Annotated in this window: 49 protein-coding genes; 17 read left to right on the forward strand and 32 right to left on the reverse strand. The window is 71.0% G+C overall.

The features are described 5' to 3' along the window. Positions 1-282: 282 nt before the first annotated feature. The gene (locus QSJ30_RS14210; protein ID WP_285610329.1) at positions 283-1377 is read right to left on the reverse strand and encodes a hypothetical protein; all 1095 of its coding nucleotides are present in this window, start codon (positions 1375-1377) and stop codon (positions 283-285) included. Between the two features lie 95 nt (positions 1378-1472). On the opposite strand from QSJ30_RS14210, the gene galU reads away from it, so the two are divergent. Continuing rightward, complete coding sequence (galU, locus tag QSJ30_RS14215; protein WP_285610330.1) at positions 1473-2345, forward strand: UTP--glucose-1-phosphate uridylyltransferase GalU; 873 nt, start codon at positions 1473-1475, stop codon at positions 2343-2345. Here galU and QSJ30_RS14220 read toward each other — a convergent pair. From QSJ30_RS14220 to mnmG, 4 genes are all read right to left on the reverse strand, one after another. After that, positions 2342-4456 (reverse strand): heavy metal translocating P-type ATPase, encoded by a 2115-nt coding sequence (locus QSJ30_RS14220; RefSeq protein WP_285610331.1) that lies wholly within the window; start codon positions 4454-4456, stop codon positions 2342-2344. The two genes, galU and QSJ30_RS14220, sit on opposite strands and share 4 nt — an antisense overlap. 18 nt (positions 4457-4474) lie before the next feature. Further along, positions 4475-4681 carry a heavy-metal-associated domain-containing protein gene (locus QSJ30_RS14225; RefSeq protein ID WP_285610332.1) on the reverse strand — a complete coding sequence of 69 codons (207 nt, stop codon included), beginning with the start codon at positions 4679-4681 and terminating at the stop codon, positions 4475-4477. A 16-nt stretch (positions 4682-4697) separates the two neighbouring features. Then, positions 4698-5186, reverse strand: a complete 489-nt coding sequence (locus tag QSJ30_RS14230; RefSeq protein ID WP_285610333.1) for a MerR family transcriptional regulator — start codon at positions 5184-5186, stop codon at positions 4698-4700. 76 nt (positions 5187-5262) lie between these two features. Continuing rightward, positions 5263-7146 carry a tRNA uridine-5-carboxymethylaminomethyl(34) synthesis enzyme MnmG gene (mnmG, locus tag QSJ30_RS14235; protein WP_285610334.1) on the reverse strand — a complete coding sequence of 628 codons (1884 nt, stop codon included), beginning with the start codon at positions 7144-7146 and terminating at the stop codon, positions 5263-5265. A 284-nt stretch (positions 7147-7430) separates the two neighbouring features. On the opposite strand from mnmG, the gene pssA reads away from it, so the two are divergent. Further along, positions 7431-8219, forward strand: coding sequence for a CDP-diacylglycerol--serine O-phosphatidyltransferase (gene pssA, locus QSJ30_RS14240; RefSeq protein ID WP_285610335.1), 789 nt, complete (start codon positions 7431-7433; stop codon positions 8217-8219). A 28-nt stretch (positions 8220-8247) separates the two neighbouring features. On the opposite strand, the gene QSJ30_RS14245 is transcribed toward pssA, so the two are convergent. The 5 genes from QSJ30_RS14245 to QSJ30_RS14265 all read right to left on the reverse strand — a co-directional run bounded on the left by QSJ30_RS14245 (position 8248) and on the right by QSJ30_RS14265 (position 11811). Next, positions 8248-9621: a NupC/NupG family nucleoside CNT transporter gene (locus QSJ30_RS14245; RefSeq protein ID WP_285610336.1), complete on the reverse strand. Its 1374-nt coding sequence runs from the start codon at positions 9619-9621 to the stop codon at positions 8248-8250. A 9-nt stretch (positions 9622-9630) separates the two neighbouring features. Beyond that, positions 9631-9987 (reverse strand): roadblock/LC7 domain-containing protein, encoded by a 357-nt coding sequence (locus tag QSJ30_RS14250; protein WP_285610337.1) that lies wholly within the window; start codon positions 9985-9987, stop codon positions 9631-9633. A 74-nt stretch (positions 9988-10061) separates the two neighbouring features. Beyond that, positions 10062-10436 (reverse strand): DUF2752 domain-containing protein, encoded by a 375-nt coding sequence (locus QSJ30_RS14255; protein ID WP_285610338.1) that lies wholly within the window; start codon positions 10434-10436, stop codon positions 10062-10064. After that, a complete protein-coding gene (locus tag QSJ30_RS14260) occupies positions 10433-11140 on the reverse strand; it encodes a hypothetical protein (protein WP_285610339.1) in 708 nt (235 codons plus the stop codon). Before QSJ30_RS14260 ends, QSJ30_RS14255 begins: the two co-directional genes overlap by 4 nt. Beyond that, positions 11140-11811, reverse strand: a complete 672-nt coding sequence (locus tag QSJ30_RS14265; RefSeq protein ID WP_285610340.1) for a hypothetical protein — start codon at positions 11809-11811, stop codon at positions 11140-11142. Before QSJ30_RS14265 ends, QSJ30_RS14260 begins: the two co-directional genes overlap by 1 nt. Positions 11812-11902: 91 nt before the next feature. Between QSJ30_RS14265 and bamD the strand changes: the two genes are divergently transcribed. From bamD to QSJ30_RS14290, 5 genes are read left to right on the forward strand one after another with little or no spacing between them, the layout of a single operon-like run. Beyond that, entirely contained in the window at positions 11903-13384 is a 1482-nt protein-coding gene (bamD, locus tag QSJ30_RS14270) for an outer membrane protein assembly factor BamD (protein ID WP_285610341.1), read from the forward strand. A gap of 1 nt (position 13385) precedes the next feature. Next, positions 13386-15419 carry a hypothetical protein gene (locus QSJ30_RS14275; RefSeq protein WP_285610342.1) on the forward strand — a complete coding sequence of 678 codons (2034 nt, stop codon included), beginning with the start codon at positions 13386-13388 and terminating at the stop codon, positions 15417-15419. A gap of 12 nt (positions 15420-15431) precedes the next feature. Further along, the gene (locus QSJ30_RS14280; RefSeq protein WP_285610343.1) at positions 15432-15821 is read left to right on the forward strand and encodes a hypothetical protein; all 390 of its coding nucleotides are present in this window, start codon (positions 15432-15434) and stop codon (positions 15819-15821) included. Between the two features lie 51 nt (positions 15822-15872). Then, the gene (locus tag QSJ30_RS14285) at positions 15873-17144 is read left to right on the forward strand and encodes a 3-phosphoshikimate 1-carboxyvinyltransferase (protein WP_285610344.1); all 1272 of its coding nucleotides are present in this window, start codon (positions 15873-15875) and stop codon (positions 17142-17144) included. Continuing rightward, a complete protein-coding gene (locus QSJ30_RS14290) occupies positions 17138-20164 on the forward strand; it encodes a sigma-54-dependent transcriptional regulator (protein ID WP_285610345.1) in 3027 nt (1008 codons plus the stop codon). The genes QSJ30_RS14285 and QSJ30_RS14290 overlap by 7 nt, the downstream gene beginning before the upstream one ends. Positions 20165-20170: 6 nt before the next feature. Here the strand turns inward: QSJ30_RS14290 and mutL are convergent, their stop codons facing one another. From mutL to QSJ30_RS14315, 5 genes are read right to left on the reverse strand one after another with little or no spacing between them, the layout of a single operon-like run. Continuing rightward, on the reverse strand, positions 20171-21967 hold the full coding sequence (gene mutL / locus QSJ30_RS14295; protein WP_285610346.1) for a DNA mismatch repair endonuclease MutL: 1797 nt from the start codon (positions 21965-21967) through the stop codon (positions 20171-20173). Positions 21968-21995: 28 nt separating this feature from the next. Beyond that, positions 21996-22448 (reverse strand): hypothetical protein, encoded by a 453-nt coding sequence (locus QSJ30_RS14300; protein WP_285610347.1) that lies wholly within the window; start codon positions 22446-22448, stop codon positions 21996-21998. Further along, a complete protein-coding gene (locus QSJ30_RS14305; RefSeq protein ID WP_285610348.1) occupies positions 22445-22963 on the reverse strand; it encodes an FMN-binding protein in 519 nt (172 codons plus the stop codon). Before QSJ30_RS14305 ends, QSJ30_RS14300 begins: the two co-directional genes overlap by 4 nt. A 7-nt stretch (positions 22964-22970) precedes the next feature. Next, positions 22971-24263 carry a porin family protein gene (locus QSJ30_RS14310; RefSeq protein ID WP_285610349.1) on the reverse strand — a complete coding sequence of 431 codons (1293 nt, stop codon included), beginning with the start codon at positions 24261-24263 and terminating at the stop codon, positions 22971-22973. Then, positions 24260-25258: an FAD:protein FMN transferase gene (locus QSJ30_RS14315; RefSeq protein WP_285610350.1), complete on the reverse strand. Its 999-nt coding sequence runs from the start codon at positions 25256-25258 to the stop codon at positions 24260-24262. Before QSJ30_RS14315 ends, QSJ30_RS14310 begins: the two co-directional genes overlap by 4 nt. A gap of 84 nt (positions 25259-25342) precedes the next feature. On the opposite strand from QSJ30_RS14315, the gene QSJ30_RS14320 reads away from it, so the two are divergent. Continuing rightward, positions 25343-27901 (forward strand): TolB-like translocation protein, encoded by a 2559-nt coding sequence (locus QSJ30_RS14320; RefSeq protein WP_285610351.1) that lies wholly within the window; start codon positions 25343-25345, stop codon positions 27899-27901. Positions 27902-27920: 19 nt separating this feature from the next. Next, positions 27921-29099 (forward strand): metallophosphoesterase, encoded by a 1179-nt coding sequence (locus QSJ30_RS14325; RefSeq protein WP_285610352.1) that lies wholly within the window; start codon positions 27921-27923, stop codon positions 29097-29099. Here QSJ30_RS14325 and QSJ30_RS14330 read toward each other — a convergent pair whose 3' ends face one another. After that, entirely contained in the window at positions 29100-29369 is a 270-nt protein-coding gene (locus tag QSJ30_RS14330) for a TMEM165/GDT1 family protein (RefSeq protein ID WP_285610353.1), read from the reverse strand. Positions 29370-29397: 28 nt separating this feature from the next. On the opposite strand from QSJ30_RS14330, the gene QSJ30_RS14335 reads away from it, so the two are divergent. After that, the gene (locus tag QSJ30_RS14335; protein ID WP_285610354.1) at positions 29398-30372 is read left to right on the forward strand and encodes a ribonuclease D; all 975 of its coding nucleotides are present in this window, start codon (positions 29398-29400) and stop codon (positions 30370-30372) included. 9 nt (positions 30373-30381) lie between these two features. On the opposite strand, the gene uvrA is transcribed toward QSJ30_RS14335, so the two are convergent. After that, the gene (gene uvrA / locus QSJ30_RS14340) at positions 30382-33213 is read right to left on the reverse strand and encodes an excinuclease ABC subunit UvrA (protein WP_285610355.1); all 2832 of its coding nucleotides are present in this window, start codon (positions 33211-33213) and stop codon (positions 30382-30384) included. A gap of 57 nt (positions 33214-33270) precedes the next feature. On the opposite strand from uvrA, the gene QSJ30_RS14345 reads away from it, so the two are divergent. Together QSJ30_RS14345 and QSJ30_RS14350 are read left to right on the forward strand one after the other, a co-directional pair. Next, entirely contained in the window at positions 33271-34182 is a 912-nt protein-coding gene (locus tag QSJ30_RS14345) for a CHAD domain-containing protein (protein WP_285610356.1), read from the forward strand. Next, the gene (locus tag QSJ30_RS14350) at positions 34179-35804 is read left to right on the forward strand and encodes a sensor histidine kinase (RefSeq protein ID WP_285610358.1); all 1626 of its coding nucleotides are present in this window, start codon (positions 34179-34181) and stop codon (positions 35802-35804) included. The genes QSJ30_RS14345 and QSJ30_RS14350 overlap by 4 nt, the downstream gene beginning before the upstream one ends. Here the strand turns inward: QSJ30_RS14350 and murI are convergent. Genes murI through QSJ30_RS14365 form a run of 3 tightly spaced genes read right to left on the reverse strand, consistent with a single transcriptional unit; the run spans position 35801 to position 38930 of the window. Then, positions 35801-36592, reverse strand: a complete 792-nt coding sequence (gene murI, locus QSJ30_RS14355; protein ID WP_285610360.1) for a glutamate racemase — start codon at positions 36590-36592, stop codon at positions 35801-35803. The genes QSJ30_RS14350 and murI overlap by 4 nt on opposite strands. Beyond that, on the reverse strand, positions 36589-37455 hold the full coding sequence (locus tag QSJ30_RS14360; protein WP_285610362.1) for a 50S ribosomal protein L11 methyltransferase: 867 nt from the start codon (positions 37453-37455) through the stop codon (positions 36589-36591). Before QSJ30_RS14360 ends, murI begins: the two co-directional genes overlap by 4 nt. Positions 37456-37478: 23 nt before the next feature. After that, positions 37479-38930, reverse strand: a complete 1452-nt coding sequence (locus QSJ30_RS14365) for a sigma-54 interaction domain-containing protein (protein WP_285610364.1) — start codon at positions 38928-38930, stop codon at positions 37479-37481. Between the two features lie 123 nt (positions 38931-39053). Between QSJ30_RS14365 and QSJ30_RS14370 the strand changes: the two genes are divergently transcribed. The 5 genes from QSJ30_RS14370 to cobB are packed head-to-tail and all read left to right on the forward strand — an operon-like array spanning position 39054 to position 43134. Beyond that, on the forward strand, positions 39054-39605 hold the full coding sequence (locus QSJ30_RS14370) for a thioredoxin family protein (protein ID WP_285610366.1): 552 nt from the start codon (positions 39054-39056) through the stop codon (positions 39603-39605). Further along, positions 39587-40120, forward strand: a complete 534-nt coding sequence (gene thpR, locus QSJ30_RS14375) for an RNA 2',3'-cyclic phosphodiesterase (protein ID WP_285610368.1) — start codon at positions 39587-39589, stop codon at positions 40118-40120. Before QSJ30_RS14370 ends, thpR begins: the two co-directional genes overlap by 19 nt. Before the next feature lie 23 nt (positions 40121-40143). After that, positions 40144-40788 carry a hypothetical protein gene (locus tag QSJ30_RS14380; protein ID WP_285610369.1) on the forward strand — a complete coding sequence of 215 codons (645 nt, stop codon included), beginning with the start codon at positions 40144-40146 and terminating at the stop codon, positions 40786-40788. Further along, positions 40788-42422, forward strand: coding sequence for an alkaline phosphatase family protein (locus QSJ30_RS14385; RefSeq protein ID WP_285610370.1), 1635 nt, complete (start codon positions 40788-40790; stop codon positions 42420-42422). The genes QSJ30_RS14380 and QSJ30_RS14385 overlap by 1 nt, the downstream gene beginning before the upstream one ends. Before the next feature lie 7 nt (positions 42423-42429). Beyond that, positions 42430-43134 carry a Sir2 family NAD+-dependent deacetylase gene (gene cobB, locus QSJ30_RS14390; protein ID WP_285610371.1) on the forward strand — a complete coding sequence of 235 codons (705 nt, stop codon included), beginning with the start codon at positions 42430-42432 and terminating at the stop codon, positions 43132-43134. A 1-nt stretch (position 43135) separates the two neighbouring features. Here the strand turns inward: cobB and QSJ30_RS14395 are convergent, their stop codons facing one another. The 12 genes from QSJ30_RS14395 to QSJ30_RS14450 all read right to left on the reverse strand — a co-directional run bounded on the left by QSJ30_RS14395 (position 43136) and on the right by QSJ30_RS14450 (position 53398). After that, positions 43136-45073 (reverse strand): CocE/NonD family hydrolase, encoded by a 1938-nt coding sequence (locus QSJ30_RS14395; protein WP_285610373.1) that lies wholly within the window; start codon positions 45071-45073, stop codon positions 43136-43138. 107 nt (positions 45074-45180) lie between these two features. Next, positions 45181-46482 (reverse strand): hypothetical protein, encoded by a 1302-nt coding sequence (locus QSJ30_RS14400; RefSeq protein WP_285610375.1) that lies wholly within the window; start codon positions 46480-46482, stop codon positions 45181-45183. 114 nt (positions 46483-46596) lie between these two features. Continuing rightward, positions 46597-46944, reverse strand: a complete 348-nt coding sequence (locus QSJ30_RS14405) for a hypothetical protein (RefSeq protein WP_285610377.1) — start codon at positions 46942-46944, stop codon at positions 46597-46599. 145 nt (positions 46945-47089) lie between these two features. Then, complete coding sequence (locus QSJ30_RS14410) at positions 47090-47539, reverse strand: SRPBCC family protein (protein WP_285610379.1); 450 nt, start codon at positions 47537-47539, stop codon at positions 47090-47092. A 107-nt stretch (positions 47540-47646) separates the two neighbouring features. After that, positions 47647-48069, reverse strand: coding sequence for a hypothetical protein (locus tag QSJ30_RS14415; RefSeq protein WP_285610380.1), 423 nt, complete (start codon positions 48067-48069; stop codon positions 47647-47649). A gap of 56 nt (positions 48070-48125) precedes the next feature. After that, complete coding sequence (locus QSJ30_RS14420; RefSeq protein WP_285610382.1) at positions 48126-49187, reverse strand: medium chain dehydrogenase/reductase family protein; 1062 nt, start codon at positions 49185-49187, stop codon at positions 48126-48128. 59 nt (positions 49188-49246) lie between these two features. Beyond that, positions 49247-49624, reverse strand: a complete 378-nt coding sequence (locus tag QSJ30_RS14425) for a VOC family protein (protein ID WP_285610384.1) — start codon at positions 49622-49624, stop codon at positions 49247-49249. A 294-nt stretch (positions 49625-49918) separates the two neighbouring features. After that, the gene (locus QSJ30_RS14430; RefSeq protein ID WP_285610386.1) at positions 49919-50095 is read right to left on the reverse strand and encodes a hypothetical protein; all 177 of its coding nucleotides are present in this window, start codon (positions 50093-50095) and stop codon (positions 49919-49921) included. A 143-nt stretch (positions 50096-50238) separates the two neighbouring features. After that, positions 50239-50655 (reverse strand): DUF1801 domain-containing protein, encoded by a 417-nt coding sequence (locus QSJ30_RS14435; RefSeq protein ID WP_285610388.1) that lies wholly within the window; start codon positions 50653-50655, stop codon positions 50239-50241. A 136-nt stretch (positions 50656-50791) separates the two neighbouring features. After that, positions 50792-51289 carry a TspO/MBR family protein gene (locus QSJ30_RS14440; protein WP_285610390.1) on the reverse strand — a complete coding sequence of 166 codons (498 nt, stop codon included), beginning with the start codon at positions 51287-51289 and terminating at the stop codon, positions 50792-50794. 119 nt (positions 51290-51408) lie between these two features. Continuing rightward, entirely contained in the window at positions 51409-51858 is a 450-nt protein-coding gene (locus QSJ30_RS14445; RefSeq protein WP_285610392.1) for a YybH family protein, read from the reverse strand. 94 nt (positions 51859-51952) lie between these two features. After that, a complete protein-coding gene (locus tag QSJ30_RS14450) occupies positions 51953-53398 on the reverse strand; it encodes a hypothetical protein (RefSeq protein ID WP_285610393.1) in 1446 nt (481 codons plus the stop codon). Positions 53399-53728 lie beyond the last annotated feature (330 nt).

Raw genomic sequence — 53728 nt, forward strand, 5'->3', positions numbered from 1 at the left:
CCCCCTCGGGCCAATGTTCTGGTCGAAAAATTGTTCTGAATCCCATGCACCGTCCTTAGACGACACACGGAACCCTCAAAGGCTTCCTATCTTCTATCCGGTTTTCAAAGACGCCCACCACGCTTCCGCATGGTCCGAAGCTGCCTTCCGGCACCCTCCAGCACCTCGCAGCCTCAACTGCGCAGGACGTTTAGATTACCAGGGGAGTGTCGCAGCGCAAGCGGAAATTTTTCAGGAGGCGCGCGCCAACGTTACGTCTCTGGAGAAATCCCCTGGCAATTCCTAGGAAATCCCCAGTTTCAGGAGGGTCCGGCGCTTGCCCGATTCCACGGCAGGCTGATCGAAGGGGTCCACCTCCAGCGCCATCCCGGACAGGCCGACCACCAGCTGCCAGGCCATGAGGAAGGCTCCCAGCGATGCTTCATCCAGCGCATCCAGATGCCAATGCACCACCGAGATGCCAGCGCTCTCCAGCGCCTCGCGCGTGCCCTCCGCCTGCGCCCGCAGGATGTCCTCGCCCCCCCATCGCCCCAGCCCCGTGAACGGGCACTGCGGCGGCGGATCCGAAGGTTCAGTCGCGTGGTCGTGGCCCACGGTCACCAGCACCACACCCACGTTGCGCGGGCCGTCCAGCCACCGCTGCAGCTGGGCGTGCTGATCCTGCGGGCCGATGGCCCGGACGGGCGTGAGGCCCCGGCGGCTGCCGTCTGCCGCCTGCTTGCCCAGGCTCTCCGCCACCAGCTGCACCCACCAGGCGCCCACGGTCTCCAGCCGGGTGGCGTAAGGCAGGAGCACCCACTGATCCGTGCCGCGCACGAAGCCGCCGGAGAACGCGCGCACCATCTCCCACACGCGGGCGCCCCAGACGCCGCGCCCCTGCTCCGTCTGCGCGACCACCTCGCGGGCGCCCGTGAGGAAGCGGCAGGGGTCGAGGCCCGCCCAGCGCAGCGGCAGCGCGCCGATGGCCGTGAACGCCGAGTAGCGCCCCCCCACCTGCTCCGGAATCGGCAGCAGCGTCCAGCCCTCGGCCCGCGCCAGCTGCGCCAGCGGGTTCTGGTCATCCTGCGTGATGGCCACGGGCGCCTGGCGCCAGCGACCCCAACCGGCCTGGGCCCGCAGCCGCCCGATCCAGGTCCAGAGCTCCAGGGTGCGCCCGCTCTTGGAGGCGAACACCAGCTGGTCCTCCGGCTCCAGGCGCAGGCCATTGCACTCCGGAGAGGCCAGCGGCTGCCAGCGGTGGCGTAGCGAGGCTCCAGCGAGAGCGTGGATGAGCGCGTCCGCGGGCAGCAGCGAGCCGCCGATCCCGCACCAGAGCAGCCGGCCGGGCGCCAGGGCCGGGGGTAGCGCCACGTCCTCGGCGCCGAGCCACCCCGACATCGGATGTCCAACCATCCGCTGCCACAATTCCCTTGAATCCATTCGCGCTTCTCCTGTTTCAGCCATCTTAGGCCATCATGACCGCTGGAGCCGCTATGAAGACCCTTCGCAAAGCTGTCATCCCCGTCGCCGGCCTGGGCACCCGCTTCCTGCCCGCCACCAAGGCCCAGCCCAAGGAGATGCTGCCCTTGGTGGACACGCCGGTGATCCAGTACGTGGTCGAGGAGGCCATCCGCGCCGGGGTCGAGAGCATCGTCCTCGTGACCGGCCGCGGCAAGGGCGCCATCGAGAACCACTTCGACGTCGCCTACGAGCTGGAGGACACCCTCCGCCGCCGCGGCAAGCAGGAGGATCTGGACCTGGTGCGGGACATCACCCACCTCGCCCAGTTCGCCTACGTGCGCCAGGGCGAGCCCCTGGGCCTCGGCCACGCGGTGCTGTGCGCCCGCCACGCGGTCGGCGATGAGCCCTTCGCCCTGCTCCTGGGCGACGATGTCTTCGATGAGCGCGACTCGGCCCTGGATGCGCTCATCAAGGCCTACCAGGCCACCGGGAAGTCTGTCGTGGGTGTCCAGGAGGTCCCGGTGGAACATGTCTCCCGGTACGGCATCGTCAGCGCACCCGGGAAGGACGAGCCTATCTGGGATGTGACAGCGATTGTCGAAAAGCCGGAACCGGCCCAGGCCCCCAGTCGCTGGGCCGTCGTGGGGCGCTACGTCCTGGAGCCCCGGGTGTTCGAGCACCTCGCCGCCCTGAAGCCCGGCGTCGGCGGCGAGTACCAGCTCACGGACGCCCTGGCGAGCCTGGCCCGCGAGGGACGCCTGGTCGCGGCCCCCATCCCGGCCAAGCGCTTCGACACCGGCAACAAGCTCGACTACCTGAAGGCCAATGTGGAGTTCGCCCTCAAGCGGGAGGACCTGCGCCGCGATTTCACCGCCTACCTGAAGGATCTGGTGAAGGGCCTCTAGCGGCGCAGCCGCAGGGCGTTCAGCACCACGGTCAGGGAACTCAGCCCCATGGCCAGCCCGGCGAGCATGGGCCCGCCGAACCGCTCCAGCTGGCCCGAGGCCGCCAGGGGCACCAGCACCAGGTTGTAGCCGAAGGCCCAACCCAGGTTCTGGCGGATCACGCGGTGCGTCCGCAAGGCGAGACGGCGTGCGGCAAGGATGGGCTCCAATCCCGGCCGCAGCAGCACCAGGGGAGCCGCCGCCATGGCCGCGCCGGTGCCCTGCTCGCCGGCCCCGGAGCCCATGGCGATGCCACAGTCCGCCTGGGCCAGGGCCGGCGCATCGTTCACGCCATCACCCACGAAGCCGACCACGGCGCCCTGGGCCTGGAGCTCCCGGATGCGGGCGAGCTTGCCCTCGGGGCGCAAGCCTGCGGCCACCGATTCGATGCCCACGGCCTCGGCCATCTTCGCCGCAGGCTCCGCGCGATCGCCCGTGAACAGGTGGAGGCGGAGACCCTGCTGACGCAGCTGTCCCGCCACCGCCGGGCTCTCGGCCCGGAGCCGGTCGCCCAGCACGAACACGCCCTTCAGCCCGGAAGCGTCCGCCAGCCCCACGGCGATCCCGTCCTCATCCACCTCCGGGAAGGCCACCCCGAGGAAAGCGGCGCTGCCCAGGCGCCAGGCGTGGCCGTCGATCTCACCGCTGACGCCGCCGCCGGGATGGGCGCGGAAGGCCGACACCGGCTTCAGGGCCCCGGCATGGGCCGTCACGAGGCCGCGGGCGATGGGATGCTCCGAGTCCCGTTCCAGGCTGGCCGCGAGCCGCAGCAGGTCCGCATCGGCCAGGCCCGAGGTCGCCAGGACCCGGCGCAGCCGCGGTCGCCCCTCGGTGATGGTCCCGGTCTTGTCGAAGGCGAGGTCCGTGGCCTGGCCGAGGGCCTCCAGGGCCGCGGCATCGCGCACCAGTACGCCCTTCCGGGCGGCGGAGCCCAGGCCCACCATCACCGCCACCGGCGTGGCGAGCCCGAGGGCGCAGGGGCAGGCGATCACCAGCAGGGTCACGGCCGGCCGCCAGGCGGAGGCGAGGGCGCCGGTGGCCAGCCACCAGCCCGCCAGGGTCAGCAGGGCCAGAACGAGGATGGCCGGCACGAACACGGCGCTGATGCGATCCGCCAGATCCTGGGCGGGGGCCTTGGAGCCCTGGGCCTGGGCCACCAGCTGGGCCATGCGGGCCAGCTGGGTCTGGGCCCCCACAGCCTGGATCTCCATCTCCAGCGCAGAACCATGGACCACGGTGCCGGCCACCAGACCTTCACCCGGCCCCTTGGGGACAGGCAGGGGTTCGCCCGTGAGCATGGATTCGTCTACCTCCGCCTGGCCCGCGGTCACGCGGCCATCCGCCGGCACCGAGTGGCCGGGCAGCACCCGGACGCGATCGCCGGGGCGCAGGTCCGCCACCGGGATTTCCGTCACCGTGCCGTCCGGCCCGAGGCGCAGGGCCGTGGGTGGTGCCAGCGCCAGCAGCTCCTTCAAGGCATCCGTGGCCCTGGACTTGGCCCGGCTCTCCAGGTACTTGCCCGTGAGCAGGAAGGCCACCAGGGCCGCAGCCGTCTCGAAGCTGAGGTGGTGGACGCCGTTCAGCCACTCCGCCACGGCAAAGATCCAGGCCACGCCCGAACCCAGGGCGATGAGGGTGTCCATGGAGGCCTGGCCGTGCCGTGCCTGGCGCCCCGCCCGGACAAAGAACCCCCAGCCGGCCCAGAAGACCACGGGGGCTGACAGCAAGGCCTGGACCCACCCGGGCAGGTGCAGCCCCAGGCCGGGGATCATGGCCAGCAGCAGGGGCGCCGTGAGGACCAGGGCGACAATCATCCGGTTCCGGGCCGGGCCGGGATCGTCTTCGGCCTGCACCACCGCCTGATCCGCCTGAGGGCGGCCCAGGCCATAGCCCGCCTCCTCGACCTGTGCCGCCAGCGTCTCGAAGCTGGCCTCGCCTTCCACTGTGGCCGTGGAGGTGGCGAGGTTGACGGAGGCCGCCCGGACACCGGGGGTTTCCACCAAGGCCTTCTCCACGTGCCGCACGCAGGAGGCGCAGGTCATGCCAGTGACGGTATAGGTCTCGCTGCTCATGTCGGTTCCGGGTTCGGCCTAGGCCGGCTCCGTCATCTGGTAGCCCGCTTCGGCCACGGCGGCGGACAGGGCCCCGAAGCTCGCGGTGCCGGTCACCTTGGCCGTGCCGCTGGTCAGGTCCACGGCCACCTCCGTGACGCCGGGGGTATTGCGGAGCGCCTTGTCGACGTGGCGGACACAGCCGCCGCAGGTCATGCCGGTCACGCGATAGGTATGGGTGTTCATGGATTCTCCGAAGAGTTCAGGCCCGCAGCTCCGTGAGCGCAGGCAGGCGTTCAGCCTCGTTGAGCAGGGTCTCCATCAGGTTGCAGCCGAGATCGCTGCTCTGACCGTCCGGCGTCCCCAGGGTGATGCGGAGGATCTCCACCAGCAGCTGGATCTCCGCGAGCCGGCCCTCCAGGACGCGGAGCTTGCCGCCCAGGGCGTCGCGCACATGGGCGCAGGGGGCGCTGTCCTGGCGCAGGGCCCGCAGCAGCTCCTGGATCTCGTCCAGCGTGAAGCCCGCGGCCTGGGAGGCCTTCAGGATCCGCACCCACTGGATGGCCTGGGGCGGGAAGAGGCGGTAGCCCTTGGGCGACCGGGGCAGGTCGCCAAAGACGCCGGCATCCGCATAGAAGCGCAGGTTCCGGGCGGTCAGGCCCGAGCGGGCCGCAAGCTGGCCGATCTTCAGCAGACGCTGGGCGGGGGGCGCGGAGGCCGGGGTGGGACGGAAGTCGGCGACGGTCGACATGGGAACCTCCCAAAGGCGAACACCCCCAGCTTAAGCCTCCAGTTACATGGAAGCTCAAGGATAAAATCACAAAAAACTATATGCGCTGAGAGCGATGGATATGCAGGTGCAGCAGCGTCACGGCCGCCGGGGTGACCCCGGGGATCCGGCTGGCCTGCCCAAGGGTCTCGGGGCGATGCAATGCAAGCTTTTCCAATACTTCCTTGGAAAGTCCGTGCAGATGCTCGATGCGGAAGTCCGCCGGGATCCGCACATGGTCCCAGGCCCGGTGGCCCTCCAGGAGGCGGGCCTCCCGCTCCCGGTAGGGGGCGTAGCGCAGGTCGAAGAGCAGCAGGTCCCGCTCCCAGGCAGGGTTCCAACCCGCCTGCGGCTCGGCCCACCCCGCCAGAAGGGTCAGGCACGCATCGGCTTCGGCGGGGCCCATGTGCTGGCGACGCAGCAGGTCCGACAGGGCCAGGCCCGCGTCCAGCCGCAGGCCCGCCGCGGCGGCGATGGACCCGAAGGGGCTGGTCTGGGTCACCCAGGCCGCATCGCACTGGGCGCGCAGGCGCTCCCGCCGGTCGATCCTGGCCTCCACCAGGGCCAGTTCCCCGACGGTCAGGGCTCCCACCTCCCGGGCCACGCCCAGGAGCCGGGCGTCCGCCACATCGCAGGCCAGGCCCAGCCGGTGCTCCGCCCGGGCCGTGAGCATGCGGTAGGGCTCGTCCGTGCCCTTGGTGACGAGGTCGTCGACCATCACGCCCAGGTAGGCCTGGTCCCGGCCCAGCACGACGGGCTCCTGGCCCCGCAACCAGCGCACGGCGTTGAGGCCCGCCAGCAGGCCCTGGCCCGCGGCCTCCTCATAGCCGGTGGTGCCGTTGATCTGGCCCGCGAACCAGACCCCCTCCAGGCTCTCCACCGAGAGATCCCGGCGCAGCTGCAGGGGGTCGAAGCTGTCGTACTCGATGGCATAGCCGGGGCGCAGGATCTCGGCCCCTTTGAAGCCGGGCAGGCTTCGCACCATGCGGAGCTGCACGTCCGGCGGCATGGAGGTGGACAGGCCCGCCAGGTAGATCTCCTCAGTCTCGAGGCTCTCGGGTTCCACGAAGATCTGGTGCCGCCCCTTGTCGGGGAACTTCACGAACTTGTCCTCGATGGACGGACAGTAGCGGGGCCCGACGCCCTCGATGTGGCCCCCGTAGAGGCTCGATTTCGGCAGGTTCTCCCGCACGATGGCCTCGGTCTCCGCCGTGGTGTGGACGATGTGGCAGGGCACCTGGGGCTGGGGGATCTCCCGGCTGAAGAAGCTGAAGGGCCGGGGCGGGTCGTCTCCCGGCTGGACCTCGAGCCGGCTGAAGTCGATGGAGGCCCGCGCCAGCCGGGGGCTCGTGCCGGTCTTCAGGCGGCGGTTCCGGAGGCCCAGGGCCTTGAGCTGGTCCGCCAGGTGGGTGCTGGCGGGCTCCCCGGCCCGACCCGCCTCCAGGCGGCGCTCGCCGATGAGGATGCGCCCGTTGAGGAAGGTGCCGCTGGTGACCACCACCGCGTCGCAGGGCAGGACGGAACCATCCAGCAGCTCCACGCCCCGCAGGCCCCGGGTGCCCCCCGCCCAGAGGATCGCCGTGGCCATGCCCTGCCGCAGCTTGAGGTTCGGCAGGTGCTCCAGGAGCCGGCGGGCGGCACTGCGGTACTTCACCTTGTCCGCCTGGGCCCGGGGGCCGCGTACGGCCACGCCGCGGCTTTCATTGAGGATGCGGAAATGGATGCCCGTGGCGTCGATGAGTCGGCCCATGGCCCCGCCCAGCGCATCCAGCTCGCGCACCATGTGGCCCTTGCCCACACCGCCGATGCTGGGGTTGCAGCTCATCTGGCCGATCTGGTCGAGGTTCATGGTGAGCAGCGTCGTGGCCATGCCCATGCGGGCAGCGATGTGCGCCGCCTCGATTCCCGCATGTCCGCCGCCAATGACCACCACCTGCTTCATCGCAGGACCTCCAGCCCGCCTTTGATGAGGGGAATCGAGGCCTCCCTCCTATCGCAGGCGACATCCAGTCGCCTGCTCCCGCGCTCCGCTTCGCGGAACCGCGGAGTCGGGACGATTCCCGCATGTCCGCCGCCAATGACCACCACCTGCTTCAAGCCATCCTCCGAGGGCTGTCAGGATACCCTCCCCAATCCGCGGCCACGGGACCCGCCTGGATGTGAGAAAATGGGGCCATGCGACCCCGTTTGAGCCCCGAGGAACGCCGTGACAGGCGAAAGCGCGCCATGCGGCGGTCCATGTTCGTGCTGCCCTCCAGCATCACCATGGCTTCGATTTTCTGCGGCTTCTCCAGCGTCGTCATGTCCATCAACGCCGCCGGGGCCACTCCGGAGCGCTTCTTCCTGTGGGCCGCCGGCCTGCTGGTGCTGGCGGGGGTCTTCGACGGCCTGGATGGCCGCGTGGCCCGGGCCACCAACACCGCCACGGAGTTCGGCGTGCAGCTGGACAGCCTGGCGGACGTGGTCAGCTTCGGCATGGCCCCGGCCATCCTGGCCTACCGCTACGGGTTCTTCCAGCTGGGCATCCACGATTCCCACTTGCGGGCCGCGGGCTGGGCCGCCTGCTTCGTCTTCACGGCCTGCGGCGCCCTGCGCCTGGCCCGGTTCAACGTGCAGGTGGGGGCCGTGGACCCCCGCTACTTCGTGGGCCTGCCCATCCCCGCCGGGGCCGCCTGTGTGGCCTCCGTCATCATCTGGCGGCCCACGCCGCCGGCTTCCACCCTCCACGCCTACGCCTTCGCTGCGGAGCTCTTCCTCGTGGGTCTCCTGATGGTGTCCACCCTCCGCTTCCCCAGCTTCAAGAAGCGCGCGGGGAGCCCCCGGGCCGCCATGCTGACCAGCCTCACCATCGTGCTGATGTTCGCGATGCTGATCCTCTTCCAGCAGCGGTTCTTCGTGGGCTTCTTCGCGGCCTACATCACCCTGGGCCTCCTCCTGAACCTGGCCTGGAAGGCCGGCTGGCGGGGCATCGAGCCCCCCCGGGACGGGGCGGAGAACCTCGAGACCGTCCACTGACGGAAGGCCGCACCGGACCAGGAAGACGCTAGCTCAGGATCCCGGCGATGCAGGCGCTGAGGAAGTTGGCCAGGGTGCCCGCCAGCATGGCCCGCAGACCCAGGCGGGCCAAGTCGCCCCGGCGCTCGGGCACCAGGGCGCCGATGCCGCCCACCTGGATGGCGATGCTGCTGAAGTTGGCGAAGCCGCAGAGGGCGAAGGTGGAGATCAGCCGCGCCTTGGTGGACAGGTTGGTCATGGCGCCCAGGTCGAGGAAGGCCACGAATTCGTTCACCACCATGCGCTTGCCCAGCAGGGAACCCACCTGGCCCGCCTCGAGCCAGGGCACGCCCATGAGGTACGCGAAGGGCTTGAACGCCCCCCCCAGCACCAGCTCCAGACTGAAGCCCGGGTGGATGGCCTGCATCAGGCCGTTGATCAGGTAGATGAGGGCGATGAAGGCGATGAGCATCACCGCCACGTTGAAGGCCAGCTGGCCGCCCTCGAAGGCGCCCCGGGCGGCCGCGTCCAGCACGTTGGCGTCGTGGGTGGGGATGTCCACCTTCACCTCGCCCGCGGTCTCGGGGGCCTCGGTCTCGGGCTCCAGCAGCTTGGCCATCATCACCGCGCCGGGGGCAGTCATGATCACGGCCGTGAGGAGGTGCACGATGTCCACGTGAGCCACCTGCACGTAGGCCACCATGATGCTGCCGGACACGTGGGCCATGCCCGCCGTCATGATCAGCATCAGCTCACTGCGGGTCATGCGCGCCAGGAAGGGCCGGATGGTCAGCGGCGCCTCCGTCTGGCCCATGAGGATGCTGGCGGCCACGCTCACACTCTCGGCGCCGGACACCTTGAGGAAGCGGCCCATGGCCCGGGCCGCGGCGCTCACCACCCACTGCATGACGCCGATGTAGTAGAGCACCGCGAAGATCGAGGCCACGAAGATGATGGTGGGCAGGACCGCGAACGCGAACACCATGCCCACCTTGCTGCCGGGCCCGTCGGACAGGGAGCCGAACACGAAGCTGGCGCCCGCGTGGGCGTAGGTCATGAGGTGTTCCACCACGATGCGCATCTGGTCGAAGGAGGAGCCCACCAGGTTCCCCCGCAGCAGGCCGAGGACGATGACGGCGAAGAGGCCCCAGTTGAGGGGCTTGTTCTCGTACGACGCGAAGCGGCGCAGCAGCATGGGCGTGAACATCAGGAGCAGCACCACCCAGCCGGTGCCCCTCGGGAACGGCAGGAAGGCAAGCAGGCTGGAGATGGTGGCGCCCTTCAGGACGACCAGCGCGAAGATCCACTGGAGCCCCAGGCCCCAGGCGATGGTGCGCCAGTGGATGGCGCTCCGCTTGTGCGACAGGACGTACGCAATGGCCATGAAGGCCACGATTCCGGCCAACCCGATGAAGCGTCCCATCTTGGCTCCCTACAGTTCGTTGTTCAGGGCCTGGACGGCCTGCTCCATGTAGAAGCGGGCGCGGCCCAGCAGGCCCTCCCGCTGCATCACCAGGACCAGCGTGCACTGCTCCTTGGCGCCCATCATGAGGATCCAGTGCTGGTCCGTGGCGAAGACCACCTGCTTGACCTCGCCGCGGTCGAACTCCTCCACCGCCTGCTGGAGGTGCCGCTTCACCACGTGCTGATAGGCCCCCAGGAGCTGCAGCCCCTCGTTCGAGACCTGGATCGTGCGAGAGCAGATGGGATCCCCGTCGCGATCGTTGAAGGTCGCGGCCAAGGCCTCGGGCACCTGTTCGATGAGCCGATCCAGGAGTTTCTGGAACATGGTGGGACTCCGGTCATACGCGTGCTGACAGCATGACCGCACTGGGAGCCCATGGCAAAACCCGGGCTCGTGGTCTAGATTCCCCGAAGCACCTGGAGCGCCCAGATCCCCGCGAGCAGGAGCCAGGCCCCCAGGCGGAGGGCCCGGGAGGCTGGAAGGGCGGGATAGGGCGCTCCGCGCCAGGCGCGGCGCAGATCCCAGAGGGCCGCGACCGGGAGCGCCACGGCCAGGAGTCCCAGGGCCGGGTACCAGTGGAGGGCCTCGCGCCACCGACCCTGGCCCAGGGCCAGGAGGCTCCGGGTCAACCCGCAGGTGGCGCAGGCGAACCCCGTGACCCGCTTGAACGCGCAGCCCGGCAGCCAGCCCGAGAAGGGGGCCAGGAGGCCCGCCAGCCCCGCCGCGCCAGCCAGGGCCAGGCCCCCCAGGGCGATCCAGGGCACCCGCCTCACGGGGCCGTCCCCAGCAACACGAGCATCATCGCGACCAGGCCCAGGCCGCAGGCGCCCAGGAGCACCGCGTGGACCACCGTGGCGCCCACCCCCCGCCAAAGTTCGCACCCGTGCCGGGCCGCCAGGGCGAAGCCGCGGAAGAGCCACAGGTAGCCGTCCAGGAGCAGCAGCGGCACCGCCAGGACGACACCCAGGACCGGCAGGAAGCCCAGCAGCCCGATCAGGGTTCCCAGGGCCGCCATGCGCAGGGCCTCCGCCTCGGCCCCCAGGCTGGTCCGGAAGCCGCGCCGTTCCTTCAGGCCGCCCAGCAGCCACAGCCCCGTGTGGTCCCACACCGCGTGATGGAACCAGGTCCCCAGCACGCCGATGGGGACGACCAGCAGGAGCCAGGGCCAGATCCGGCCGAACGCCGGCGGGGCCGGCAGGGTGCGGAACACCTCCCACAGCACCTCGGGATCCGCGCCCGGGAGCCGCTCCAGCCAGTCTGGTGGGCCGCTCCGGCGGAGCTCCCCGTAGGCCTGGAGGGCCCGCCAGACCGTCAGCGCGGCGTTGGCCAGGGCCAGGGGAACCCAGACCGCCAGCATGCGGAGCAGGGCGCGGCCCAGGGGGGGTGGCGCGTCCGCGAAGGCCCCCCCAGGCCGAAGCAGGGGTCGGACCAGGGTCAGGAACAGGGCCCGGACCGGAGCCGCGAAGGGGACCTCCATCACTTCCTCAGGAACAGGGTCTCGTAGTCGCGGAGGGCGATGGCATCGCCATCCCGCTTGAGGGGAGCGTGGAAGTCCCGGGGGCTCAGGTCCGCGAACTCCCCGAAGGTGGCCACGTTCCCGTTGATGTAGGCGATGAACTCATCCTGGCGGCCCTTGATGTAGCCCCGGAAGGGGCGCGCCATCACGCCCAGGAGGGCGGAATCCAGGGCCGTCCAGGTCTGGAGGTGGGTCTCGAAGCCGTTCTTCCCCTCCCAGTAGCGGTACGAGGTGAGCATCTTCGCGCCCACCGCGAAGGGCGTCTTGAGGCGGCCCTTCTCGGCGACGCCCTCTACCAGGTACACCCGGTGGCCCGGGCGCTGGTAGACGAGGCGCAGCGTGCCCCGGAGGCCCCGGGCGTCATCGATGCTCCAGGCCCCGTCCGGGTGGATGAAGGCGTAAAAGGCGGGCACGAACTGGCAGTGCCGCCACATGGCCGCGCTCAGCCGCGGGTGGTCGAACAGCTTCTCCATGGTGGCCAGCCGGACATGCTTCGGCTGAGTGCGGGTCTCGAAAACGAAATCCGCCCGGTGCAGGATGTCCAGGGCCTCCGCCCGGGCCGCCGGGGGGAGCTGGTCCACGAAGGCGGGGGGCTGGGCCTGGAGGCAGACGGCCAGGAGGGTGGGGATCACGGCGCGCATACCCAAAACGCTAGCACTTCCCGGGAACACCGGACCCGGCATCGGGCTCGCGGCTATGCTTTTCCTCTGCCCCGAGGCTTCCATGTCGCCCGCATCCTCCTGGTCACGCACCCCGGTCGCCCTGCTCTGCCTTCTGCCGGCCCTGGTCCAGATCCCGGCCCGGGCCCAGGAAGGCGACCTGGCGGAGCGGTTGTACCAGAGCGGCGAGCGGGCCTACGCGGCCAAGGCCTACAAGGAAGCCACCGACACCTGGGGCCAGCTGCTCCAGTCCGCCCCCAAGAGCGAGTTCGCCCCCCGGGCGCTCCTGGCCCTGGCCCGCCACCAGGCGGAGGTGGAGCACCGGCCCGAGGCGGCCATGCCGTACCTGGATCGGCTGAAGACCGACTACATCCGCACGCCCGAAGCCGCCGAGGGGCTGCTGCTGCGGGGAACCCTGCTCGCGCGGCAGGCCCGGCGGTCCACGGACCTGAAGGACGCCATGGCGGAGTTCAACCGGGTGCTCGATCTGTTCCCGGAATCCCCCGCGGTGCCCGAGGCCCGCTTCCGGCTGGGCCGCGCCTGGCGGGACCAGGGGCAGTGGGGCCGCGCCCTCCACCAGTTCGTGGAGGCCTTCCGGCTCCACCCCGATGCCGCCGTGGCGCCCCGGGCCATGCTGGAGGCCGCCGAGACCATGGACCTCCTGGACGACCTGCCGGGTTGCCTCCGGATGCTCGAGCGGCTCCGCACCCTGGCACCCCAGAGTCCCGAGGCCCAGGAAGCGGCCTGGCGCATGGCGGTGCGCGTGAGACACCGGCTCCAGAAGCCTCCCCTCGCCAACGAGGGGGTCTGGCCCGCGGGCCGCGTCAAGTGGCTCAAGACGCCCACCCTGCTGGCCATCGCGCCCGACGGGGACCTGCTCATCTACCAGAACGACCTGGATCATGCCTTCCGCCTCCATCAGGGCGAGCTGGCCCCAGCCGGCCCCGCCGCCCCCGGCGCCAAGGCCCTGGTGGCCACGCCCGCCGGCGAGGTCTGGCTCCTGGCCAAGACCGGCCTCGTCCGCGAGCAGGCCCCGGCACCCCTGCCCGTCAATGGCCTGGGCGCGGTCACCGGCGCGGCCCTGGACCGCTGGGGCGCCCTCTGGGTCGCGGACGCGAAGACGCCCGCCCTGACCGTCCTCGGTCCGGACGGGGCCTCCCGCACCGTGGCCTCCCCCACGGCCAACGCCCTGGCGCCCCTGCCCACGGGCGGGATGGTCATCGCCGCGGACGCGGATCGCAAGATCCTCTTCCTGGACGCCGATGGCCAGCCCCGCGCCGTGGTTCCCTACGGGAAGGACCTGCCGGCCCCCTTCCGCTACGTGATCGCCCTGGCCTCGGACGGGGCCGGGCAGGTGGCCGCCCTCGTGGAAGGGGGCGACTTCGGCGAAGGCGTGGTGATCCTCGGCCCCCAGGGTACGGTGCTCCGCCAGGCCACCTTCAAGAGCCTGGGCATCAGCGGCCGCATCACCTCCCTCGCCCTGGACCGCTCCGGCGGCCTCATCCTCTGCGACCGCCGCAACGACCTCCTGTTCCGGTTGAACTGACATGCGCCTCCGCCGCTTCCTCCCCTTCGCCTTCCTCCTCGCCCTGGGCCTGGGGGCCCAGGATCCCGCCCTCAAGGACACCTTCCTCCAGGCCAAGGCCCTCTGGGCCACCCAGGGGGACCGCGACGGCGCCACCGCCCGCTTCGAGAAGGTGGTCGAGACCCTCGCCCCCAGGGCCGCCACCCTGGAGCCCGCCTGGATCCAGGTGCTCTGCGAAAGCTACAACTGGCTGGCGGTGCTCGATGACCGCGGCGCCCAGACCAAGCCCCGGGCTCAGACCCGGCTCCAGGCCCTCATCGACCTCGACCCGGATTTCGAGGTGGACCGCGCCCTCACCTCCCAGCGCCTGGCCACGCTCTTCGACCGCCTGAAGGCGGAGAAGGTCGCCCCGGTGAGGCTCGGCTACGATCCTGAAGGTGGAACCCTGACCGTGGATGACCGGCCGGGTCCGCCCGTGGCCCGGCGCTTCCTGCCCTTCGGCACGCACCGGCTGGTCTACACCCGCCCCGGCTACGCCCCCGTCGAGTCCACCGTGGAGCTCGCCCCCCGGGACGCCAAGGCCGTCGACTTCAAGCTCACTCGCGTGTCCTCCACCGTCACCCTCTACGTGCAGCCCAGCGGCGCGGAGGTGCTGCTGGACGGCCGCAGCCTGGGCCGCACCCGGGGGCATGCCGGCCCCGAGGCGGCGCCCCTGACCGGGCCCCTGGGCCTGCGCCCGGAGGACTTCTCCGGGGCCTTCGTCATCGCCGAGCTGACCGCGGGCAAGCACCAGCTCGAGCTGCGCGCCCCCTGCCACCGCACCAGGGTGCTCGAGATGGGCGCGGACCTGGCCACGCCCTGGGCCGATCACACACTGGAACCCATCCGCCTGGAGGCCTCCAAGGGCCAGCTGTCCGTCCACTCGGCCTGGCCGGGTGGCGAGCTCTTCCTGTCCGGGCAGAGCCAGGGGCCCCTTCCCGTGGACCAGCTGCCGGTCTGTTCGGGCCCGTACGATCTGCTGGTCCGCTTCCCCGCCGGCGGCTTCTCCCGGCGCATCACGCTGGAAGATGGCAAGGCCCTGACCGTGGACGCCCGGCCCAAGCCGCGCCTGGCCTTCCTGGGCCTGGAGGGGGAAACGGAATTCCCGGGGCGGGCCCGGCTGCTGGCCCAGCTGGCGGGTCTCGGCGATCGCCTCCAGCAGGTGGCCTACCTGCCCGCCCGTCCGGGTGAAACCCCCAAGGAGGCCCTGGCCCGGGTGAGGGCCTCCCGGGAGGCGGAGCTCATCCTCCTGGCCACCCCGGTGCCGGACAAGGTGATCCACCGGATCGAGCTGCGGGTGGCCACCCTCGAGGGCGAGGAGGAGCGCCTGCTGGTGAAGCCCCTGGAGGAGGACCCACTGGGCCCCCTGGCCGCACGCCTCAATGCCGTGCCCGCGCTGCATGAGCCCGGCCTGGGGCTCTCCCTCCTCGAGGTCCCCGGCGAGCCGGGGCCCTGGGTGCTGTCCGCCTCCGAAGCCGCCAAGAAGGCCGGCCTGCAGGTCGGCCGGCCCCTCCTCCAGGCCAACGGCAAGCCCATCCCCTCCCTCAAGGCGCTCCGGCAGGTGCTCCAGGATGCCAAGGGGACGGTGACCCTCAGCCAGGGTGGAGCGGCCGTGCCGCTGCCGGTCCAGGCCGAGGCCCTGGAGATCCCCCTGGGCGCGTCGAGCCTCTGCTATCCCGCGGTCCTGGCCCAGCTGCGCCTGCAGTACGCCGGCGCCAAGGGCGACGAGGCCAACCTCATCCGGCTGAACCTGGGCCTGGGACTCATGCACTTCCGCAAGTACGACAAGGCCATCGAGCAGCTGCGGGACGCCCGGCTCAGCACCGTGAGCGGAGTGAGCCAGGGCACCCTGGACTACCACACGGGCCTCTGCTTCCTCCGGTTGGGGAGCGCCTACCAGGCCGAAGCAACCCAGGCATTCCGGCAGGCACTGAAGTATCCTCAGGCAACCCTGCTCGGTCCCGATGGCCCCCTTGTCGCCCCCCTGGCCCGGCAGGCCCTCGAAGACCTGAAGTAGTTGGAGGAACCCATGAGGCACCAGCGCGGCGAAGGCAAGATCGGCTGCATCCTCTCCCTGCTCGTGTTCGGCGCCCTGGCCGCCGCGGGCTACAAGGCCATCCCCGTCTACTACGCGGACAGCGAGTTGGTGGATGCCTGCGACTTCATCGCCAGCGCCGCCGCCAAGAAGCCCATCGAGACCATCGAGCGGGAGGTCAAGGACAAGGCCCGGGAGCTGCAGATCCCAGAGGTGCTCGCGGACAAGAATGCCATCCGCGTCACCAAGACCGGCAGCGGCGAGGCCAGCACCTGCACCATCACCCTCCGCTTCAAGCGCACCATCGACTTCTACGGCGCCTACAAGTGGACCAAGGAGACGAACAAGCGCGTCTCCAAACCGATCTTCGAGAACATCGGCTGATCCGGCCCTCGATGGGCTTGCGGCGGGCGGGCGGCCACGGCACCCTGCCTTATGCTCCTGTCACTTCCTGAAGACAGTTCCCTCCCCCGGGGGGCGGCGCTGCACCCGGTCCGGGTGCCCGGCTCGAAGTCCGTCACCAACCGGGCCCTGCTGCTGGCGGCCCTGGCGCCCGGGACCAGCCGGTTCCGGGGCGGGCTGGAGGCCGAGGACACCCGCTGGATGCGCCGGGCCCTGGCGGACCTGGGGCAGGGCTTCAGGGAGGCGGAAGGGACCTGGGTCATCGACGGCGGCCGGCGGCCCGGAGCCAGCGGCCCCCTCTGGCTGGGCGCCTCGGGCACCACCCTGCGCTTCCTCCTGCCCTGGCTGGCCCTGAAAGCCGAGGGTCCGGTGCGGCTGGAGGGTGATCCCCGGCTCTTCGAGCGGCCCCTGGGCCCGCTGCTGGCGCCCCTGGAGGCCCTGGGGGCGGCCTGGGAGCCCGATGCCGGGGGCGCCTGGCTGCGTCCCGCCCCCGCGCCACCCGCGACCCTGGACCTGGCGGTGGACGCCCGCCTCAGCAGCCAGTTCCTCACGGGCCTGGCCCTGACCGCAGCGGCCCTGCCCGGCGGGGGCATCCTGCGCTGGACCGCCGTGGCCAGCCCCAGCTACCTGACCCTCACCACCCAGTGGCTCCAGCGCTTCGGCTGCGAGGCCCGCCTGGAACCGGGCCTGTGGTCCATCCCCGGCGGCGCTCTGGCCCCGCGGGACCTGGATCTCCCCGGTGACTGGAGCGGCGCCGCGGCCTTCCTCGCCGCCGCGGCCATGACCGGTCGCAGCCTGCGGCTGGGCCCCCTGGATCCGGCGGATGCCCAGGGCGACCGGGCCATGGTGGCCATCCTGGAGGCCGCGGGCTGTGGCGCCCGCTGGGTCGGGCCCGACAGCCTGGAGCTATCGGGCCCTCTCCAGCGGGGTCTGGACGCGGATCTCACCGACTGCCCCGACCTGGGCCCCGTGCTGGCGGCCCTGGCGGCCCTGGCCCCGGGCCCTTCCGAGCTGCGCGGCCTGCACACGCTCCCCCTGAAGGAATGCGACCGGCTGGACGCTTCCGCGGAGCTGGTTCGGTGGCTGGGGGGCGCGGCTGAGGTGATCGGGGATCACACCCTGCGCGTGGTCCCGGGACCGCGCCCCGGGCCCCGTCCCCCCTTCCACCCGCGCAATGACCACCGCATGGCCTTCGCCGCGGCGGTGGGCGGTCTGCTCTGCGGCGGCGAACTGCGCGATCCCCACTGCGTGGCCAAGACCTTCCCGGACTTCTGGGACGTCTGGCGCGGAATGCTGGGGTGCTGAGCGCCGCCTGGCTCGGCCATTGGAAGGCCCCCTGGGGCCTGGACCGGGGCCGCCGTTGGGGGGATGTCCCCTGGGCCCTGGCGGCCATCAGCCAGGCCTGGCTGCTCGGCGGCCGGGACGGGAGCTGGCCCCGCCTGGCGCAGGAGGCCCGGCGCCCTGGGGGTCCGCAAGTCACCCAAGGGCCCACGACCTTCGGCCCCCGTCCGGACCCGACCTGGGTGGCCCTGCTCCGCCATGGCAGCCCCGGCATACCGGCCGCCCAGCGGGGCGCCCGGGAAACCGAGCTGCTGGCCTGGGCCTGGGAGGCCCTGCTGGAGGGGGATGGCGAGCCCTGGATGGCGGCGGGATCGGTCCTCCTGGATCATCCCCAGCGGCTGCGTTGGATCGCGCTCCTGGGGGCCGTCGATGACACCGGGACCCTGCACCTGCCACCCTTCCTGGAACTGCTGGTTCCGCCCGTCCTGCGCCGCCTTCCCCCGGGCTGGTGGGAAGGCCTGCTGCGAAGCCAGGATGCGGAGGGCCGCCTCCTCCCGGAAGGGGCTCTCGATCCGACCCTACCCTGGCCGGTTCTCCAGGCCCACGCCGGTCCCCTGGCGCTGGAGGTACTGCCCCCGGACCTGGCTCCGTACACCAGCGCGCCCTGGCTGGTGGCTCTGCCGGACGGGCGCTGGGTGCTGGATCCCCGCCTGCGGGCCTGGGCCAGGGGACTTGGCGCGTCACCCCTCGGGCTGGCGCCCCTGGCCCCGGGGGGCCTGGCGCTCGGCACGGCCCCGGACCCGCCCCTGGCGGCCCTGCTGCGCCTCCAGCTGGCCGGGGATCAGCCCCGGGACTGGCGGGAGGCCCTGGAAGCCGACCTGCACGAGGCCCTCCAGCGGCCCGCCCCGCCACCGCCTTCGGGCCACCCCACCTGGGACCGTCTCCGCATGCGCTGGGGCGGCGAGCCTGCGCTTCCGGCCCCGGGCTACCCGCCCTGGGCCGGCGGCGTACATCCCTGCGCCGACCCCTTCCACTGGATGGCCGAGGGCCTCCGCGCCGACCGGGCCTGCGACCCGGAGGCCTCCCTGCGGGCCTTCACCCTGGCCCACGCCCACTTCGTCCGGCTGGGGACCTCGGGTTGGGCGGAGCGCGCCGCGTCCAATGCGGCCCACCTCGCCCTCAAGTGGGCCGACCTGCCCGCCCACGCCCGGTGGGCCGCCCTGCGCGGGCCTCTCCCACAGCCCTGGCAGGATCTGGAGACGGCCCAGCTGGCGGAGGTGAACCTGGAACCGGACGCCGCCCTGGTCCGGATCCGCCGCCTGGTGGAGGCCCATCCGGGCTTCACCGCAGGCTGGGGCATGCTCGCCCTGCACGGGGCCGACCGGGAGCAGTGGGACCTGGTGCGGGAAGCGCTGACCCATGTCCAGGACCACCCCTACGCCCGCTTTCTGCAAGCGGCCCTCGGACCCCTGACGGAGGATCCCCCCGCAGATGCGGACCCCGAGACCCGGCTTAGCTGGGAGGCCCATCGGCTCTTCCGCGGTACCGGCGAGCCGCGGGCCTTCTGGGCAGCCTGGGCGGATTGTCCGACGCAGATCATGCGCCTGGAGCTGGGTCTGCAGGTGCTGGAGCGGCGGCCGGACCTGCGGCGGGCCGAAGCGCTCCTGGCCCTCCAGGCCATCGCCGACCGCGCCCGGTCGGCGCGCCACCAGGGGCGCCTCGCGGCCCTCTGGCCCACGCCGGAGGCATCGCCCTCCCTTCCGGCCCGCACCCTGCTGGAGCAGTGGCTGGCCCAGCGGTCCACCCCGACCTGGTTGGTCTGGGAGGAGGGTGCGCGCCTCCACACCCTGGGCACCGGGGCGCCGCCGCCGGAAGGCGCCCTCAGCCGCCTGGCCCGGGACGGGGCCCTGGCCCCCTTCCAGCACGACACCTGGATCTGGCGGGGTCACCCCCTCACGTGGGAGGGCTGTCCCGTGGGCGCCGTCCTGGTGGCCCAAGCGCCTGAGGCGGTGCCGGGCCCCCCGCTGGAGCCCCTGCTGCTGGCCTCCTGGCTGGCCCGGCTCCAGGAGACCCGGCCCGCGGAGCCCATCGGGGACGCCGGCCTGCTGCTGACGGATGGCAGCGAGCCCATGGCCTCGGTCCTACGGGAGCTGGAGCGCGTGGCCGGCTCGGACCTGCCGGTGCTGATCCTCGGCGCCACCGGCACCGGCAAAGAGCTCGCCGCCCGGGAGCTCCACCAGCGGTCGGGCCGCAGCGGCGCCCTGGTGGCGGTGAACTGCTCGGCCTTCGCGGAGGGGCTTCTGGAATCCGAGCTCTTCGGCCACGTGAAGGGCGCCTTCACGGGCGCCGACCGCGACCGGCGCGGCGCCATCGAGGCCGCCCGGGGCGGGACCCTGTTCTTGGACGAAGTCGCCGACCTCTCCCCGCGCCTCCAGTCCCTGCTGCTGCGGGTGCTCCAGGAGCGTGAGATCCGGCGGGTGGGCTCGGACCAGTCGATCCGCGTGGATGTGCGCTTCGCGGCGGCCACGCACCGGCCGCTGGAGGAGCTGGCCGAGTCCGGCGCCTTCCGGCGGGACCTGCTCTTCCGCCTCCAGGGCGCCGTATTGCGGCTGCCGCCCCTGTCTGCCCGCCGCCACGAGTTCCCCTTCCTGCTGCCCCGGCTGGTGGTGAAAGCCGCTTCCGCAGCCCGGCGGCCCGTGCCCGCCCTGGCCCCCGGCCTCCCCCAGGCCCTCGCCCGCCTGGCCTGGCCCGGGAACGTGCGCGAGCTGCTGCACGCGCTGGAGCGCGCCATCCTGCGCTGCGAAGGCGGCACCTTGAGAGCCGCTCACGTGCCGGAGCTGGAGGCTCCGGTCTTCCAGGCGCGAGGCTGGGATGACGCCACCCGGGCCTTCCAGCGGCGGCTGCTGCTGGACACCCTCCAGGCCTGTGGTTTCCGCATGGCCGAAGCCGCCGAGACCCTGGGCCTTGCGCGACCGGCCCTCTACGCCACCGCGCGGCGGCTGGGCGTGGACCTGGTGGCCGAGCGGAGCCGGTCCGGAGTGTGAAGGCGCCTACAGGCGCCGGCCGAAGCTCCGCTCCAGGTCCTCGAGGGTGAGCTTCTTCAGGATGGGCCTCCCATGCGGACACGTGTTGGGCACCTCGCAGGCCAGGAGGTCGCGGATGAGGCCCTGGGCCAGATCCGGGGGCAGGGCGTGGTGCTTCTTGATGGCGGCGCGACAGGCCAGCTCGGCGTTGAGGTCCCGGCGGAAGGCGTCCAGGTCCACGCGACCCTCCCGTTCCAGCCGGGCCAGCAGGTCCTCCAGCAGGGCCTGGGGATCGCGGTCCGCCAGGAAGTCCGGCAGGCCGCGCACCACCAGGGCGCCATCTCCAAAGGGCTCCGCGTCCACGCCGGCCACCTCCAGCTCCGAGAGAAAGGGCGTGAGCCGCGCCAGGGCTTCGGGTCCGAGCTGCACCACCTGCGGCGGCATCAGGGGCTGGATGGCGGGGGCGTGGCGGCGCAGGAAGAGCCGCTCGAAGAGCACCCGCTCGTGGGCCACGTGCTGGTCCACGATCCAGAGCTCAGGGCCCCGCTCCCCGTCGATCTCCGCCAGCAGGTAGGTCTGCTGGAAGCTGCCCAGGTAGCGGATGGCGCCGCCGGAATTCAGGTTCTCGGCGGCCCCGGAGGACAGGGGCTCATAGGCGTAGATCGTTTCCATGGGCCGCGTCGTGAAGGTCTCCTCCAGAGCCCGATAGGCTCCCAGCGCCCCTCCGGAATGATCGGACCAGAGCCGCGGATGCTGCGGCGCAGCCCGGCGGGAAGGATCCAGCTCGAACTCCGCCTCCAGCGGCTTCGGCGGCAGCTCCAGCACGGAAGCGAGGCCGCCTCGCAGCTTCGACCACGCCTCCTCGGCCCCGCCCCGCACCCAGGCGAAGATGCGCTGGGGCTCGCGGAAGCGCACCTCGGCTTTCGTCGGGTGCACGTTCACGTCCACGGCCTCGGGGGGCAGCTCCAGGAAGAGCACGGCCGCCGGGTACGAGCCCTTGGCGAAGGTGCCCGACCAGGCCTCCGACAACGCCGCCAGCAGCAGGCGATCCCTCACCGCCCGCCCGTTCACGAAGAGGTAGAGGTGGTTGCGGTCGCGGAAGCTGAGGTCCGGCGGTGACACGAAGCCCCGCAGCCGCCAGGGCAGCTCGCCGTTCACGAAGGGCACCAGGCGGGTGAGCTTCTCGCCGAGCAGGGGGCCCAGGCGCTGGCCCGCGTCCGCCACCGGCGGCAGCACCAGGGGCGCGCCGCGGTCGGGACGGATGGTCCAGTGGACGCCAGCGGAACTCAGGGCCAGCCGGGCCACGGCTCCCCAGAGCTGGGCGTGTTCCGTGTCCGTGGACTTCAGGAAGCGCCGCCGCGCGGGCAGCTGGGCGAAGAGGTCCCGCACGGTCACCGTGGTGCCCCGGCTGCGGGGCGTGGGCGTGACCTCCTTGATGATGCCGAACTCGCAGCGCAGGCGATGGCCCGCGCCGTCGGCTTCGGCGCTCGTCAGGTCGAAGCGGCTCACGCTGGCGATGCTGGGCAGGGCCTCGCCGCGGAAGCCGAAGGAGGCCAGATGGCCCAGGTCCTCCGCCGTGCGCACCTTGCTGGTGGCGTGGCGCTCCAGGGCGAGATACAGGTCATCCCGGGCCATGCCGGAGCCGTCGTCGGCCACCTCCAGGAGGCGCTTGCCGCCCTCCTCCCAGGCCACTTCGATGCGCCGGGCCCCGGCGTCCAGGGCGTTCTCCACCAGCTCCTTGAGCACCGAGCTGGGCCGTTCGACGACTTCCCCCGCCGCGATCTGGTTCGCGACGTGATCGGCGAGGACTCGGATCTTGGCCATGGCCTAGAACGCTACCAGCTATCCGCTGTCAGCTGGCCCGGCGGTCAGCTGTCGTACGCAGCTCGACCTGGGCGTGGGGGATGAAGAGATGGCCCAGGTAGGCCAGCAGGAACAGCCCGGCGCTGAGGCCGTGGGCCCAGCTGAAGACCGTGCGCCAGGCGGGGCTGGTGACCACCTGCACGGCGTAGCCCGACAGCACCATGGGGGCGATGAGGAAGGCCGCGCCCAGGCCGGTCCGGCGGCCTTCGGGGCCCTTCTTCAGCTTGATCTGGAGGTGGCCGCGCACGGCCATGCCCAGGGCGAAGAGGAGGAGGGGCGCCGTCAGCACATGCAGGTGCTGGGCCGCGGGCAGCCAGGGGTGGGGCTCGGGGCCGAACTCCCCGGCGCGCACGCCGAACCAGCGCAGGAGGCCGTCCATGAGGCCCGTGCCCGCCGCGGCGAGGGCGGCCAGGTGCAGGCTCCAGCGCTCCAGGGGGCTCACTTGGCCTCCCGGTAGAGCACCCGGTGCAGGGCCAGGCAGCGGCGGGCCGCGTCCGTCATGGCGTGGGCCGTGAGGGTGGCGCCGGAGAGCGGGTGGATGCTCCCCTTGAGGCTGAGCTGGGGGTCGAGGGCCTTCCCCTCGAACTGCTTCACCCAGGCCTCCTTCGCCATGTACTCCGCGGGCTCGTGGAAGGCCACGGCCTCCACGCGCAGGACGCGGCCCTCGGGCGCAAGGGCCACCAGCAGCGTCTCGTTCAGGGTCCGGACCCGGTGGGTGTCGAAGAAGCCGACACCCACCAGGGTTCCGTTCTTCCGCGCCTCGTAGACCACGAGCCAGCGTCCCGGCACCTCCACCTGCGCCAACGCCTTCACCTGCCCGGCCTGGGCCTCGCTGAGCACGAACTCCCGGCGGGTGAACTGCGCCCCCGGGAAGGCCAGGGCCAGGGCCTCCTGCGTGGAGGGCAGGGTGGCAAAGAGCGGCAGGGAGAAGGCGAGGGGGGCGAGGACGCGGATCATGGCGGTCCTAGAAGTAGAAGCCGAGACCGACGTTGAACTGGTCGCGACCGGTCTCGGCGCGGTTCTCGATCTTGTTCCAGTCAGCCTTCACGGCGACATTCGGGATGGGCTTGTAGCTCACGCCCACGGTCTTCACGGTGACGTCGTTGGCCAGGTCGGGGGTCACGCCCGCCACCACCCGCTGCTGGGAGTTCAGGCGCTCGTAGCGGACGAAGGGAATGAGGGCCTGCTTGCCGGATCCGCGGAGCACATCGTAGCCCGCCTCCAGGTAGCCGCCGAACTGGCGGGTGCCGGTCTGGAATCCGTCGCCGGTGACGGGGAGGGCCGCGACGCCGGCCTCGGAGTTGGTGATGCGGGAGAAGAGGCCGCGCAGCTGGAGGCCCTGGGCCCGGTACTCGGCATGGACATCCCACAGGGTCGTGACAAGGGACTCGGCGCCGTCCACGGGATTCGAGTTGCCGCGGTAGAAGCTGAAGCCGAGCGTGGTGCCCGGGATGGGCGCCCAGTCCAGGCGGCCGGTCCAGGCCAGGCTGTTGGCCTGGGCCTCCTTGCCGAACTGGCGACCGCCCTTGATGCTCTCGGCCGTGAAACCCTCGTGGCCGTTTCCGGAATCGGGGTTGGCATCCATGCCGTTCACGAGGTAGAGGCGGTAGCTCAGGTTGCCCGGCAGCTCGCCGTGGATGCCGACACCGTTCTCATGCCAGGTGCTGGGGATGATCCGGCGCTCCACCAGGGGACGCTTGGCGCCGAGGAAGGCGGGGGGCTCGTGCATCTCGTTGATGAAGCCCACGGGCAGCAGCATCATGCCGGCCCGCACGTTGAAGGCCTTGTCGATCAGGAAGTCCAGGTAGGCGAACTCGACCTTGACCTCGCCGCCGGTGGACTCATCGGAGTAGCCGCCGTGCTCGAACTCCAGCTCGGAGTTGAAGACGATGTGCTCGTTGAACTTGTAGCCCGTGTAGAGCACGAGACGCAGCGCGTCGAGGTTGTTCTCCCGGGGCGCCTTCGTCCCATCCTGCAATTTCGAATCGAAGTTCTGGTACAGGAACTCGCCGTAACCGCCGATGCTGAGGCCCGTGGGGGCCGCGTAGACCTTGCTGGCCGCCGCGCCCAGGCCGAAACGGCCTTCCTCGCCGGCGGGAGGCATCACGCTGCCGGTCTTCTGGCTCTCGAGCTCCCGGGACATGGCGTCCAGGCGACGCTCCAGCTCGGCGACTCGCTTATCGGTATCCGGCTTCTCCTGGGCGAAGGCGGGCGCCGCCAGCAGGGCGCACATGAGGGGGGTGAGCAGGGACTTCATCGGGACTCCCGGGACATCAGGGTGGGGTGGAGGGCGCGGAAAGCCGGAGTCATCCGGACCGTTCCGTCGTTGAGGAGGAAGGCGGCGGCCACGCCCTGGCGCTCGGCCCAGGCGGGACCCGCGTCGGGGCCCAGGACATAGAGGGCCGTGGACAGCACGTCCGCCGTGAGGGCGTCCGCGGACACCACCGCCGTGCTGCCCCAGGCCGGGCAGGGCTCGCCGGTGCGGGGATCGAGAATGTGGCGGCCGCGCTCGGAGGTGCCGCTGCCCGCGAGGGAGGCCTCGTCCAGGCGGAAGGAGAGGCGGGGGTGCCGGCGGTCCAGGGGATCGGCGATGGCGACCGGCACGGGCCGACCCCAAGCCAGCAGCTGGCCCCCGAAATCGAGCAGCCCGGCGGGGCTGGCCGCCACCCGACGCAGGCGGTCCAGCGCGTAGCCCTTGAGGAAACCCCCCTCCTCCACACCCGCGGCGGCATGGGTCAGACGGGCGACGCCGGCGGCCGGGTCGAGCAGCAGCAGCCCGGCGCCCGAGGCCCGGCGGGCCTCCGCCAGGACCTCGGGCGTCGGCGTCCGCCCACCGTGCCGAAGGTCCCAGGCCCGCACCAGGGCCATGAGCACCGGATCGAAAGCGCCCTCCGTCCGGACCTGCCAGGCCTTCATCCGACCCAGCAGGTCGATCCACTCGGCATCCAGGGACACCGGCTCGCCCTGCGCGGCGTTCAGGCGGCTCCAGGCGGAGGCGGCCTCCCAGGTGGAGCAGGCCGCCTCCAGGCGGGCCGCCTCCGCCAGCGCCGCCTGTGAGACCCGGTCGAGATCCCCCGGCCCTTCGAGATGCAGCCTCAGCTCCGTCCCCATGGCCAGCACCGCGCGGTCCCGGGTGGGCACCGAAGTGAGCATCGGGGCCGGCGCCGGAGCGGGCATGGGCGCCTGGGCCGCCAGCACGGCGGGGACCAGGAGGAGACCAAGGCGGTTCACGTGCATGAGAATGAGTCTCACAAACTTGATCTTCGATTTCAAACCCAAATTTGAGATGAGTTCTCAAAAAGTGATCCCCGTCACGCCCCGGTTCACACTGGGGAGATGCGCCCCCGGATCCTGACCCCCGCCCTGGCCCTCCTTCCCGCCCTGGTCCAGGCGGCCCCTGCGCGGGTCCAGGCCCCGGACGCCCCCTGGCTCACCTTCGCCACGGCCCACTACCGCATCCACTGCCCCGCCGCCTTCGAGGCCTTCGGGCGCGACGTGGCCGGGCGCGTCGAGGGCGTCCATGCCCAGTACCTCGGCCTCGTGGGGTTCGCCTACGAGAAGCCCGGAAAGCCCATCGACATCGTCATCCTCGATCCCGTCCTGGAGGCCAACGGGCTGGCCTTCCCAATCCTCCAGCGCCCCCAGGTGGTGCTCTGGAAGACGGAGCCCGCCCCCGATTCGCCCATCGGCCACCATCGCGGCTGGGCTGAGCTGCTGGTGGCGCACGAGCTCGGCCACATGCACCATCTGCTGCGCCCGGCCCGGCGGCCGAACCTCTGGCAGCGCTGGACCGCGGTGCTGGGACCCCTCGCGGAGAAATCGCCCCGCTGGGTCACGGAAGGCTACGCCACGCTCATCGAGGGGAAGCTCACCGGCAGCGGCCGCCCGCACAGCGCCATTCGCGCCGCGGTCCTGCGCCAGTGGGCCCTCGAAGGCAAGCTGCCCACCTACGAGGCCCTGAGCGGCACCCGCGGCTTCCTCGGCGGCAGCCTGGCCTACCTGGGAGGCAGCGGCTACCTGGAATGGCTGGAGGCCAAAGCCGGGGACCCGAAGGTGCTCCAGACCCTCTGGCTCCGCCTGGCCGGGAAGCGCGACTTCGAGGCGGCCTTCCGGGCCACCTTCGGCTTCGGCCCGAAGGACGGCTACCAGCGCTACTGCGCGGAGCTGACCCACACGGCCCTGGAGCTGGAGCGCTTCGCCAGGGCCCAGGGGCTGCGTGAAGGCGAGCTCGTCACCCAGCTGCAGGGCTGGGCCTCGGACCTGGCCCTGAGCCCCGACGGCACGAAGCTCCTGGCCCGCGTCACGGCCCCCAAACACCCGGGCCTCTATGTGTGGGACCTGAAGGCCATGCCGAAGGCCGCCCAGCCGGAGCCCGGGGAGCCCGTGGACCACGCCCCGGCCGCCCCGGTCCTCCCCCCCGCCCGGCGCCTGGGCCCGGTGAACGGGGCCCTGCCCTGGAAGCCCCTGTGGACCGGCCCGGACCGCATCGCCTTCCAGCTGCGGCTGCCGGACGCGGAGGGCGTGCTGAAACCCCAGCCCTGGCAGTGGACGCTCGGCCGGGGCCTGACCCGGGGCTCGGCCCCGGCCCCGGAAGTGGCCCGACCGGCTACGCCGGGCGGCCCCACGTGGCGGGAAGTGGAGGGCATCTGGAACCTGGTGGACGGCCAGGGCCGCCCCCTCACCCGCACCCTGGCCGCCGCCTGGAATCCCGTGGCGACGCCCGACGGCCGCTGGATCTACTACACCCAGCTCAGCGCCTCGGGCCTCCAGATCCGCCGCCTCGACGCCACCCGGCCCCCCTTGGATGCGAAGCCCCTGCCGCAGGACCCGGCGCCCCTGGTGCCGGGCCAGGTGCTGCCGAAGGCCGACGAGTCCAGCCCCCTGCCGCCGCCGGTCCCCGTGGAACCCCATCCCTACCGGGTGGGCGAAAGCCATGACACCTTCACCCTGGCGGGGTACAGCGCCACGCCCTCGGGCCTCAGCGCCCAGCTCGGCGCCGGCGGCAACGACCTCCTGAACCGCCTGAACTGGCAGGTCCTCGCGGGCCTCGGCGACGGCGCGGGCCCCCGCGGCGGCATGGCCGGCGTGGCCTGGCGGGGCTGGCGGTGGGCGCCCTCCCTCCAGGCCTTCTCCCTCCTCGAGCGCCCCTCGAGCCAGCGCTTCGCGCCCCTCGCGGGCTTCGACCGAGAGCGCCGGGGCGCAGAGCTGGCCTTCGAGCGGGCGGACCTGGGCCGGCCCCGCGCGCACTTCCGGCCCGTGGCGGCCTTCGAGCGCGTCGCACCCGCGGACGCGAGCCCGATCCACCGCGCCCTCTGGGGCGTGGACGCAGGCCTGGGCAGCTTCTGGAGCCGGGACGGGCAGGGCCTCCGCGCCGCCCTCGCCTCCCGGGAACAGCAGGGCCGGACGGACGGTCACGCCTGGACGCTGACCCGGACCACCCTCACCCTGGGCTGGATCAACCCCTGGTCCCCCCTCACCGTGCACCTGGAGGAGGGCCGCATCGGCGGCGACCCCACGACCCTGGACCGCTTCCGCCTGGGCGGCGTGGGCACCTCCCTGCTGCCCACCGCCCTTGATGCCAACCGGGTGGTCCAGGCGGCCCTGCCCGCCTACACCGCCACGGGCAACCGGCTCCGGCGCCTGCGCGGCGACCTGGGGCTGGGCCTCCTCCGCGCCTATGTGGAGCACGCGACCGTCTGGCAGGACGCCGCGCCCCGGCCCTCCGCCCAGCGGGTGGCGGGCCTCGAGCTGGACAGCCGCGACATCGACCTGCCCCTGGATGTGCTGCGGCGTCTGGCCGGCAACCTCTCCTTCACGGTGGGGCTGCACCGCCCCTTGGATGGCACCATGAAGGGCCGTACTGTGGGAACCCTCAGCGTGATCGTGCGGCCGTGATGTCTTCCCCGGGATCCTGATGCTCTTCCTCATCGGCCTTGTCCTCATCTTCCTGGTCCAGTGGCTGCACCTGCGCCTGCTGCGCCTGGAGCTGCCGGGGCGCTTCCACCGAGTGGTGCCCTGGGTGCTGGGCCTCGTCCATGTGCCCCTGATCCTCTTCGCGGGGCTGCGCCTCCTGGGCCAGGGCGGCCACGAGGCCTTGCCGCTCCTCCGGGGCCTGGCCCGGGGCGGCTTCTACTTCCAGGCCTTCACGGTGCTGCACCTGCTGATGGGCATGACCGCCGAGGGCCTCTGGCACCTCTGGAGCCGGAATCGGCCGGAACCGGCGGGCGAGGCCGTGGATCCCGGACGCCGGGCCTTCCTGCGGACCGCTGCCCTCGCCAGCACCGGCGCGGCCGTCGCCTTCGGCGCCGTCGGGTCCCGGGAGGCCTACGGAGACCCCTCCATCACCCGGCGGGCCCTCACCTTCAGCGACCTGCCCCCGGGGCTGGAGGGCCTCCGCCTCGCCCACCTCAGCGACCTCCATTCCGGCCCCCTGGTGGGCCCGGACCTGGTGCGCCGCTGGCGGGACCTCGCGGCCCGGGAACGCCCGGACCTGCTGCTCCTCACCGGCGACCTGGTGGACAGCCGGCCCGAGGAGCTGGCGCCGATCATTGAGGCCTTCCAAGGCTTTCCCGCACCCTACGGCTCCTTCGCCATCCTGGGCAACCACGACTACTTCGACGACCCCCGCCCCATCTGGAGGGACCTGGAGGCCGCCGGAATCCGCTGCCTGGAGAACGCCTCGGCCCTCATCCAGCGGGGAGGCAGCACCCTGGCCCTCATTGGCCTCCAGGACCCGATGGCGCGGAACGGCCGCTTCCGGCACATGGTCTTCGGCCCGGGCCCCCGGCCCGCCGAGGCCGCCCGGGACCTGCCGGCCGACGCCTTCCGCCTCTGCCTGAATCACCGGCCCAGCGAGTGGGAACAGGCCCTGGAAGCCGGGGCGCGGCTCACGCTCTCGGGCCACACCCACGGCGGACAGATCAACCCCATTCCCGGCTTCAGCAGCGCCCACCTCATCGGCCCCCGCACGGACGGCCTGTACCGCGAGGGGGACGATCTGCTCTACGTGAGCCGCGGGCTGGGCGTGGTGGGCCTGCCCCTCCGCATCGCCGCCCCGCCTGAGATCGCCATCCTCACGCTCAGGCGGGGATGATCATCCCTTGATCAGCACCCACAGCCCCACCGCGATGAACGCCGTCCCCGCGGCCCACTTGATGGCGGCCTCGGGGATGTAGCGGAACAGCACGCCGCCCAGGGCCACGCCGATGGCCGTGGCGCAGACCAGGGCCGCGGAGGCGGCCAGGAACACGGTCCAGATCTGGCCGCTGCGCACCGTGGCCGTCATGGCCGCGAGCTGCGTCTTGTCGCCCACCTCCGCGAGGAAGACGGTGGCGAAGGTGGTCCAGAAGAGGGAGCGGTTCATGAGGCCTCGCAGATCGTGACGAAGGATCATGGTACCGGACTGGCATACTGGCCGGATGGTGCTCGACCACTTCGACCTTCCCACGACCTACGTGGACACGCCCGAGAAGCTCCAGGAGGCGCTGCCCCTGTGGCATGCGGCGGGCGTGCTGTCCGTGGACATCGAGTGCAGCCTCACGGGCATGCACCACTGCCTGCTCGCCCTGCTGCAGGTGGCCACCCACGACCAGGCCTGGCTGGTGGATCCGCTGGCGCTCGGGGGCCTCATGCGTCCCGCCCTGCAGGCCATGGCCCAGGTGCCCTGGATCGTCCACGACTTCTCAGGCGATGGCATCGTCTTCAAGCGCCTCTACGACGTGGTGCCCGACAGCATCTTCGACACCATGCTGCTCTCCCGCGCCCTGGGCTATCCGCAGCCCGGCCTCAAGACCATGGCCAAGCTCAAGCTCGGCCTCGACATCCCCAAGGAGGAACAGGATTCCAACTGGATGCTCCGGCCCCTGCGCGACACCCAGATCAGCTACGCCAGCCGGGACGCGGCCCTGCTGCTGCCCCTGCTGCGCATCCTGGCCGACGAGGCCGATGCGAAGCGGGACCACCCGGAGATCGGCCCCCGCCTGGCCGCCCTGCCGAAGGACATGCGCCACCTCCTGAAGCGCGTGCGGGCCTATACCCCGCCCAAGCACGATCCGGTGGTGGACAAGGTCCGGCACCTGGGGGACCTGGCCGTGGACCGGGCCAAGAAGCTCACGGCGCTGCGGTGGGCCTGGGGTAACGAAGGCGACGTGGGCGCCGTCATGGAGCTGGGCAACCGCTGGCTCATGGCCCGCCTGGAGCACCCCCCCGCCACCCGGGAAGCCCTGGAGCGCACCATCCCCAACCCCCGCTTCCGGCGCAAGCGCGCGGAGGCCCTCTGGGCGGTGTTCCAGGAAGGTGCCCACGAGACCCTCGACAACGGGGACGTCGCCGATGGCCTGATTTGGGACAACACCGGGCGACGCTGAGCCCGGTGGCTACTTCAGGTATGGCGCGAGGTACCTTCCCGTCACGCTGGTCTTCTTCCTGGCCACCTCTTCGGGCGTGCCCACAGCGATGATGCGGCCGCCTTCGCCGCCGCCTTCGGGGCCCAGGTCCAGGATCCAGTCGGCGGTCTTGATGACGTCGAGGTTGTGCTCGATGACGATGAGGGTGTTGCCCGTCTCCACGAGGCGGTTGACGACCTCCAGCAGCTTCTGGATGTCCTTGAGGTGCAGGCCCGTGGTGGGCTCGTCCAGGATGTAGACCGTGCGACCCGTGGCGCGCTTGCTCAGCTCCTTGGCCAGCTTCACGCGCTGGGCCTCGCCGCCCGACAGCGTCGTGGCGCTCTGCCCCAGACGGATGTAACCCAGCCCCACGTCCATGAGGGTCTGCAGCTTGTTGGCCAGCACGGGAATGGGCGCGAACAGCCCCAGCGCCTCCTCCACGGTCATGGCCAGCACCTCGGAGATGCTGTGGCCCTTGTAGTGGATCTCGAGGGTCTCGCGGTTGTAGCGCTTGCCCTTGCACTGCTCGCAGGTGACGTAGACGTCCGGGAGGAAGTGCATCTCGATCTTGAGGACGCCGTCGCCCTCGCACTTCTCGCAGCGCCCGCCCTTCACGTTGAAGCTGTAGCGGCCCGGCGCATAGCCCCGGGCCTTGCTCTCCGGCAGCTGGGCGAAGAGCTCGCGGAGCGGCGTGAAGAGCCCCGTGTAGGTGGCGGGATTGCTGCGGGGGGTTCGGCCGATGGGCGCCTGGTCGATGTCGATGACCTTGTCCACGGCGTCGAGGCCCTTGATGGCCTTGTGCCTGCCCACGATGTGGACGCCCTGGTGCAGCTGGTTGGCCAGGGCCTTGTAGAGGATCTCGTTCACCAGGGTGCTCTTGCCCGAACCCGAAACCCCGGTGACGCAGGTGAAGAGGCCGATGGGGAAGTCCGCGTCGACCTTCTTGAGGTTGTTCTCCTCGGCGCCCACCACGGACAGGTGGCCGCGCTTGGCCTTGCGCCGGGTGCGGGGCACGGGGATGGCATCGCGGCCCGAGAGGAAGTCGCCGGTGATGGAGCCGGGGGTGCGGCCGATCTCGTCGGGCGTGCCCTGGGCCACCACGAAGCCGCCGTGCTCGCCGGCGCCGGGGCCCATGTCCACCACATGATCGGCGGCGAGGATGGTCTCCAGGTCATGCTCCACCACCAGCACCGTGTTGCCCAGGTTGCGCATCTCCTGGAGGGTGCGGATCAGCTGCAGGTTGTCCCGCTGATGCAGGCCGATGCTGGGCTCATCCAGCACATAGAGCACGCCCTGGAGCTTGCTGCCGATCTGCGTGGCGAGGCGGATGCGCTGGCCCTCGCCGCCGGACAGCGTGGCCGCGCTGCGGTCCAGCGTCAGGTAGCCGAGACCCACATCGTCGAGGAACCCCAGGCGCTCGCGGATCTCCTTCAGCACCTTCTCGGCGATGACGGCCTCCTTGCCTTCCAGCGTCAGGTCCGCGAACCACTTCCGGGCGTCGCGCACGCTCTGGGAGACCACCTGGGCGATGTTCAGCCCGCCCACATACACCGCCAGAACCTCGGGCCTCAGGCGCAGCCCCGCGCAGGCCTCGCAGGGGACGACCCGCATGGATTCCTCCAGCTCCGCGCGGATCTCCTCGCTGGTGGTCTCGCGGTAGCGGCGCTCGAGGTTGCCGACAATGCCCTCGAAGTGGTGGACGAAGTCGTAGCGGTTCTTCTTGTTCTCGTAGGTGAACCGCATCTCCTTCTCGGTGCCGTGCAGCAGGAGCCGCCGGATGTCGGCCCCGAGCTTCCTCCAGGGCGTGTCCAGGCTGAACTTCACCTTGCGGGCCAGCTGGTCCAGCATCTGCGAGCGCCAGCCGTCCTCGGACACGCTCTTCCAGCCGCTGGCCTGGATGGCGCCCTCGTTGATGGAGAGGGCCGGGTTGGGGATGATCAGCTCCTCGGCAAACTGCCGCTTGAAGCCCAGGCCGTCGCAGGTGGGGCAGGCGCCGTAGGGCGTGTTGAAGGAGAAGGACCGAGGCTCCAGCTCCGGCAGGCCCAGCCCGAACTTGGCGCACTTCGCGTTGTTGCAGGCCAGCTTGCTGGAGAAGAGCCGCTCCGTCCCATCGAGATCCACGAGGGCGCTGCCCTCCGCCAGGTTGCAGGCGATCTCCAGGCTGTCGGCCAGCCTGGACTGCACGGCGGGGCTCACCTTCAGGCGGTCGATGACCACGTCGATGGTGTGCTTCTTCTGCTTGTCGAGGTCCGGGATGCCTTCGGTGAGGTCGAGCATCTGCCCGTTGAGCCGCGCCCGGATGTAGCCGCGCTTCATGAGGTCCTGGAGCAGCTTCTTGTACTCGCCCTTGCGGCCCCGCACCACGGGGGCCAGGATCTGCAGCTTCGTCCCCTCGGGCTTCGCCAGGATCTGGTCGGCCATCTCCTGGATGGTCTGGCTGGCGATGGCTTCGCCGCAGGCCACGCAGGTGGGCTTGCCCGTCCGGGCGAAGAGCAGGCGCAGGTAGTCGTAGATCTCCGTGACCGTGGCCACGGTGGAGCGGGGGTTCTTGCTGGTGGTCTTCTGCTCGATGGAGATGGCCGGGGAGAGACCCTCGATGCTGTCCACATCGGGTTTCTCCATCTGGTCGAGGAACTGCCGGGCATAGGCCGACAGGCTCTCCACATAGCGGCGCTGACCTTCGGCATAGAGCGTGTCGAAGGCCAGGCTGGACTTGCCCGAGCCCGACAGCCCCGTGATCACCACCAGCTGGTTGCGCGGCAGGCTGAGGTCGAAGTTCTTGAGGTTGTGTTCCCGGGCGCCCTTGATGTGAATGTGTTCCATAGGCCTCTCAGTTTACGCCATTTTTTCGCTTTCGCGGTTTGTGTCTAAAATCATCAGATGCATCCGGCCGAACTGGCGATCCTGCTCCACCGCGCCTTGGAGGTGCGGCTGGCGGCGCTTCAGGCGCTGCTGGCCACGGAGGGCTGGGCCGAGGCTGAGGAGCCGCTGCACCAGGTGCGCGTCTCGGCCCGGCGCCTTGGCGCCGTGCTGGATCTCGTGGACGCCGAGGCCTATCCCGGCCACAAGGGGCAGCGGCGGGCCCTGAAGCGGCTCGTGGACGTCCTCGGCCTGCCGCGGGAGCTCGATGTCCATGCCACCCGCCTGGACCAGCACCGCCGGGCGGCCCCCAACCCCGGCCAGGGTGCCGTACTGGAACACCTGCTGGAGCGCGTGGACCGGGCCCGGGCCAAGGCCCGGCGCGCCATGCACAATGAGCTGGGCGAGTTGCGCCTGCCCGACCTGGCCAAGCTCCTGGAGGTGCCCAGCCTGCCGGCGCCCTTCCAGCACGCCTCGCTCCAGGAGGCTGCCTGGGCCTGCCTCGAGCCCCGCGCCGCGGCCGCCCTGGGGGACCTGGCGACCCTCGCCGCCCAGGAGGATGCACCGGCCCTCCACAAGGCCCGGGTCCGCATCAAGAAGCTGCGCTACGCCGTGGAGGCCCTGGAGGGAGCCTTCGCGGCGGCGCCGGAGGCGGTCCTCAGGGACCTGAAGATCCTCCAGACCGCTCTGGGGGAGCACCACGACCTGGCGAGCCTGGAGGCCCTGCTATGGGAGGAGGAGGGCCAGCTCCGCGCCCGGGGGCGCGACCTCCTGGCCGGCGGCGTGCTGGAGCTGCTGGGCGGCGTGGCCGAGGCCCGGCGGACGGCCTTCGAGCGCTTCACGGCCGCCGCGGCGGGCCAGGACTCGGCCAGCTTCGCCCGGGCGGTGCGCCCCGCCCTGGGGCTCCCCCCGCCGGAGGCCTCCCCGCGATGAGCTTCTGGCGTGTGCGGATCCGCCCCCTGGCCTGGCTGCGCAGCGTGCACGCCAAGCTGTTCCTGCTGCTGGGCCTCGTCACCAGCGTGCTCACCGTGGCCGTGGCCTACTCCATCACCCGCAACAGCCGCCGGGAGCTGGAGAACTACTCCCGCCAGCTCACCATCGACACCGCCGGGACGGTGGAGACCGACGTGGTGGAGCGGGATCCCGCCTTCAAGGACGCCGACAAGCTCGACCAGCTGCTGGAGAGCATCGCCGGCCCCGACCGCAGCATCTTCCAGATCGACGTCTTCAAGCGCGTGGGGAAGAGCAACGAGGTGGAGCTGGTGCGCTCCTCCGGGGACGAAGCGGCCGTGGAGTGGGGTCCCGAGATCGGCTCGTACCTGACCCTGACGAAACCCCAGGCCGAGCTGGTGGACCTGAACACCGGGGGGCGGGCCTGGAAGGTCTACCAGCCCATCCGCACCCACCGGCCGGGCCAGGCACCCCTGGGCCTCATCCGGGTCTACTGCGACCTGGAGCGGTGGGAGGTGGTCTGGGACAACAACCTGAAGCGCACCCTGCGCACCCTGCCCGGCGTCCTCCTCGGCGAGTTCATCCTGCTCTGGCTCATCCTGCGCGTGCTCATCAGCGATCCCATCGAGGCCACGGTGCTGGCCATGGAACAGCTGGAGCGGGGCGAGGCCGGGGCCCGGGTCCCCATCAAGCGCAGCGACGAGCTGGGCCTCATCGCCGCGCAGTTCAACGGCATGGCCGTGCAGCTCCAGCGGGCCGGCGAGGAGCGCGAGGCCCTCATCCACGAGATCCGCGGCCTCAACGCCAACCTCCAGGACCGCATCGATGCCGCCCTGGCGGAACTGCAGGCCAAGAACGCGGAGCTGGCGGCCATGGCCGAGCGCAACGCCCTGCTCCGCGAGGAACTGGGCGCCCAGGAACGGCTGGCGGTGGCGGGGCAGCTTGCAGCCACCTTCGCCCACGAGGTGGGCACGCCCCTCAACCTGGTGAACGGCCACCTCCAGCTCATGGAGGGTCAGAAGGACCTGCCCGAGCGCGTGCGCGAGCGCCTGGGCGTCATCCAGGCCCAGATCCAGCGGGTGGGGGGCATCGTGCGCCGCATGCTCGACCTCACCCGCCGACCTCAGCTGCATCAGGAGGCCCAGTCCTTTGCGGATCTGCTCGAGGACCTCCGCCAGCTGTGGGCCCCCACCCTGACCTCGCATGGCGTCACCGTGGAGGCGGAGGTGCCCGCCGGGTGCCGGCTCTACGTGGACCGCAAGCAGATGGAGCAGCTCTTCCTGAACCTCATGAAGAACGCCGTGGACGCCATGCCCGGCGGCGGCACCGTGCGGCTCTCCGCAAAACCGGCCGAGGAGAGCTCGCCCAGCGGCCCCTGGTGGGAGGTCCGCTTCCAGGATTCGGGCCAGGGCATCCCCGCCGATCTCATCGGCCAGGTCTTCCGCCCCATGTTCACCACCAAGCCCGAGGGCATGGGCACGGGCCTGGGCCTCAGCATCTGCCGCGAGATCGTCCGCAGCCACGGCGGCGAGATCCGCATCGACAGCACCGAAGGACGGGGCACCTGCGTGGCGTTCACGCTGCCGGGCGCCGTTCCCGCCTAGATCTCCACCACTTCCACGTCCCCCAGCTCCTCCTCCAGGAAGCGGCTGCCCACTTCCTTCAGGCGGCTGCTGGCATCCGTGAGCTGGACGCGGAGCGTGCCACGGGCGCTGAGGGTGCGGTAGCCGAGGGTCCCCTGCAGCATGCGGTCCACGGCCCTGGCGGTGACCCGGCCGCTGTCGATCCAGTGGGTGCCGGGGCGGCAGCGCTCCAGGCTGGGCAGCAGGGTGGGATAGTGGGTGCAGCCCAGCACCACGGTCTTCACGTCGGCGGGCAGCAGGTCCAGGTAGCGGCGGCAGATGGTGTCGGTGACGGCATCGTCGAACCAGCCCTCCTCCGCCAGGGGCACCAGCAGGGGGCAGGCCGCGCTGTGGATGACCTTGGTCGGGTCCCGGCGGAGGATGGCCGCCTCGTAGGCCCCGCTGCCCACGGTGGCCAGGGTGCCGATGACGCCCACGGGACCGGGCACCGCCGCGGCGGCCTCGGCGCCGGGCTCGATGACGCCGATCACCGGGCAGGGGCTCACGGCCTGGAGCGCCGGCAGCCCGTGGGCGCTGGCGGTGTTGCAGGCGATGACGATGAGCTTGGGGTCGTGGCGCTGGAGCAGCTCGCCCATCTGGAGCGTGTAGCGCTCGATGGTGTGGTGGCTCTTGCTGCCATAGGGCAGCCGCGCCGTGTCGCCCAGGTAGATGAGCTCCTCCTGGGGCAGCATCTGGCGCAGGGCGTGGATGACCGTGAGGCCGCCGATGCCCGAGTCGAAGACGCCGATGGGGCGGTCCGCGCGGCTCATGGTTCCCGCACCGCCAGCACGGCGATCCACTCGCCTTCCTTCAGCACCTTCTCCGGCTTGAATCCGTGCGAGACGAGGCTCACCAGGGCCTCGTCCGTGCGCTCCGCCAGGATGCCGCTGGCCACGAGCCAGCCGCCCGGGGCGGCCACCTCGGCCATGCGGGGCAGCAGCTCCTGGATGGTCTCCAGCAGGATGTTGGCCAGCAGGCCGGGGTAGGGCCCCCGCACCTGCGGGTGGTCCAGGGTGCCCACGAAGCTGTCGTAGGGACGGGCGCCCTTGAGCAGGTGGGCGTTCAGCGCCATGAGCTCGGTCATGGCCGGCCCGCAGTCGGGGTCGATGTCGAAGGCCAGGAGGTCCCGGCCGCCCAGCAGGAAGGCGGCCAGGGAGAGGATGCCCGTGCCCGCGCCGATGTCGAGGATGGGGCCCTTCAGGCGGCCCGCGGCGGCCAGCTCCTCCAGGAGCTCCATGCAGAGGCGCGTAGTCTCGTGCCCGCCGGTGCCGAAGGCCAGGCCGGGGTTCACCACCAGGTCCAGGCGATCCGCGGGACCGGGGGTGTCCTCCCAGAGGGGGCGCACATGGAAGCGCGTGCCCACATCGAAGGCGCCGAAGCCCTCCCGGCTCTTGGCCAGCCAGTCCTCGTCGCCGAAGGTCTCGGCCTCGAGCAGGCGCACGCCGGGGAAGGCGGCCAGGCCCGTGGGCTCCGGGGGCGCCTGGTCCGGCGGGAAGTAGGCGTAGCAGGCCCGCGGCGGATCGGCCTCGCGGTAGAAGGCCGACGAGCCCCCTTCCTCCAGCCAGGCGCACAGCGCCTCCTCCTGGGGGTCGGGAACCTCCAGCTTCCACCTCAGATGCGTCACATTCGCCATGGCCCCAGGTTAACAGGGGCGAATCAGGCCTCGGCTTCGGCGCTGTCCGCGTCCTCGAGGTCCAGCCGCTTCATTTTTTCCAGGAAGGTCGTGCGCTTGAGGCCCAGCAGGTCGGCGGCGCGCTTCTTGTTGCCGCGGGTGATGGCGAGGCTCTGGAGCATGAGCGTCTTCTCCATGTCCGACACCACCTGGTTCAGGTCCATGCCCTCGGGCGGCAGGTCCACCCCGAAGGCCGCCGCCGGGGGCGGGAACGAGGCGGCGGGGGGGGGCGCGAAGGCCGCGGGCACCACGTTCGGGGCCGGGGCCGGCGCTTCCGGCCCGCTCGCAGCCAGCCCCATCCGGTCCGCGAGGAAGGCGAAGTCCTCCCGGGTGAGCACGGGCCGCGTGCCGGACAGCACGATGGCCCGCTCGATGGCGTTCTCCAGCTGGCGCACGTTGCCGGGCCAGGGCAGGGACATCAGGAGCGGGTCCACGCTGGGATGCAGAGCCTTGGGGTAGAGGCGGTGCTCCCGGGCCTTGCGGTTGAGGAAGTGCTGGGCCAGGAAGGGCACCTCCTCCCGCCGCGCCCGCAGGGGCGGCATGGTGATGGGCACGACCTCCAGGCGGTAGAAGAGGTCCTCGCGGAAGCTGCCGTCCTGCACCTTCTTCCACAGATCCACATTGGAGGCGGTCACCACCCGCAGGTCCACCTTCACGGGCGCGCCGCCGCCCAGGGGCTGCACCTCGCGCTCCTGGAGGACACGCAGGAGGCGCACCTGGGCACCCAGGGGCATGGTGCCCACCTCGTCCAGGAAGATGGTCCCGCCCTGGGCCTCGCGGAACTTGCCGGGCGTGTCCTTGCGGGCATCGGTGAAGGCGCCCTTGTTGTAGCCGAAGAGCTCGGACTCCAGCAGGTTCTCGGGGATGGCGCCGCAGTGCACGGCCACGAAGGGCTCCGCGGCGTCCGCGCTCATGCGGTGGATGGCCCGGGCGATGACCTCCTTGCCCGTGCCGCTCTCACCCAGCAGCAGCACCGTGGCCCGCGTGGCGGCGGCGCTGCGGGCCCGGGCCAGCACCTCCTGCATGGCGGGGCTGGTGCCGATGAGACCGAAGGCCAGGGCCTGGGAGGCGCTGAGCTGCGTGGTGGTGCCCGAGCGCGGGCGCAGGCCCGGCATGGGCGGCTCGGGCCCCAGCACGCCCCAGCGCACGCTGCCCAGGGCGCCCCACTCCGAGAGCGCCTTCGCGTCCATGGGCGTGGCGTCGGGCTGGAGCCCCAGCAGGATGGGCAGGGCCGCGACCTCCGCCATCATGCGGTTCATTTCCGGCGGCGGCCAGGCGCCCCGGGCGTTGATCACCCACAGGTCCACGTCCCGGGGCGGCAGGGCCGGCGAGGCGCCGCGATCCACGGTCACCTCCCACAGACCCGCCCACCGATGCTCCAGCCCCCCGGTGTCATCCCCGAGGGTGGACCAGTGAAGGCGCGGCAGCTGGGTCATGGGCTCCTTGGTTGAGTTCAGCCTAGAGGCAGGCAGGAAGGGGTCAAGTCAAAAAAATGACTTCGGTCAAGCTGGCTTGCCCCCAGGCGTACGATGTAGGGAAGAGGCCACCCGGAGGTACCCATGGCGCTGACGGAATCCACCATGGTCCCGCTCGGCACGGCCTGTCCGGACTTCACCCTGCCTGGTGTCGACGGCCGGCTCTGGTCGCTGCACGACTTCCACTGCCCGGCGCTGCTGGTGGTGGTCATGTGCAACCACTGCCCCTACGTGCAGGCCGTGGACGACCGCATCAACGCGCTGGCCAGGACCTACCAGGACCGCTGCGCCGTCGTGGGACTCAGCGCCAACGATGCGGAGACCTATCCGGAGGACAGCTTCGAGGCCATGCGGATCCGGGCCCGGGCCAAGGGCTACGTGTTCCCCTACCTCTGGGACGAGGAGCAGTCCGTGGCCCGCGCCCTGGGCGCCGTCTGCACGCCGGACTTCTTCCTCTACGACGGCCACCGCCACCTCACCTACCGCGGTCGCCTGGACGACAACTGGAAGGATGCCGCCCACGTCACCCGGCAGGAGCTGAGGGTCGCCATCGAGCGCGTGCTGGCGGGCGAGGGACCCCTGAAAGTCCAGCACCCGAGCATGGGCTGCAGCATCAAGTGGAAGGCGGGGGCCTGAGGCTCTTCTTCGCCCTGCCGCTGCCCGCGCCTCTCCGGGAGGCCCTGGGGCACTGGCAGCAGACCGGCCCGCCGGTGCGCTGGTCGAGAACGGAGGGGTTGCATGTGACGCTGGCCTTCCTGGGCGACCGGCCGGCGGAGGCCCTGCCCGCCCTCGACGCGCTCGCCTCCGCCGTCGCCACCCGGCACGCCCCCTTCGCCCTGTGCACGGCGGGTCTGGGCGGGTTCCCCGGGAACAGGCGGGCCCGGATCCTGTGGCTGGGCCTGGTGCCCTCCCCGGCCCTCGAGAGCCTGGCCCGGAATCTTCGCGGCGCCCTGGCCGCCGCGGGCGAACCCTTCGATGCCAAGCCCTTCCGCGCCCACATCACGCTGGCCCGGCTGCGCCAGCCCGGGCCCTTGGCCGCCTTTCCCGAACCCCTGCCCACGCCCTTCGCCGCAGGGGACCTGGTGCTGTTCGAAAGCCTGGCGCAGGGCGGCTACGCGCCCCTGAGGACCTGGCCCTTGCGACGGGTATGATCGAAGTTTTGCCGGAGCCCTCGATGCGTCTCGCCCTCCTGCCCCTCTGCCTCGCGACCGCGGTCCCCCTCTGCGCCCAGTGGGACCTGCGCCTGGAGCTGCCGCGACCCTCGGGCCAGAACCTGCCCCAGACCATCCTCTCGGGCACGAGCCAGCTGGTGGCCGGGGACTTCGACACGGGCAAGGGCTTCATCGCCACCGTGAACCGGCAGCTCCTCCAGGTGGGGCCCCTGCTGAAGCTGGAGGGCGGTCTCGAATACTCCCAGTTCTCCGCCGACGGCAGCCTGGCCACGGGCACCACCACCCAGGGCACGAAGCTGAAGCAGCAGGGCCTGGGCCTGGGGCTCAACGCCCAGGTGTGGGTCCCCTTCGTGGGAATTGCCGGCGAGATCGGCCTCATCCAGCGCCTCCAGCACTACACGGTGGACACCGCCGGCGCCTCCAGCGCCAAGGACCTGAGCCGCACCTGGCTCCGGGTGGGCGCCCGCTGGCGCATCCCCATGGTGGTGGTGCATCCCTACGTGGCGGCCAGCTACCAGCAGCCCACCAGCAAGGATCGCCCCGTGCGGCTGAACAGCGCGTCGGACCTGTCCGCCTACTTCAGGGCCCAGGGCAGCGGCCAGGAGTTCGAGCGGCTGTGGACCTTCGGCGTGGGGGTGACGTTCTGATGCGCCCCCTCCCGATCCACGCCGCGACCCTGGCCGCGACCCTGGCCCTGAGCCTCGCCGCCGCCGAGCGGCCCCGCCTGGTGGTGGTGATCTCCGTGGACCAGCTCTCCGCGGAGCTGATGCAGACCTACGGCCCCGAGCTGACGGGCGGGCTGGCGCGGCTCCGCAGGGAGGGTGTCTCTTTCACCGAGGCCTACCACGACCACGGCTTCACCGAGACCGGTCCCGGCCACTCCGTGCTGCTCTCGGGCCGCTTCCCCACGCATACCGGCATCGTCGAGAACCGCTGGTACGAGCGCGCCACGCACCGCCTGGTGTACTGCGTGGAGGATGCGGGTGCCCGGGCCCTGCATGCCCCCGGCCAGGCCAGCTCCTCCAACGCCCGCTTCCTGGGGGACGGCCTCGGCGACTGGCTCCAGGCCCAGGTGCCCGGCGGCCGCGCCTTCGCCGTATCGGGCAAGGACCGGGCGGCCATCCTCATGGCCGGCCGCAGGCCCACCGGCGCCTTCTGGTTCACGGGCGCCGCGGGCTTCACCAGCTCCTCCACCTATGCCGCGCGCCTGCCCGAATGGCTGGTCCGCTTCGACGGCGGCCTCCGGGACCGCTTCGCCACCCAGAGCTGGCTGTGGGCGAAGGCGCCGGCGACGCCCGAGGGCCGCGTGGCCACCTGGACCTTCCCCGGCCAGGTCATCCGCAACGGCGCCCTGCCCCGCCTCATCCAGGGCGCGGGCATGCCCCTGGACAAGACCTTCGAGACCCGCTTCCGCAAGTCCCCCTTCCTCGACGAGGTCACCCTGGAGGCCGCCGAGGCCCTGCTGGAGGGCGAGCAGCTGGGCCGGGGGCCCGCCACGGACCTGCTGGCCGTGAGCTTCTCCGCCACGGACTACATCGGCCACAGCTACGGCACCCTCGGCACCGAGATGCGGGACCAGATCCACCGCCTGGACCGCACCGTGGGCCGCCTCCTGGACGACATCCGCCGCCGCGATCCCCGGGCCTGGGTGGTGCTCAGCGCCGACCATGGCGGCATGGACCTCCCCGAGGCCCTGGCCGACAGCGGCTTCCCCGCGAGTCGCATCCACCCGCCTCAGTTCCTGAACGAGCTGCGGGCCGACCTGAAGGCCACCTTCAAGGTGGAGGCCGATCTCCTGTTCGAGTCCCCGGAACCGAACAGCCTCTACCTCCAGGAGGCCGCCCTCAAGGCCGCCGCCCTGGACCGGAAGGCCGTGCTGGCGCGGATCCAGACCTGGCTGCGCGCCCGCCCCGAGGTGGCCGACGCCTTCACCGCCGAGGAGCTCCTCGCCACGGACCCCGCCGCCGCGGGCAGCCCCCGGGACAGCAGCCTGCGCGTGCTGCTGCGCCGCAGCTTCCGCCCCGAGCGCAGCGGCGACATCCTCGTGGCCTTCAAGCCCTGGACGGTCTTCGGCGTCCCCCCCACGGACTGGCCCACGGGCCACGGCACCCCCTACGCCTACGACCGCCGCGTGCCCCTGATCTTCTGGGGGCCCTGGAAGGGCGGCGAACGCCCCGAGCCCGTCCGCACCGTGGATCTGGCTCCCACCCTGGCCCGGGAGCTGGGCCTCAAGGCCGGCCCGGTGGATGGGCTGGTCCTGGACCTCGGACCCCAGAGGTAGGCGGACGATGGCCCTCCCCCGCGATGCCTCGATCGTGCTCCTCACCGGCGCGGGCATCTCCGCCGAGAGCGGCCTGCGCACCTTCCGGGACGCGGACGGGCTCTGGGAGAACCACCGGGTCGAGGACGTGGCCACGCCCGAGGCCTTCCACCGGAACCCGGCCCTGGTGTACCGCTTCTACAACGAGCGGCGGCGCAGCCTGCCGGGCGTGCAGCCCAACGCCGCCCACCGGGCCCTGGCGCGGCTGGAGCGCGAGTGGCCCGGTGACTTGCTGCTGGTGACCCAGAACGTGGACGACCTCCACGACCGGGCCGGCTCGCGGAACCTGGTCCACATGCACGGCGAGCTGCTCAAGGGCCGCTGCCTGGCCTGCCGCAGGGTGCTCGACTGGCCCGGCGACCTGGATGCCGACAGCCGCTGCCCGGCCTGCCGGCGCGGGCAGGTGCGGCCCCACATCGTCTGGTTCGGCGAGGTGCCCCTGGAGATGGAGCGCATCTACCGCGCCCTGGAGCGCTGCGCCCTCTTCGCGGCCGTCGGCACCAGCGGCCACGTCTACCCCGCCGCCGGCTTCGTCGAGGCCGCCGCCCCCGGAGCCCGCACCGTGGAGCTCAACCTCGAGCCCAGCCGCGTGGCCGACGCCTTCCAGGAGCACCGCGCCGGCCGGGCCACGGACCTGGTGCCCGCCTTCGTCGACGAGCTGCTCGGAGCCTGACCTACTTCACCACCGGCAGCTCCACACAGCTGGCCTGTCCGGGCGTGTGGTAGATGCGCTGGGTGGCGGGGCGGTAGTCGCCGGGCTGGGCGAAGAAGATGTTGGGCACGAAGGTCTGGGGGTTGCGGTCGTAGAGGGGGAACCAGGTGGACTGCACCTGCACCATGACCCGGTGGCCCGGCAGGAAGACATGATGGGCCGCGGGCAGGGCGAAGCGGTAGACCAGGGGCTCGTTGGGTTTCAGGGCCCTGGGCGCCTCCGCGCTTTCTCGATACCGGCCCCGGAAGATGTCCGCCGACACCATGAGCTGGTAGCCGCCCAGCTGCGGCTGGCCGGCCACCTCGTCAGGGTAGACGTCGATGACCTTCACCACCCAGTCCGAATCCGTGCCGCTGGTGGACGCCACCAGGTTCGCCACGGGCTCGCCCGCGATGCGCAGGGGCGCTGTCAGGGGTTCCGACACGAAGGCCAGCACGTCCGTGCGGCCCGAGGCCTCGCGCTGGTCATCCGTGAGCCACTGGGACCAGGTGTGGGCCGCGTCGTAGCCCACGGCCTGGATGGGCCGGGCGCGGAAGGGCACGGGCTTGGCCGGGTTCGAGACATACTCCTCGAAGGGTGCGTCTCCGGCCCTGGGCGCGGTGGTGGCCACCTTCAGCCCCGCCTCCAGGTAGAAGGGCGTGGCGCGGGTTGTGGTGCCTTCGCCCGCCACGGGCCAGGCCGGGAGCTTCCTCCAGGTGTTCGTCCCCGTCTCGAAGGCGCTCACCGGGGGCAGGTCCGCCTGGCCGGCGCCCTTCAGGTGCTGGTCCAGGAAGGGCTTCAGGATCTCACGGCGGAAGTGCAGGCCCGTGTCCTGACCGAACTTCAGGGGCCCGAGGCCGCTGCCGTCGCCGATCTCGCCGCCGTGGTTCCAGGGGCCCATGGCCAGGTGGAGGCCGCCGGCCGCGTCCTTCGGCTTCAGGGCCTTCCACACGGCCAGGGCGCCGTAGATGTCCTCGGCGTCGTAGAGGCTGTGCACCAGCAGGGTGGGCACCTTCAGGGGGCCCCTCCGGGCGAGGACCTGGTCCATGGCCTGCTGCTGCCAGAAGGCATCGTAGGCCGGATGCTCGGTGAGCTTGCGCCAGAAGCCCAGCTGGTCCATGCCGCGGCTCGCGGCCAGGGCCCCCGTGGAACCCGCCTGCAGGAACAGGTCGTAGTCGTCGTGGTAGCCCGTCCACCACCTGGCCTCGTTGGCCCGGGTGGCCTGCTGCTCGTAGATGTAGCTCAGGTTCTGGGCGCGGAAGGCCCCGTGGTGGAACCAGTCGTCGCCCCGCCAGCCGTCCACCATGGGGTTCATGGGCACGACCGCCTTCAGGGCCGGGTGCGGGTCCACCAGGGCCATGAGGGGGAGGAAGCCGTCGTACGAGATGCCCAGGATGCCCACCCGGCCATTGCTCTCGGGCAGGTGCTTCACCAGCCAGTCGATGGTGTCCCAGGTGTCCGTGCTGTGATCGACGCTCGAGGCATTCAGGGGCCCGCGCAGGGGCCGGTTCATCACGTAGTCGCCCTCGGAACCGTACTTGCCGCGGATGTCCTGGACCACGCGGATGTAGCCGCCCTCGACGATGAGGTCCGCCACGTTGTCGTAGCCCTGCAGCACGGCCCCCAGATGGGGGCTGGCCGCATGGCCCGTCTGCTCCGCCGCGTTGTAGGGCGTGCGCGTCAGCAGGATCGGGGCGTCCTTGGCGCCCTTCGGCACCAGGATGATCGTCCGCAGCTTCACGCCGTCCCGCATGGGGATCATCACCTCCCGGCGCGCGTGGTCCCAGCTTCCGGATGCCACCTTGAACTCGGCCGGCATCTCGCTGGGCAGGCCCGCAGGCGGGACCAGCGCCTGGGCCCCCAGGCCGCACCCCGCCGCCAGCAGCAGTGCCACCACGCCCCGTGTCCGTCGGAATGCCATGACCGCCTCCTGCCGCCCCGGAGGTGGACGGGCCCTGGCGCGGGGCGCGGGGCCGGACCGGCTGCGGAGTGGATGGGGGCCAGTCTAGCGGGTCCGTCCCTGCCGCCCTAGGCCTGCCCCACGGCGCTGACGATGACGGCGTCCCCGGCATCGCCCTGGCGCCAGATGGCCGCCACGTGGCCGCTGGGGGAGAGCACCGCGCCGGGATCCCGGATCTCCTTCCGGCCCGGGGTCCCCAGCAGGAGGGGGTGGGCGCTCCAGGCCACCCCGTCGAAGCGGCGCAGGCACACCGAGGACCGGTCCTCCTGGATCTGCGACCAGACCACCAGCGCCTGCCCCTGGGCGTTCACGGACAGGGCGTGGGCCTGGCTCTGGCCCAGGTCCTCCACCAGGGGGGTGCGCTGCTCGTCCCACTGGCCCTCGGCGAAGCGCTTGGTGAAGAGCTTCATGGTGCCCGCGGACTCCTGGCGCCACACGGCGTGGGCCCGGCCCCGGCCGTCGAGGCCCACCTGGGGCCAGAGGATGGCCCGGCCCGTGGTGAGCCGGGGCGTCGGCGTCCACTCGATGGTGCGGCCATCCAGGTGGCTGGCGTGCAGGGTCCTGAGCCCGGCTTCGCCTTCCTCCACCCAGACGACGACGGCGTTCCCCCGGCCGTCCAGGGCCATGCGGAGGTAGGTGGCGCGGCCCTGGGCCACAAGGGTGGGCCGGTCGCTCCAGCAGCGGCCGCCCCCATCGTAGTGGCAGGCCACGATGCGGTGGTCGCCGCTGCCGTCCCGCTCCTCGCTCCACACCACCAGCCCCTGGCCCCCGCGATCCACGGCCAGCTGGGGGAAGAGCGGGGCCGGGGAGGGATCGCCCAGCGCCGTGGGTTCGGGGTTCCAGCCGCCGTCCTCCGCCTGGTAGCCGCAGGTGTAGACGCGGTACTCCCCGGGCTGGCCCTGGCACCAGGCCGCGTGGATGTTGCCGGCTAGGTCCATGCCGGTGTGCAGGCTGTGGACCTCGCCCGGCAGGGCCTGGAGCGTCAGGGGGTAGGGCACCCAGGTGTCCGCCGAGCCCAGCATGTGCCGGGCGCAGACCCGGGCCTGCGGCCCCTCCTGCTCCTGCCACACCACGGCCATCTCGCCCCGGACGTTCATGGCGATCTCGGGGGCGTGGGCCTGGGTGCGGGCGCTGTCCAGGCGGCGGGGGACCACGTCCCAGGAACGCTGGTCCGCGTAGTAGCGGCAGATGTAGACGCCTTCGTGGTCCGCGCCCCGGTGGTGCCAGGCCGCCATGGCGTTCCCATGGTCGTCCACGGCGATCTGGGGCCGGCCCACCTGGCCCCGGTCCAGCACCCGCGGCGCCCCCCAGGCCCCTGCCGCCGGAGGGCGCGGAGAGGTCAGCCGGTTCAGGAGCGTGCGGAGCGACATGGATGTCCTCGGGGCCGGGCTCAGTGGGTCAAGTGTGCCCCATGCTACCGCGCCGTCCACCCTCATGCCTCGTCCGGATCGGCCGGCGCCGATCCAAGCCCGGGTGATGGGAGCTCAACCCAGATCGCGGACGGCATCCACGGCCGGGAGCGGTTTGCTGGTGGCGCCCACGCTGGGCGCCTTGCCGGCGAAGTGCGCCAGCAGCATTTCCATGAACCGCCCGTGATATGCGCAATAGGTCGCCCGGGACAGGACGGTGTCCTTGTGCCCGATGATTCCAAATTTAAGCGAATGGACATCGACCATGGGATGAAGGCGGGCCAGGTTCCTCCACCGGCCCGGAGTATGGGTGAAATCACCGTTCTCGTCGTACGACCAGGTGTCGATCTCGCGGTCGTCGATGGCCTGCCTGATGGCCGCCAGCAGCCCCGAAGCGTCCTTGGTGCTGATGACGAGGGCCATGGCTACTCCTGTGAGATGGAATCACCCATCAGACACCGGTTTGGACCGGGCGCCGGCGGAAACCACCGAACGGTGGTTTCCGGGCTCCCAATGGTCGAATCCGTCCGGACCCGAGCCCGGAAAGGCCGCCGTGAACCCCCGTCCCCTAGGGCTCCGGGATCTCCGCCTCCACCAGCTGCGCCAGGAGGGTGAGCGATTCCTGCCAGCCGAGGTAGCAGGCCTCCGGGGGGATGACTTCCGGGATCCCCTCCTGCACGATGTCCATCTCGGTGCCGCAGGACACCACCTTCAGGGACACCGTCGTCTGCATCTCCCCGGGCAGGTTGGGGTCGTCGAACGTGTCCGTGTGCCGGATGCAGGCGCCGGGCACCAGCTCCAGGTACCGCCCGCCGAAGGTGTGGCTGTGGCCCGTGGTGAAGTTCGTGAACGACATCCGGTAGGTGCCGCCCACCTTGGCCTCCAGGTGGTGGACCCGGCCGGTGAAGCCGTGGGGCGGAAGCCACTTGGCCAGGGCCTCCGCATCGAGGAAGGCCCGGTAGATCCGCTCGGGCGTGGCCCGGAGCACCCGGTGGAGCCGGACGGTGTGGGTGGGCATGACCCCTTCTCCTTTCACGCGTGGGGACTGGCGGATGGATACGGGCTGGGATGCCGCCGCGGGGTGGGGCGTGACGCTGGCTCCGCGCCCCTGGGAGGCGTCCGCCCTCAGGCCGTGGATCCGACTCGAAAGAGCCGCCGCGTTCCCGGCATGACGAGGTAGATCCCTTGCAGCGACAGGACCAAGATCATGGCCCCCAGGATGAACGCCAGGGTGCTCGGGCCCGGATCAAAGAGGATGTAGCTGAACATGCGGCTGTCGCCGGTCAGGCCCGGGTCGCCCAGGAGATCGCGCAACACCCATGCACACATCAGAAGCTGCAAGGTCAGCGAGATGACGGTGAGCCAACGGATGAGGTTGTTCAATCGCAACAATCCAAACCCGAGCAGGATGGAGCCGACCGTCAGATCCACGCTGGGCCGATGCTGGACGACCGAGAGGATAGTTCCGGCCAGACTCGATATCCCTTGAACAAGGAGGAACCAGGCCGTGAGCTTCAAGGGCCATGGGAGCTCGGGGTTCAGCAGCATGGGAGGTCTCACGAGGGAAGCTGGGCCTGGCGGGGCCGGACCGCCGGAGGGACGCCTCAGGCATCCTTCCCGGGGGAAGCCTCGCGCACAAGCACGATCTTGCCGATCACGCCCCCCTTCTCCAGCAGCTCCTGGGCCTGTCTCGCCTCCACGAGCGGGAGCCGGCGCGCGATGATCGGCCTGATCTGCTGGCGTCGGAGGAGGTCGAGCAGGGTGGCCAGATCCTGTCGGAACAGGGCCGGCTTCAGCCGCTTGAGGGTCTGGATGCTGTAGGGGACCAGCCGCTTCCGGCCCGGGAGGAGCCAGCTGCCGAGGATGTACAGCCCGAAGACGGCCGTGCCGCGGAACCGCTGACGGCGGCCCGGGGAGCTGGACGTCAGCCCTTCCCCACGCAGGGAGGTGGAGAGGCCGTAGCCCACCACCCGCCCGCCCGGAGCCAGCGCCTCGCGGGACTGCCAGAGGTGGGCCCCTCCGATGGGATCGAAGACGGCGTCCGCACCTCCGGTCGCCAGGCGCCGGAGTTCCGCCACGAAGTCCTGGTGCCGGTAGTCGATCGGGATGCCGCCCAGGTCGGACACCGTCTGCGCCCCTCGCGCGGAGCAGGTCCCGTACATCTCCAGCCCGGCGAGGCGCCCCAGCTGCAGGAGGGCCGTGCCGACACCGCCGGCCGCACCGTGGATCAGCACCCGCTGGCCCGGCTGGACCTTCGCGGCGTGGTGCAGCATCTGATAGGCCGTGATGTAGTTGAGCACGAGGCTCACGGCCTCGGCGGCGTCCAGCCCCGGCGGCACGGGGACGAGCTCCTGCTGTGGCAGGCAGATGAGCTCCGCGTAGGCCCCGCTGATCGGCATCGCGGCGACCATCTGGCCGGGTTCGAGGCCCGAGACGCCGGCCCCGAGCCGCTCCACCTCGCCCACCAGATCCCACCCCGGCGTGAACGGCGGGCGGGGGGTCTCGGGGTGGACGCCCTCGCGCGCCAGCACATCAGGCAGTGAGATGCCCGCGGCATGCACCCTCACCCGCACCTCCCCGGGCCCGGGCTCGGGACCTTCCTCCTCGAGCACCTGGAGGACCTCGGATCCCCCGTACCGAGCGACGACGATGCGCCTGTGTCTCATGGCTCCTCCCCCCTTGGCGGATCGGAGTTCAGGCGGCCTGCCCCCGGGGGGCCCGTCGGCTATCTCAGGGAATGCAGGCCGAACATGTTGCCTTCGGTGTCATGGGCCAGGGCGATGAAGCCGAACTCGCCGATGGCCAGCTTGGACCGGTGGATCTGCCCGCCCGCCGCCACCACCCGGCCCTCTTCGATGGCGCAATCCTCCGAATGGAAATACACCAGGGTTCCCGACCCGCCGGAGGGGCAGCCATCCAGTTTGACGAGTGCGCCGCCGGCGCCAGGGCCCTCCATGTGGGAGGGGAACAGCCACATCTGAAGCTCGGAAAGCGGCGCCTCCAGCCGGGTCAGCTGGACCCCGAGAACGGACTCGTAGAAGCGCAAGGCCCGGTCCATGTCCTGAACATAGATCTCGAACCAGGCGACAGGATTGGCAGCCATTCGGGGCCTCCGGGGCTGGCGGTTGGGGTTTCTCCAGGGTGAATCGACCTGACGCAAGCACAAAGGTTAGGTGCGGCCGAGCGCCCGCGCCAGGACTTCGGCGAGTTTCCGGGACGTACGGCGGTTCCAGGATTCGTTGACCACCACCCCGAGCTCCTTCGAGCCTCCCGGGGGCATCCCCACCCGCCCATGGGGGGCGGCCGACGTGCTCTGAACACCAGCCGGATCCCGGGATCCCAGCGGGAGGCAGGCGACGTTGGTCGTTCCCGGCACCCGCCGAACATCCGGCGGGCCTCAGAGGGCCTGCCCGGTGATGCGGAAGCGGATGACCCGGCCCGCGCGGATGACACAGATGCCGGAGGGGCCCCCCATCCCCGGGGTGGGCGGTGCGAACCGGTGAACCGAATCGCCTGGCGCTGGATCCAGCCCGAGCGCCTTCGCCTCTCCCACCGTGGCGGCCTGCAGGATCATGACCATCCGCCCGGGTTCCAGCTCGAGGGAAGCGCCTGGCTGGACAGCCTGTGTCGCTTTCGGGGCGGCGCATGCCATCAGGGCGGCCAACGGGAGGAGCGCTGTAATTCGGCTGTTCCGGCTCGAAGTGGACATGCCGCAGCCTACTCTGCCCGCCTGGGTTTTGCTTTCCGGCTGGACACGTTGAGGGCGACCGCGGCGCGGATGAGGGCCCTGAACGCGTCCGCATCGACCGCCTCTCCCTCATGGAGGTCCAGCGCCCGCCTTGTGTTCCCCTCGAGGCTCGCGTTGAAGACCCCGGCCGGGTCGTCCACCGAGGCCCCCCGGGCGAAGGTCAGCTTCACGGTCGACTTGTAAGTCTCGCCGGTGCAGATGATCCCATCATGCGACCACACGGGGGTGCCCCCCCACTTCCACTCCTCGACCACGTCCGGGTCCGCCTCCCGGATGAGCCCGCGCATCCGGCTCAGGGTCTCTCCACGCCAGTCCCCGAGCTCTGCGATACGTTGCTCGATCAGCTCCGAGGCCGACCGGCCCTCGCTCGAACCAGGCTTGTTCATGCGCTCCTCCCCCACAGACAGGATCCGACGACTGGACGGGTGATGGAAGCAAGCGCCCCGACCACGGTCAACCCCTTCGGCTCAGGAAATAGTGAATGGCGAGCCTGATCAAGCCGATGGCGATGCCCGGTGAAGGTCAGGTGAGGAGGTGGGGATTGTGCTTCCAGACGGCCCAGGTGAGGACGGCGGCGAAGGACACCCAGGCCAGATAGGGGAGGAGCAGGACGGCGGCCAGGCGATGATGGCGCCAGAACAGGGAGACCGTGGCGACAATCAACAGCCAGAGGACCAGTATCTCAGCCAGTGCCGCCGCCCCCAGATGCCAGACAAAAAACAGCCAGGTCCACAGGGCATTCACGGCGAGCTGGAACAGGAACATGGAGAGCGCGAAGCCTGCGTTCCGGAAACCGCCGACCCGCCACACAAGCCAAGCCGAAACAGCCATGAGAAAGTACAGGACCGTCCATACCGGGCCGAAGAGCCATCCCGGAGGCGCCCAGTCGGGGCGAAGGAGGGCCTGATAGAAAACACCTGCCTGGGCTGAAGCCAGACCACCCAGTGCCGCCGCGGCCAAGCAGACCAGCAGCCACCCGAGGAATCCGAGAACCTGCTTGGACAACGGAAGGTGGGCCATGGGACTCCCGGGAAAGGGCCGAACGAGGGAAGCCGGAGAAGCGGAACGATGGGAGGGGGCGAAAGGCGAGGCGGGCGAGATCGGCGTTGAGCCAGGAGTCCGGTCGTGATCTGACTGGCTCAAGGCTTGTCACAGACTGGACTGCCCTTGTCGAAAACGATGCGCCATTTCCCGGGCCCTTCCAGGCGCCAGATCGAGGTGTAGGTCCCGATCACCTTGCCTTTTGAATCACGGACGGGGCCGGTGCTGAGGGCGAGCTGCCCGGACGCGAGGACTTCCACGGATTCCGGTTCCCAGGAAAAGGGCGCCTCGGGCTTTTCGAAATGGCGCTTCCACCAGCTCGCGATCTCCTGCCTGCCATGCAGGGGCTTATCGCCGGAGAAGAAGATGGCCTCTTCCGAGACGAAGGCGGTGAAGGCCGGGTGGTCCCGCCTGGCCATCGTCTGCGCGAAGGCCCGTTCCGTGTCCATCACCTGTTGTCTGAGCGATCCGTTATCGAGGGGCTTTGCCGAAAGTGGACGGAGAGGGAGCGCGGCCATAAGGGCAAGAACAAGGAGACGCTTCCGCATCGCAGGACTCCTTTCTCGGTGATGGGCGACAACGACCAGGTGCGACCTGACAAATGAAGCTGGCCGGATGGAGCTCCGCGCCATCCACCATCCCTTAAAAAGGTCGCACCAGGTCGGTTTGGAAGAGGTACATCGTCGAGTCGTTGCCGTAGCCCGAATCTGGGACCACGGCCAGGCCGTTACGACCCCAGCGGACGAGCCGCTGGGGCGTTGAAATCATGCCATGGAGGATCAAGGCACCAACCTGATTCAGGGTGGTGAGGTCGTAGACGAATACATATCCGGTTCCATAGGTACCGGAGGCTCCCACGAAGTAGATGCGGTTGTTCGGCGGATCCACCAGGAACCGGCTGTCCGAGGGAACCACAATCCGCTTCGACAACGGGGCCAGGGTGGCTGAGTCGATCACCAGCCCACTGCTGGTGTACAGCTTCCCCCCAGAAATGGCGAGGCCAGTACCAAAGCCGATATCCAGCGTGCCGGATCGACCGATGGAGGCAAGACCGGAGCCATCGACTGTGTAGGCCCGCATATCAAAGGTTGTGAGGCCATTATTCAGGGCGTAGACCTTGGCTCCCGCCTCATCGATGGCGATGCAGTCCCGGTAGCCGTCAACAGCCCCGTGGAGGCTTCGGGGCGTCCCGTCGTCATAGATCACGATCTCCTGCGTCGGTGGGAAGCTGGTGGATTTCCCGACCATCACTGAATTGGGCGAACCGGGAACCGCCGCCAGACTCACCGTTCCACCCGACACAAGGTCGATGGTGGACAACGGGGCGAGGCTGGGCCAGGCGAGCCGCCGGATCAGACTGGATTGGGTCGATCCCGTGTAGATCGATCCCTTGTCGCTGGCGAGCATGAGAGCACTCGGATTGTCGGCCAGGGGCAGCAGGGGGGTCACTTGCCCCGACCTGGGGTCGATCTGGATAAGGCTCTTGGGATGGGCGGAGGTCGTATCGGGAACGATGGCCAGGAGGTTCCCATCCGCAGGCGACTCAACCATGCCCGAGACCGGCTGATTCAGCGTGATGTTCACAATCTGGGCGGGTGTGATCCACCCTGCGCTTTGGCTGTAGAGGGCCGCCACCGCATAACCCGGCCTGGCGACTTCCTGTTCCGGGATGGTGGTGCTTGCATAACCCAGCGCCAGATTGACCGTCGTCGGCATGGCCAGGCCATTCCAGATGATGACCGTGTCCTTGTCCACAGGCATGCCCGAGAAGGACAGCGTGAATGCGGGAGAACCGGCGCCCACCTTCGTGGGCGAGGTCATGGGCACCGGACCGTCATTCAGGCTTCCGCGGATGAAGTAGATCGGTTCGGAAAGTTCTGGTGTGGGCCCCGGGTTCCGGACCCGACACGTGCCACCGGGAATCAGATCCGCGGTGTTGACGAAAACCGATAGCCGATTCGGCCCCAGATAGGTGGTGGGGCATTCCCTGCCGTTCAGCAGGACCGCGGAGGTGCTGATGAAGTTGACGCCTGGTATGGACAGCTGGAAGGAGGGCGAGCCTGAGGGATAGATGATGGCGGCCGCCATGATCCTTGGCGCGGTAGGAGAAACGGTCTGGCTCGGAGTCCCGCCGCCCCCTCCGCCTCCCCCGCCGCAGGCCATGGCCAGGCAGAGCGCCCAGAGCGATACCGCCCTGGAAAACAGGCCACGCCATGAGGTGGCAGGAGAGATGGATCTGTCGCAGAAACGCATGGGAACCCCATGAGCAGGATGGGTTTTGACGTCCTCCCGGAAAACTAGACCAAGGATAATGTGAGTCCTCCCCCTCTGGAGGGCCCCTTGAGAAAGAGCAGATACACCGAGGAGCAGATCATCTTGGCCTTGAAAGAGCACGAGGCCGGCAGGACGACGGCACAG

Origin of the sequence: Geothrix edaphica (assembly GCF_030268045.1) — a bacterium.
In the GTDB taxonomy this organism is placed as follows: domain Bacteria; phylum Acidobacteriota; class Holophagae; order Holophagales; family Holophagaceae; genus Geothrix; species Geothrix edaphica.

Excerpts from the sequence above, each read along its gene's own strand:
- QSJ30_RS14245 (WP_285610336.1), bottom strand. The coding sequence starts at position 9,621 with ATGGGACGCTTCATCGGGTTGGCCGGAATCGTGGCCTTCATGGCCATT.
- QSJ30_RS14405 (WP_285610377.1), bottom strand. The coding sequence starts at position 46,944 with ATGGCCCTCGTCATCAGCACCAAGGACGCTTCGGGGCTGCTGGCGGCC.
- QSJ30_RS14400 (WP_285610375.1), bottom strand. The coding sequence starts at position 46,482 with ATGTCGCTCCGCACGCTCCTGAACCGGCTGACCTCTCCGCGCCCTCCG.
- QSJ30_RS14210 (WP_285610329.1), bottom strand. The coding sequence starts at position 1,377 with ATGTCGGGGTGGCTCGGCGCCGAGGACGTGGCGCTACCCCCGGCCCTG.
- bamD (WP_285610341.1), top strand. The coding sequence starts at position 11,903 with ATGTCGCCCGCATCCTCCTGGTCACGCACCCCGGTCGCCCTGCTCTGC.
- galU (WP_285610330.1), top strand. The coding sequence starts at position 1,473 with ATGAAGACCCTTCGCAAAGCTGTCATCCCCGTCGCCGGCCTGGGCACC.
- mnmG (WP_285610334.1), bottom strand. The coding sequence starts at position 7,146 with ATGAAGCAGGTGGTGGTCATTGGCGGCGGACATGCGGGAATCGAGGCG.
- pssA (WP_285610335.1), top strand. The coding sequence starts at position 7,431 with ATGCGGCGGTCCATGTTCGTGCTGCCCTCCAGCATCACCATGGCTTCG.
- QSJ30_RS14285 (WP_285610344.1), top strand. The coding sequence starts at position 15,873 with ATGCTCCTGTCACTTCCTGAAGACAGTTCCCTCCCCCGGGGGGCGGCG.
- QSJ30_RS14280 (WP_285610343.1), top strand. The coding sequence starts at position 15,432 with ATGAGGCACCAGCGCGGCGAAGGCAAGATCGGCTGCATCCTCTCCCTG.
- QSJ30_RS14385 (WP_285610370.1), top strand. The coding sequence starts at position 40,788 with ATGCGCCCCCTCCCGATCCACGCCGCGACCCTGGCCGCGACCCTGGCC.
- QSJ30_RS14365 (WP_285610364.1), bottom strand. The coding sequence starts at position 38,930 with ATGACCCAGCTGCCGCGCCTTCACTGGTCCACCCTCGGGGATGACACC.
- QSJ30_RS14410 (WP_285610379.1), bottom strand. The coding sequence starts at position 47,539 with ATGCCCACCCACACCGTCCGGCTCCACCGGGTGCTCCGGGCCACGCCC.
- QSJ30_RS14335 (WP_285610354.1), top strand. The coding sequence starts at position 29,398 with ATGGTACCGGACTGGCATACTGGCCGGATGGTGCTCGACCACTTCGAC.
- cobB (WP_285610371.1), top strand. The coding sequence starts at position 42,430 with ATGGCCCTCCCCCGCGATGCCTCGATCGTGCTCCTCACCGGCGCGGGC.
- QSJ30_RS14225 (WP_285610332.1), bottom strand. The coding sequence starts at position 4,681 with ATGAACACCCATACCTATCGCGTGACCGGCATGACCTGCGGCGGCTGT.
- QSJ30_RS14395 (WP_285610373.1), bottom strand. The coding sequence starts at position 45,073 with ATGGCATTCCGACGGACACGGGGCGTGGTGGCACTGCTGCTGGCGGCG.
- QSJ30_RS14445 (WP_285610392.1), bottom strand. The coding sequence starts at position 51,858 with ATGCGGAAGCGTCTCCTTGTTCTTGCCCTTATGGCCGCGCTCCCTCTC.
- QSJ30_RS14435 (WP_285610388.1), bottom strand. The coding sequence starts at position 50,655 with ATGAACAAGCCTGGTTCGAGCGAGGGCCGGTCGGCCTCGGAGCTGATC.
- QSJ30_RS14350 (WP_285610358.1), top strand. The coding sequence starts at position 34,179 with ATGAGCTTCTGGCGTGTGCGGATCCGCCCCCTGGCCTGGCTGCGCAGC.
- QSJ30_RS14450 (WP_285610393.1), bottom strand. The coding sequence starts at position 53,398 with ATGGCGGCCGCCATCATCTATCCCTCAGGCTCGCCCTCCTTCCAGCTG.
- QSJ30_RS14250 (WP_285610337.1), bottom strand. The coding sequence starts at position 9,987 with ATGTTCCAGAAACTCCTGGATCGGCTCATCGAACAGGTGCCCGAGGCC.
- QSJ30_RS14260 (WP_285610339.1), bottom strand. The coding sequence starts at position 11,140 with ATGGAGGTCCCCTTCGCGGCTCCGGTCCGGGCCCTGTTCCTGACCCTG.
- QSJ30_RS14420 (WP_285610382.1), bottom strand. The coding sequence starts at position 49,187 with ATGAGACACAGGCGCATCGTCGTCGCTCGGTACGGGGGATCCGAGGTC.
- QSJ30_RS14305 (WP_285610348.1), bottom strand. The coding sequence starts at position 22,963 with ATGATCCGCGTCCTCGCCCCCCTCGCCTTCTCCCTGCCGCTCTTTGCC.
- QSJ30_RS14440 (WP_285610390.1), bottom strand. The coding sequence starts at position 51,289 with ATGGCCCACCTTCCGTTGTCCAAGCAGGTTCTCGGATTCCTCGGGTGG.
- QSJ30_RS14370 (WP_285610366.1), top strand. The coding sequence starts at position 39,054 with ATGGCGCTGACGGAATCCACCATGGTCCCGCTCGGCACGGCCTGTCCG.
- QSJ30_RS14230 (WP_285610333.1), bottom strand. The coding sequence starts at position 5,186 with ATGTCGACCGTCGCCGACTTCCGTCCCACCCCGGCCTCCGCGCCCCCC.
- QSJ30_RS14345 (WP_285610356.1), top strand. The coding sequence starts at position 33,271 with ATGCATCCGGCCGAACTGGCGATCCTGCTCCACCGCGCCTTGGAGGTG.
- QSJ30_RS14220 (WP_285610331.1), bottom strand. The coding sequence starts at position 4,456 with ATGAGCAGCGAGACCTATACCGTCACTGGCATGACCTGCGCCTCCTGC.
- QSJ30_RS14360 (WP_285610362.1), bottom strand. The coding sequence starts at position 37,455 with ATGGCGAATGTGACGCATCTGAGGTGGAAGCTGGAGGTTCCCGACCCC.
- QSJ30_RS14275 (WP_285610342.1), top strand. The coding sequence starts at position 13,386 with ATGCGCCTCCGCCGCTTCCTCCCCTTCGCCTTCCTCCTCGCCCTGGGC.
- mutL (WP_285610346.1), bottom strand. The coding sequence starts at position 21,967 with ATGGCCAAGATCCGAGTCCTCGCCGATCACGTCGCGAACCAGATCGCG.
- QSJ30_RS14325 (WP_285610352.1), top strand. The coding sequence starts at position 27,921 with ATGCTCTTCCTCATCGGCCTTGTCCTCATCTTCCTGGTCCAGTGGCTG.
- QSJ30_RS14430 (WP_285610386.1), bottom strand. The coding sequence starts at position 50,095 with ATGATCCTGCAGGCCGCCACGGTGGGAGAGGCGAAGGCGCTCGGGCTG.
- QSJ30_RS14415 (WP_285610380.1), bottom strand. The coding sequence starts at position 48,069 with ATGCTGCTGAACCCCGAGCTCCCATGGCCCTTGAAGCTCACGGCCTGG.
- uvrA (WP_285610355.1), bottom strand. The coding sequence starts at position 33,213 with ATGGAACACATTCACATCAAGGGCGCCCGGGAACACAACCTCAAGAAC.
- QSJ30_RS14425 (WP_285610384.1), bottom strand. The coding sequence starts at position 49,624 with ATGGCTGCCAATCCTGTCGCCTGGTTCGAGATCTATGTTCAGGACATG.
- QSJ30_RS14320 (WP_285610351.1), top strand. The coding sequence starts at position 25,343 with ATGCGCCCCCGGATCCTGACCCCCGCCCTGGCCCTCCTTCCCGCCCTG.
- QSJ30_RS14310 (WP_285610349.1), bottom strand. The coding sequence starts at position 24,263 with ATGAAGTCCCTGCTCACCCCCCTCATGTGCGCCCTGCTGGCGGCGCCC.
- QSJ30_RS14380 (WP_285610369.1), top strand. The coding sequence starts at position 40,144 with ATGCGTCTCGCCCTCCTGCCCCTCTGCCTCGCGACCGCGGTCCCCCTC.
- QSJ30_RS14330 (WP_285610353.1), bottom strand. The coding sequence starts at position 29,369 with ATGAACCGCTCCCTCTTCTGGACCACCTTCGCCACCGTCTTCCTCGCG.
- murI (WP_285610360.1), bottom strand. The coding sequence starts at position 36,592 with ATGAGCCGCGCGGACCGCCCCATCGGCGTCTTCGACTCGGGCATCGGC.